Source organism: Bradyrhizobium sp. 61, assembly GCF_023073075.1.
GTDB lineage: Bacteria > Pseudomonadota > Alphaproteobacteria > Rhizobiales > Xanthobacteraceae > Bradyrhizobium > Bradyrhizobium barranii.
Genome location: NZ_JADPIU010000035.1, coordinates 114,881 through 172,551, shown reverse-complemented (window position 1 = coordinate 172,551; position 57,671 = coordinate 114,881). Strand labels below are relative to the sequence as shown.

The window sequence follows — 57,671 nt, the reverse complement described above, 5'->3', positions numbered from 1 at the left end:
CGGGATCCCTGGCCACCAGCACCAGTTCGCGATCGGCCCAGTCGTCGCTCAACTCGACGGCCGTCAGGTTCATGCCGTGACTGAGGACCTCGAACGCACGGTCGGGAATGAGGCCGATACCCATGCCGGCCTGCACCATCCGGCAGACCGCATCAAAACCCGGGACGTGGACCCGCAACCGGATCGACTTGCCGATCTGCTGCGCGGTGTATTGCGAGCGCAGATAGATCGAGCTGGTCGCAAACAGGCCGACATGGTCGTAGTCGAGTGTGTCGGCGAACGAAACGTCTCTTGCCGACGCAAGCGGATGATCGGATCGCACCACGATAACGAGGCGGTCCCGCCGATAGGAGAACCGCTCCAGCCCGCGCGTCGACACGTCTGCCGAGCAGATGCCGATTTCGGCCACGCCCTCCTCGACGCCGCGAACGACATCGGCGCTCGGACGCTCCTGCAGATCGAGCCGCACCAGCTCGTGCGAGCGAAAGAAGCCGGGCAGATCGTCGGGAAGGAATTCGACGATCGACGACAGATTGGCCAGCATCCGCACATGCCCGCGCACGCCGCGCGCATGCTCGGCCATGTCGACGGCGATCTTCGCGACGTTGAGCAGCGTCACGCGCGCATGATGCAGCAGCGATTCACCGGCCGGCGTCAGCGCCATGCCGTTCGGATGCCGCTCGAACAGCGCGACCTCGAGTACCTCCTCGAGGTCATGCATGCGTTTGCTGACAGCAGAGGGCGCGATCGCCTCGCGCTGCGAGGCGCGCGTCAAATTGCCCTCCTCACAGATGGCGATGAACAGCCGCAGGGTCGTGAGGTCGATCCGTCGGGTGATGTTGGTCCTGGGCGTCCCGGTCATTGAGCGGGATTGCGTCTTCTTGCATGGTCTGTTTCCCGATCCGGGAAGATATAACGTCCGAAGTCACCGGGTTTCTCAAAATCCGGGGAGAACGGCCGCCGATTTGGAATCCGATACCAAGACGAGGCAATAATCCGCCATTTTGTTCCAAGCAGCACATAAGCTTGCTCGCGCTCGTCAACGCGCCTAATTCATGGGATCGGGATAGCAGAGGCGGAGACCAGCATTGATCGACATCGACCGGATACGTTCCGACACCCCGGCCGCCTCCCGCCTCGCTTATCTCCACAATGCCGGCGCGGCCCTCATGCCAACTGCCGTCGTCGCGGCAATGAAGGACCACATCGATCTGGAGGGCGAGATCGGAGGTTATGCTGCTGCCGACCGCGAGTCCGATCGGCTCGATGCGGTCTACGGCTCCGTAGCGCGCCTTCTGAATGCCGCCCCCGATGAGATCGCCCTCATGGAGAACGCGACAATTGCCTGGCAGATGGCGTTCTACGCGCTTCCGTTTCGCCAGGGCGATCGGATCCTGACCGCCGAAGCGGAATGCGCAGCCAACTACGTCGCGTTTCTTCAGGTCGCAAGGCGCACGGGCGCGATCATCGATGTCGTGCCGAGCGACGCCACCGGCGAGCTCGACGTCCACGCGCTCGAGCGCATGATCGACGAACGCGTGAAGCTGATCGCCGTCACCTGGGTTCCGACCAATGGCGGATTGGTCAATCCCGCGGCGGCGATCGGCAGGATCGCGCGGGCGCACGGGATTCCCTATCTGCTCGACGCCTGCCAGGCGGTCGGCCAGATGACGGTCGACGTCGAAGCCATCGGCTGTGACATGCTGTCGGCGACGGGGCGCAAATTCCTCCGCGGCCCGCGCGGCACGGGCTTTCTCTACGTCCGCCGCGGGATGCTGCAACGGCTCGAGCCGCCGATGATCGATCACTTCGCCGCGCCCTGGGTCTCACGAGGTGAATATCGGCTCCGTGACGATGCCCGCCGTTTCGAGACATGGGAGAACAATTACGCGGCACGTCTCGGTCTCGGCACGGCCATCGATTATGCCCTCGCGATCGGTCTCGGCCCGATCGAACAGCGCTGCCGTCTGCTTGCGGACCGTCTTCGCGGCGGCCTCGCCTCCGTTCGCGGCGTGACCATTCGCGACCTCGGACGCACACCGGGCGCCATCGTCAGCTTCACGCTGGATGGGTATGAGGCGGACGCCATCGTCAGCAGCGCCGCTGCGGCGGGCATCACCATCGGCGCTTCAGATCCGGCGAGTACTCGCATCGATGCCGAAATCCGCTCGCTGCCACCGGTCGTGCGGGCTTCCCCGCATTACTACAACACGGAAGCCGAGATCGACCGGCTGATCGGCCACCTCGTGGGTTTGGCGCCGCGATAGCGGCGCGCGCCACTCAGGTGCAGCGCGCGCTCAAGCCGGATGCACCGAGCTTGGCCATGACCTCGTCGAGATGCGCGCTGTCGCGGGTCTCGATGACGAGCTGAAGCAGCGTCGCTTTGGCCGGCAGATCCGAGAAGGTCCGCTGATGCGAGACCTCGATGATGTTGGCGCCGGCCTCGGCCAGCAGTGAGGCGACGGCAGCCAATTGTCCGGGCCGATCGGGGATATCGAGCGACAACTGCGTCAGCCGACCCTCGCGCGCTAGCTCACGCGTCAGAACGGAGGCGATCAGCCGCGTGTCGATGTTGCCGCCGCTCAGGACGAGGCCGACCTTCCGGCCGGCAAAGCGGGACGTATCGGACATCAACGCGGCAAGCCCGGCGGCGCCGGCGCCCTCGACGACGGTCTTCTCGATCGAGATCAGGGTCGCGACCGCGCGCTCGAGCTCGGCTTCGTTCACCAGCGCGATGTCGTCAACGAGGCGGCGGACGATCTCGGTCGTGATCTTGCCCGGCGATTTCACCGCGATGCCTTCGGCGAGCGTATCGCCGCGCGCAGGCAGATTGCCGTCATGGATGGCGTTGTACATCGAGGGGTAGAGCCAGGCCTCGACGCCAAGAATCCGCACTGTCGGCTTGATCGATTTCGCGGCAATGCCGATGCCGCTGATCAGGCCGCCGCCGCCGATCGGGACCACCAGCGTATCGAGCTCCGGCACCGCCTTCAGCATCTCGAGCCCGACAGTGCCCTGCCCCGCGATGACGAGCGGGTCGTCATAGGGGTGGACGAAGATCATGCCGCGGGCCTCGCCATGGCTTCGCGCATAGGCGGCCGCCTCCTCCAGCGTCGCGCCCGTCACCACCACCTCGGCACCGTGGTGCTTGGTGTTCTCGACCTTCACCATGGGCGTGCCGACCGGCATTACGATGGTGGCGGGAATGCCGAGCCGCTTGGCGTGATAGGCGACGCCCTGCGCGTGGTTGCCCGCCGACATCGCGATGACGCCGCGCGCACGCTCCTCCGGCGTCAGCGCGGTGAGCCGGTTGAGCGCACCCCGCTCCTTGAACGAGGAGGTGAACTGGAGGTTTTCGAATTTCAGCCAGATGTCGCAGCCGCAGATGTTGCTCAGCGTGCGGCTGTAGCTGCAGGGCGTCTCGACGACGGCGCCGCGGATGGTGTCGGCGGCGGCATGAATGTCGCCCAGAGCGACCGGAAGGCCGCTGAGATCGGGGGACGTGTTTTGGGACAACTCAGCCATAGGACAGCATAGAGCATTTGGCCGTTTGAGGCGATAAGCCGGCCGCTATTTGGTAAATTCCCGGGAACGTGAAGCCCGCCACAGCGTCCATAGCGTGCGCAGCCGCGACGGGGGCTGCGATGCAAACGGATTGCGCCCGGGTTGCGACAGGCGCTTGAGGTCACCCCGCACCTGGCTCAGCAGCAGAAACGCTGGCCGTGCCGGCGCCGGCACCTCCGGCAACAACGACAAGGCCGTCGTCAAATGCTGCTCGGCTTCGCCCACGAGCTGGCCCAGCACCGCATGCAGATTTGGCGTCTCCTTGCCGGCGAACACGTCCTCCATCTGGCAGCCATGGGCCGCCAGCAGCTGCTGCGGCAGGAACAGTTGCCGGTGCGCCGAATCGCGCGGCAGATTCTCAATCACCTGCGCGATGCCCTGGGCGAGCCCGGCATGCCTTGCGACATGCTCGGCCGCCTCCGAAGGTGGCGCCATGACCCGGGCCGCGAGGCCAAACAATGCCGAACAGGTCGCGTCCAGATAACCCTCCAAAGCCGCCAAGGTCGGCATCGGATCGTTGTAGAGATCGAACTGATGCTCGTCGGCGAGCAGCGATAACGGCTCGACCGGCAGGTCGAAATCGCTGATCGCACGCAACAGCTCCGCCGCCACCGGATTGCCCTCGGCGCTGCCGTGGACGTGGCCCGACAGCATGTCGGTCCACCATTGCAGGCGGATTTCGCCGGGCAAGGGCTGGCTCACCTGATCGCGGACGCGGACGATCTCGACATTGAAGGCATAGAGCGCCAGCAGCGCCTGGCGCTCGGCGGCCGGCGCAAACAGCGTTGCGGCATAGCGCGGAAAGTCATGGCTGCGCACGAGGCCGGCGCAGAAGGCGACGGAATCGGCCGGAGGCGCAGCGCTGCTCATGGCACGGCGATCAGCGCGGCCGCAACGCGGCGCCGCTCGCCGATCATGATGTTGTAGGTGCGCACGGCGGGACCGGTCTGCATCGTATCCAGCACCACCCTCACCGCCTTCAGCGCCTGCCGCAGGTCCGGCGGCGGCAACCAGACGCCGGTTCCGGTGCCGATCAGAAGCGTGTCGATGCTGTTGGCCGCCGTGAAGACGCGATCCAGCGAATAGCGGTCGATCTTCGTCGGGTCCGTCACGTCCCAGGCCCAGATCGCGTCGGGCAGGCAGAGCAGCGATCCCCGATGCGACATGCCGGCAAAGGCGAAGCCGCCCTTGCCATAGGCCTCGATCGGCGCCGAGCGGGGAAAATGCGGTGCGTTGGGATCGCCGGCCATGTGCTTCGTCCGAATGAGCTTACTGCCCTCGCAAACGCCTGCGAGGGCATGCGGTTCGGATCATGCCTTGTTCTTCTTCGCCGGCGTAGCCGTATCGGGCGCATCTTCGCGATGCTCGCCGACGCCGAGATAGATCAGGATCGGGGCCGCGATGAAGATCGAGGTATAGGTGCCGACCAGCACCACGCCGAACATCATCACCGCGGTGAAGCTGTGGATGGCATGGCCGCCGAACAGCAGCAGAGCCAGCAGCGCCAGCGTCACGGTGAAGTGGGTGATGATCGAACGCGACAGGGTCGAATTGATCGACTCGTTGAGCAGCTGCGGCATCGGCATCTTCTTGTAGCGGCGCAGCATTTCGCGGATACGGTCGTAGATGACGACGGTGTCGTTGAGCGAATAGCCCAGAATGGTCAGAAGGGCCGCGATGCTGGTCAGGTCGAAATCGACCTGGCTGATCGACATGAAGCCGATCGTCAGCACGATGTCGTGCACGTTGGCGATCATGGCGCCGAGCGCGAACTGCCATTCGAAGCGGAACCAGAGGTAGATCAGGATCGAGACGATCGCGAGCATCAGGCCGAGCATGCCGTACGCCAGCAGCTCGCCGGAAACGCGCGGTCCCACCACCTCGACGCGGCGATATTCGACGGAATCGCCGAGCGCACCGCGCACCTTCTGTACGGCTTCCTGCTGGGCGGCGTCGCCGCCCGGCTGCTCCGCGACGCGGATCAGGACGTTCTCGGGGCCGCCGAACTGCTGCAACTGGACTTCGCCGAGATGCAAGGCATCGAGCGTCGTGCGCATCGCCGCGATGTCGGCGGCGCCGGATTTGGCCTGCACTTCCAGCAGCGTGCCGCCGCGGAAGTCGATGCCGAAATTCAGGCCATGGGTGAAGAACAGCGTGATCGCGACGATCGAAAGCGCCGCCGAGATCGGGAAGCTGATCCGGCGGAAGCGCGTGAAGTCGAAATGCGTATCGTCCGGGACGATGCGCAGCGACGGCAGCAGCCCGAGCGCTGCGACCACGGTGAGAACGGCAATGAGAATGCCAAGGCCGATGAGAACGTAGTGAGTCACGGTCTTAGCTCCTAGATCGGCACGCTCTGCGGCCGCTTCCACCGCACCCACCAGGCTACGATCAGCCGGGTCAGCGTGAAGGCGGTGAACACCGTGGTGATGATGCCGATGCCGAGCGTCACGGCAAAGCCGCGCACCGGGCCGGTGCCGATGTAGAACAGCACGGCGGCGGCAATGAAGGTGGTGATGTTGGAATCGAGGATGGTCGCAAGCGCCCGCTTGAATCCGGCGTCGATCGCCGAAATCGCATTGCGGCCACCCCGCAGCTCCTCACGGATGCGCTCGTAGATCAGCACGTTGGAGTCGACCGCGATGCCGACGGTGAGCACGATGCCGGCGATGCCGGGCAGCGTCAGCGTGGCGTTGAGCAGCGACAACAGGCCGAAGATCATGGCGACGTTGATGGCCACCGCGATGTTTGCGAACACGCCGAACAGCCGGTAGGTCAGCAGCATGAAGATGATGACCAGGATCGAGCCGACATAGGCCGCAAGCTCGCCCTTCTCGATCGAATCCTGGCCGAGGCCCGGACCGACGGTGCGCTCCTCGACCACAGTGAGCGGCGCCGGCAACGCGCCGGCGCGCAAGAGAATCGCGAGATCGTTGGCCGATTGCACCGTGAAATTGCCGGAGATCTGGCCCTGGCCACCGGTGATGGGCTCGCGGATGACGGGCGCCGAGATCACCTTGTTGTCGAGCACGATCGCGAAGGGCAGCCCGACGTTTTCCTGCGTGGCCTGCGCGAACTTGCGCGCGCCCGAGGTGTTGAATTTGAAGCTGACGACCGGCTCACCCGTCCGCTGGTCGAAGCTCGCCTGGGCGTCGGTCAGGTCGCCACCGGCGACCAGCACCTGCTTCTTGACCACATAGGGCGTGGGCGGCGGCGAGGCGCTCATCAGCAGCTCGGATTCCGGCGGCAACCGTCCCTGCTGCGCCTGATCCGGCGGCACGGACGCATCGACCATGCGGAATTCCATCTTCGCGGTCTTGCCGAGCAATTCCTTCAGGCGGGTCGGATCCTGAAGACCTGGGACCTGCACCAGAATGCGGTCGTTGCCCTGGCGCTGGATGACCGGTTCGACGGTGCCGAGCTCGTTGACGCGGCGCTCGACGATCTGAATCGACTGCTCGATGGTCTTGCGCATGCGGTCGAGCATCGCAGCCTGCGGAATCGCCAGGCGGATCACGCCGCCGCCGGCATCGGTCACCTCAAGGTCGCGCTGACCGCTGGATCCCATCAGTCCGCCCAGTGGCTGGGACAGCTCGCGCAGCTTGGCGAGCGCCGGCTGCACGTCGGATTCCTTGGTGATGCGAACCTCGGCCGCGTCGTTGCGCACGGTCACGCCGCCGGTGAATCCGATCTTGGCATCGCGCAGGGTCCGGCGGACGTCGTCGCGGACCTGGTCCAGCCTCTCCTTCTTCACATAGCTCGAATCGACCTCGAGCAGCAGATAGGAGCCGCCCTGGAGATCGAGGCCGAGCACGAGCCGGCGCTGCGCCCAGGCGGGCCAGGTCTTGACCTGCGCTTCGGGGAAGAAGTTTGGCACCGCGCAGAGGCACACGATTAGCGCCGTCAGGATAATCCCGAGCGCCTTCCACCGCGTGAAATACAACATCGACTGGACCTGTCAGATCAGGAGATTGGGATGCTCGCGGAAGCGCTCACTTCGACGCGGCGTCGTCCTTGGCGGCTTCCTTGCTATCCTTGGATTCCTTCGCCGGCTCGCCCTTCGCGCGCACGCCCGAGATCATCTGGCGCATCTGCCGCACGCGCACGCCGTCGGAAATCTCGAACTCGATCTGGTCGTCGTCGACGACCTTGGTGACCTTGCCGACGAGGCCGCCAGAGGTCACGACGGTGTCGCCGCGGCGGATGTTCTTCACGAGGTCGGCATGGTCGCGCACCTTCTTCTGCTGCGGGCGCAGAATCAGGAAGTACATGATCACGAAGATCAGGGCGAACGGCAGCAGCGACATCAACATGCTGTTGGTGTCGCCGGCGCCCGCGGCCTGGGCATACGCAGGGGTAATGAACATTCGGACGATCCTCGTGGAAACGGGGGAAAACCGGTCAGGCCCTCAAAGGCGACCGGTTCGGTCAAATTCGCGCGGACTATAGCGGCCATTGCCCCAATTGCAACGCTGCCAGACCGTCGATTTGGCCACCTTGCGGCGCGCCCTCAGGCCCGATAAGGCTGCGTTCTCAGGAACTTCGGACATGCCCAAAAAACCAAGCAAAAGCCCGGCCGGCAAAGGCCCCCGCACCCCTGCCAGGACGCCTGCCCGCGTCGCGGCAAAACGTCCCAAGGCACCCCCCAAGGCAGTCGCTAACCCTGCCCCGGACCTCCCCCAGGATCGCATCGTCCGCGCGCTGGAGACGATCGCGGCGCACCTCGCCGCCCAGGGCAAGCCGGCCGCCGAACGCGAATCGTTCGAGCGGGCGGACGCCTATGTCTGGCACCCCGACGGCCGCCTCGCTGCGGTGCCGCGGGTCAGCCGCGTCGAGCTGTTCCTGTTGAAGGGCGTCGACCGGATGCGCGACATCCTGATGGAGAACACCGAGCGTTTCGCCAACGGCCTGCCGGCCAACAATGCCCTGCTCTGGGGAGCGCGCGGCATGGGCAAGTCGTCGCTGGTGAAGGCGGCGCATGCCAGCATCAACGCGGAGCGCAAACCGGCCGACAAGCTGAAGCTGATCGAGATCCACCGCGAGGACATCGAGAGCCTGCCCGCGCTGATGGAACAGCTTCGCGCCTCGTCCTTCCGCTTCATCGTGTTCTGCGACGACCTGTCCTTCGACGGCAATGATGCGTCCTACAAGTCGCTCAAGGCGGTGCTCGAAGGCGGCATCGAGGGCCGCCCCGAAAACGTCATCCTCTACGCCACCTCCAACCGCCGTCATCTGCTGGCGCGCGAGATGATCGAGAACGAGCGTTCGACCGCGATCAATCCCGGCGAAGCGGTCGAGGAGAAGGTCTCGTTGTCCGATCGCTTCGGCCTGTGGCTCGGCTTCCACCGCTGCAGCCAGGACGAATATCTCGCCATGGTGCGGGGCTATTGCAGCCATTTCGGCATTGAGGTCGATGACGAGGCGCTGGAGCGCGAGGCGCTGGAATGGTCGACCACGCGCGGCTCCCGCTCGGGCCGCGTTGCCTGGCAGTTCGTGCAGGAGCTTGCGGGGCGGCTCGGCGTGAAGCTGACGGTGAATTAGCGGTCGGATCGCCACCCGGCTACGTGCCGCCCTTCCCCGAAGGCGGGGGTCAAGGGCGCGTGCCTTGCTTTGTCACCATGTGCCGGGTCGGCGTGACGGTACTTTCAGGCGCGGCGGGCGAGATCGCAAAGGAATCGCGCGCGAAGGCGACGCCTGCTACGCGCCGGCACTACGGCCTCGGTGGTGGTCACCGGAACGAGCTTCGACGGGGACCAGGTGCCACCGGTTGCCCGCGTGTTGCAAAGAATGATCAGCAAACTGACAGCCGCAGCTTGATAGCTGCTAGAATTTTCTAACGATGGGCTTTGTCGTCGGAGGTGCTCCGGGCGCGGGCGGCGAGATAGAGAAGGTGACCCAGGTATTCCAGCCTGATGGCCGGTTTTCCGCAGCGAACTCACCGTAAGCCTTTAAATTGAGATAGCCCTGCATGTCGCCGACCGGAAACAGGAATCCAATCTGGGGGCCGATGCCGACCACCTGCGACCGAAAGCAGCCGACGCTGTCGCCTGAACCGCTGTCGCAGCCGAGCTCCTTATAGACATACCCCACGAGTCCAACCATGACCTGCTTCGACAGGAATTGCGATGCACCCCAGTCGAAGTGCATGTCGACGCCATTCTGATACTGCGTTGCGGTGTTCTTGAAATTGTAGGTGAAGCCGAGCACGCCGGAGAATTCGTGGCCGGTCTGCGGATTGAAATAGGTGTAGCCGCCGCCGGCGTCGATCGCGCCGTGTCCGATGCCTATATTCGACAGGCGCGTGGATTGGTAAGCGCCAACCGGGATGTCGCCCATGATATAGGTCATGTAGTTGTGGACGCCGGCGTTCCAGCGCAATTGGAATACCGGCGCCACATCCCCAAAGCCCCATGTGGTGTCGCTGATGGTGTCGGACCGCGCGAAGGGAACAGCGGCGAGCGGCGGCGCCGAGATCACACCGGACAAAGTCCCTGCCAAGCTGGTGCCGACGACACCATAGGCTCCCAGGAGGGACACCGACGCCTGACCGCCGAGCACCGGCGTCGCGAATACATAGGTCGGGAGCACAAAGCCAAGATCGCCCGTGGCGTTGACGTTCAAATTCAGATTTGCATTGAGGGTGCCGTTGACCGGAACCCTGTTGAGCGTGAATTCACGCGCACGCGCGACGTCGGCGCCGGCGGAGACAGAGGTGTGATAGTAGATATTCGTCAGCGACCAACCCGGCTGCAGCGGTGTAGCCGCCAAGCTTCCAAAAAAACCGGGGACCCAGAAGCTGACGCCGCCTTCATCGGCCAACGCACATTGGGAAAAACCAATGATCGCGGACGTCAAGACGAATGCAGCAACGCCAAGTCTGCGCCGACGTGCTGATTTCGATCGCTCACTTTGCCCCGCCGCCAGTGCAATGCTCACTGTCATGTCGTGCCTCGTAAGATGTGTTACCTCCGAATACAATCCGGCGACAGCGTACCCCCGAGGCGATCGGGGCTCATCATGTAAAATTCAACGGGGATAGATCTATCGCAAGAAAGATCAATGCTGCGACCAAAGAGCCACATTCGGTAACCCAAGTCCGATCGGGCGCCACGGCAGATCTACTGCAACCCTCTCATAGCTGGAAATGTTGGGTATGCAGTTTGTGCCACCGATTCTATTTTCGGCCCACCACCAACGAGTGAGAAAAAAACAAGCTCGCATCGCCGTTCGCCGGCGTCTCTTGCTGCAACGCGATGCCAGCCGTTGCTAGGTCGCATATTGAGCATCACGACTGCTTATTGGTAATCGAGTGTGACCAAGAGCAAAGTTGCCAGACGATGAACCTCAAGCTCACGCTCGTCGGCGTCGTTCTAGCGTCAGTCTTCGCCGCACCTGTGGCCGCTCGCCCATTCGAGGATACCGTCGATTCTCACGCCAGAAGCGATTACGCCAAGGCCCTGTACGGCCAAGACGTGGGGAAGCCGGCTAGGCAGCAACCTCCTCGTTAGCCGAAACTTCTATTGCGGTGCTGATGACCGCCATGGGCACAAATTCCAATGCATCACTGCCAGATCGCGCAGCGCGTTCTCAAACAGGAGACGATCGCAAAGTCAGACAACAATGTTCACTTAAAGAACACGAAGCGGCACGAAGATCCTCAATTTCGTTGTTGCCGAAATGTCACCTGCATCGACATTGCAAGCTAGGCTTGATGCAGGTCAAACAAGTTGATTGGTCAGAGACCTTCTTGGTCATATGTTTGCGAGTTGTGGCCGACCTTGAGGAGGCGACAGTGCAGAAAGTTTTCCTCATTTGCATCGCGGCAGGATTGTTGAGCGGACCCGCTCTTGCGTCCGACCTGCCCGTCAAAGCTCCGATATACAAAGCACCAATCGCGGCACCATTGTATAATTGGGGAGGGTTTTATGTTGGTGCCAACTTCGGTGGGGGATGGTCCAACGGCAGCCTGAACATTTCCGGCAACAATCTGTATGGCGGCCTGACTGAATTCGTTGGAGGCGTGCAGGCGGGCTATAACTTCCAGGCCGGCCACTTTCTGTTTGGTGTCGAAGGTGAGTTCGATGGAGCCGGCTTCGGTCATCCGGTCTTTCCTGCTCCGACATTAGCCTTTGTAGATCAACACTGGATCGGCACCGTGGCGGGCCGTGTCGGCCTCGTGGATGATCGATGGCTCGTATTCGCCAAGCTTGGCGGCGGCTGGGTCAACAGCAGCGCTACTTTGAACCTCCCCGGCGCCGCTTGGAACGGGACCAGCACGAACACCGGCTGGTTGGCGGGCGCTGGCATCGAATACGGCTTCAAGTCGCATTGGACCGTCAAACTCGAATACGATTATCTTGGGCTATCGAACTGGCGTTCTCCCATCGTCCCCTCGGTCGCTTTGAACCGCGACCTTCAAATGGTCAAAGCTGGCATCAATTATAAATTCGAAAGCGGCCTTCCCGCGGAGGTCGAGGCGCCGAAGCATTCCCACGAGCCTTCGGACGACGAAGATCTACAGAAGAAATCACAAAACCCGATCGCGGATTTGGTCAGCGTGCCGTTTCAGAGCAACACCAATTTCAATACCGGACCATTCAATCGCACTCAGGAAGTACTCAACATTCAACCCGTCGTGCCCATGCATTTAAACGATGACTGGAACGTAATCTCACGTACCATCATTCCGTTGGTGAGCCAGCCAAGTCCGTTCTTCGACAGCAACACCAACGGGATTGGCGACATTACTCAATCGTTGTTTGTGTCCCCCGTGCATCCCGGGCCGCTGATCTGGGGCGTGGGACCAGTCTTCACCGTTCCGTCCGCAAACGATCCCATCCTCGGGACCGGTAAATTCTTGTTCGGCCCAACGGCCGTGTTAGTGGTCACGCCGCCACATTGGGTGATCGGTGTATTGCTCAATAACCAGTGGTCGGTCGGCGGCAATCCGCTGCGACCGCCTGTCAACGCCTTCCTCGCCCAACCCTTCGCCAACTACAACATGGCGCACGGCTGGTACCTGAACACGTCACCCATCATCACCGCGGATTGGCTCGCGGCGTCGGGGGAGCGGTGGACAGTGCCGGTCGGCGGCGGTATCGGTCGGGTTTTCAGAGTGGGTGATCAACCGATCAACGCATCGATTCAAGCCTATTACAACGTGATACGTCCGACTGGCGCTCCGGCCTGGTCACTGCGAACTACTGTCGCGTTGCTGTTCCCGGTTAATTGACACGGCAACCTGGCGCGCAACGAGACTTGTGTCTCGGTGTCCGAAGTGGATGATCGCGTCCTTTGTACTGTGGGCGGACAACTTCCCGACGCCGCGTAATACGGTCCACCTCGGACTCGGTTCGGTTCGGTTCAGAACAAATCTCCGATTGGCAGAATACATCCGAGGTCAAGATCGCCCCGGAATTTGCGTGGCACCACCAACAGCTAGTTCAACGCAGAATCGTCACACCATGCGTCTGCAATGCCTCGATGATACCGTCGAAGATCAGCGCAACGCCCATCGCAGAGACGAAGAAGCCAACTATTCGGGTGATAGCATCGATCCCCATTGCGCCGAGCTTGTCGAAAAGTTTCCCGGCATATGCCAGACACAGGTAGGTGACGACCATCGTCGCGAAAATAGCCACGACGATCGCTACGAAGGAGGCCAGTTCCGCTGATGATCGCTTAATCGTGGCAGTCATGCCGAGGATGGTGGCGATAGCGCCTGGTCCGCACATGAGCGGCATCGCAAGCGGCACGAAAGCTATGTTACCGCTCTGATCCGCGCCGCTGGCCGGAATCACGCCACCGGAAGCGGATGGTGAAAATAGTTCAAAGCCGATCTTCATCAGGATGATCCCGCCGACGATGCGGACCATGCTCAGCGGCACGCCGAACAAGCGTAGGATCAGCGTTCCGAAGATCAAGAAAAAGAGAGATAGAAGCAGCGCATAGAGGCAAGCTTTCCATGCCACCTTGCGATGTGTGGCGGCGTCCTTGCCCTCCAGCATCTTCAGATAGACCGGCAGGACCTCGAACGGATTTATTATCGCGAGCAAAGTCGCGAACGTACCCACGAACAGCGAGAGTTCATGACCCATTATGCCTGCGCCTCACCCTTTCTCCGGGTGCTCGACTTCGGTGAAAAGGCTCCCCTGTGCCGCACCTGAGCCTGCGCGGCCGCCGCCGGCACCGCGGAGCACCCATGCTGCACCCACTGCGAGAACTGCACCCACGAGTGGACCTGCGACATACACCCAATAGCTCGTGAAGTCGGTCGCGATCAAGTTCGGGCCGAACGTGCGCGCGGGGTTCATCGACGCTCCCGAGATAGGGCTCCCCCACAGCCCGGCGAGTGCAATGTACGCGCCGACGCCGATCGCGCCGATGATCCCGATGTTCTGAGCGCCTGACGCCGTGCCGAGAATGACACTGACGAGACCGAGCGTCAGCACGGCCTCCATCAGGAACGCATCGGACGCGGAGTATCCCGACGCGGGATAGTTCGACCCGTAGCTGGCCGACACGTTGATCACGGCGTGCAGGAACAGTGCCGCGAGCGTCGCCCCGATCAACTGCACGACGATATATCCCGGTACGCGACGCCATGGGAAGTCGCCACGCACCGAGAACGCGATACTGACCGCGGGATTGAGATGAGCGCCGGACACCTTGCCCATGAAGAGGATGATCGCCATCACCATCAGACCGGGTGCGACGACCGCAGCGGCACGGCTGATCGTGCCGGGAAAGGCCTGCCCCATCATGCCGCCACCGGCGGCCACGAGGACGAGGAAGAACGTTCCGAGCAGCTCCGAGAACAGGCGGCGCCACTCTTGGTTCGGATCGTGGAAGTCGTTTAGCGACGCGACAAGCTCGCGATCCAGATGGCTCAGTGTTCTGTCGGCCACTGTTTGCGCCATGAGTTGCTCTTTCCTCTAGTCGATGCCGCTGTCCGTTAGCCTCTCGCACCGGGCCAGCACGGCTCCTCGGGTCTTCGGCGCGCTTGCGGATTTTTCCAGCGGGATAGGCATGCCTTCAATCCTCCAAGACGGGACCACACCAGCCGGGCAGGTAGCTCGCCTCCTCGTTTTTGGACAATTCCAGGGCTTGCTCGAGGGCTTCCTCGAAGTGGGTCTCTACGGTTTTGCGCTTGACCCGGCGACGCAAAAAATCCGCCCACAAGAACTCGCTGAACGGCGTCGTGTCCTTGGCGTACCCGCCGGCGCGCCGCAGTTCGCCCGCCAACGAGCGGAACGGATCGTCAATAAGCCCGGCCACGGTCTTCGGCAAATCCTTGTAAGGGCGCAGACGGCCCTCGTCGTCGTATGAATGCATCCAGCTTTGATTGTCCAAGACGAACCAGAACGAATCGGGCTCCAGCGTCCTGAGGTTTTTCACCACGGTAACCAATACCTCTTCGACCCCTTCTTCATGGAGCGCACGCGCCAGGTGGTGATGATCGATGACGTAGTGGCGGTCCTTTGGGCCAAGCACGACGGGGATCATGTGCTTGCCCAGGAACTCGGCTCCTTTCTCTTTGCTCTCGTCGCGCCAGCGCTTGCGCTTCTCCTTGACCTCCCGAATGCCGACCGTCATCTGGGTCGGGCGCAGGTCTGCGATCGCAACGGGCTTGAGAATGGGTTCACGGTCCGACATCGTGCAGACTTCTTTGATCACTAGTCCGGAAATGTTCGCTTTTAGAAGACGTCGTCGCCTCGTCAGCAACCGACCGCGAGGCCAGCCGCGTCCGGTCGGTCCCGATCACCGGACATTCTCAGCGCCCGTCGGCAAAGCCCGCCTTTGTAACAACGACCCTTCGTTGTGCTCACGGTGGACTATTCCATTGATCTGGATCAACGGTCGGCCAAGACTCTTGGCGCACGCCCGTACCGGGGCTACACGGACATGATGGCGCTTCGTGATTGTGGTCGATGACGATGCGGCCATCCTGAAGCGTATGGCGCATGCTGTTCGCAAGTTTAGCTTCGAATAGTCAATTCGAGGGAGTCTGACCATGAACATCACTCCCACCATGCGCGCATTGGTATGGTCGACCTCCGTTCTGGCTCTCACAATTGGTCCGACCTTCGCCCAGCAGATCTCGGGAACGCCGGGCTCACCCAGCGCCACGACGACGATAGACGGCAAATATCTCCCAAACCCGCCCGCGCCGTTCGGCGGAACGATCAATATGGATGCCAAGGGTTCCAAACCCTATTGGCCACCGACCGTGGTGCCGCCCAAGGGGGCGCCCAACGTCCTGCTGATGTCCTCCTTGCGTTAACAGCGGACGTCCGCGCCTCGAACGCGGTGCCGCAGGCGACAAAGATGGTCGGTGTGGAAGTCCGGAATGCGTTGGGTGCCTCCTGCCGGTAACCATGTCCACTGGCTATAGCCGTCCAGATGGCACTTATGGGTCCTTAGAGGATATCAGTCGAAGGCAAAGACGCGCTTCCAGTCCTTCTTCATGTCGACGACCGCCCACTTGTTGACGGCCGCGGCGTCGAGCGCGACGTCGAGTTTCCCGAAATGCGAGTCGCGGTCATAGGCATATTCGCGTTCCGCATCGGTATGGTGGACGATCAGGCCGAACCGCGCGCCACTGGCGCCGAGCGTCGTCCATTGCAGCATTTCGAGATCGCCGTCGGAGTTGCCGAAGGCGGCGATCGGACGCCGGCCAATGTGCTCGTTGATGCCGATCGGCTTGCCCGCCTTGTCGTCGATGAAATTGATGTCGGGCAGCCGGAAGAGCGTTGGCGCACCGTCCTTGATCTCAAATCGGGTTTTGATCGACGATCCGACCACCTGCTCCGGAGGTATTCCGTAGATCCGCTCGGTCCAGGGCCGCATGAATTCGATGCCTCCGCCCGACGCGATGAAGGTCTTGAAGCCGCTGGCCCGGAGATAGGCGAGCAGTTCGAGCATCGGCTGGTAGACCAGTTCAGTATGCGGCCGCTTGAAGCGGGGATCGCGCGCGGTCGCCAACCAATCCGTGACAATCTTCTCGAACTCTGCCGTGGTCATGCCGGCATGTGTCACGGCGATGATTTCGACCAATCCTTTTTCGCCTGAAGCCGCAAGCGCCTTCAGGTCGCCGTCCAGCACCGCCGCGAACGGCTGCTTGGTCTTCCATTCCGGATGCATTGGCGCCATGGCCTTCACGCGGTCGAGGGCGAAGGCCAGTTGCACATACATCGGCTGCTCGACCCATAGTGTGCCGTCATTGTCGAAGGTCGCGATGCGCTGCTCGACCGGCACGAAGAAGGGCCCGCCTTGCGTCGTGACCCGCGCGACGAAATCGAGGATCGAAGCCTTGGTCGCCCCCTCGTTCCAGGACGGGAGTGGATCGCGTGCCTGTGCCAACGCGGAGGTGGAGCGGAGTGAGGCGGAGAGCAAGGGAAGGACGGCCAGTGACGAGAGCAGGATGCGGCGATCGATAGCAGGAAAACGGATGATCGGTTTCAAGGTCGACTCCTTTCCGTTGCCAAGCGGGCGCACAGGAGTTCGGTGCGCCCGCCATGAAACCAGTCGATGCCAGGCGCTACTTGCCCACCGCCGCCCGGGCCGCCTCGATTTTCGCCTTCACGGCATCGAGGTTGAAACTCGCGCCCTTTTGCATCGGCGGAAACTCGATCGCCGTCATCGCCAGCTTTTCCACCTGCTGCTGAACAAATACAAAGCGCCAGAATTCGTATTTGAACCAGTCGAAGTATTGCTGCGCGCCTTCTTTACTCCCGTTATCGGGCCAGCCCGTGCGCTCGAATGGATCGAGGCGAAGATTGGTCAAATAGGGCACGTCAACCTTGGTTTTTTCGCCGAGCCAGCCTTTTGGCTGGTCGATGAAGCGATACTTGAAGTCGTCGATGCGCACGGCACCGAGTTCGCTCTCTCCGAAGTAAAAGATTTCGTGCCGGTTCGACGGCCCCTTGCCGGTAATCATGTCCATCTGGTTATAGCCGTCCAGATAGCACTTATAGGTCGTGTCACCGATCTGTTTGCCCTTCTGCAGCTCCTCTGCAATGTTCGGGTTGCCGGCGGCCGCCAGCAAGGTCGGAAACCAGTCCAGACCGGAAATGATGCCGTTCTCGACCTTGCCGGCCGGTACCTTGCCCGGCCAACGGATCATGCAGGGCACGCGGAAGCCACCTTCCATGACGGTGCCTTTGCTCTGCGCGAAAGGCGTCTGCCCGCCATCAGGCCAGGTGAAGACCTCGGTGCCGTTGTCAGTGGTGAAGACCACGATGGTGTTGTCGTCCACGCCCATATCCTTGAGCTTCTGCATCACCATGCCGACGTCGTCATCGAGCTGCGCCATGCCGGCTTCATGTATCGACCAGCCGTTCTTGGAGTTGCGCGTTGCCTCGTACTTTGGTGAAAGATGCGTGACGATGTGCATCCGGGTCGGGTTGAGCCATAGAAAGAACGGCTTGTTGTCGGCCTTGGCCTTCTCGATGAACTTCAGCGCAAGATCGCGAATTTCGTCGTCCACGGTCTCCATTCGCTTGGGATAGAGCGTTCCAGCATCCTCGATCTTCTGCTTGCCAACCTTGCCCCAACGCGGGTCCACCGTGGGGTCATCCACGTTGGTCGCATAGGTATGAAGCATGTTGCGTGGACCGACGACGTTCAGCAGATCCTGCGGGTAGTTTGGGTGCGCGGGGTCTTCCATTGCGTCGAGGTGATAGAGGTAACCGAAGAACTCGTCGAAGCCGTGCACTGTCGGCAAGAATTCATTCTTGTCGCCAAGGTGATTCTTGCCAAACTGGCCGGTGGCGTAACCCATTCCTTTCAACGCCGTGGCGATGGTCACGGCCTGCGCGGGTATGCCGATGGCAGCGCCGGCCTGGCCGACCGTGGTCATGCCGGTGCGGATTGGCAATTCACCGGTGATGAAGTTGGCGCGACCTGCCGTGCAGCTCGCCTCGGCATAGTAATCGGTGAACAGCATGCCTTCGGCGGCGAGCTTGTCGAGATTGGGCGTCCGGCCGGCCATCAGGCCGCGGTGATAAGCGCCGATATTCCACATGCCGATGTCGTCACCCATGATGAAGACGATGTTCGGCCGCTGCCCGGCTGGCGCGGGTGCCGGCTGCTGCGCCTGTGCCGCGGTTGTCAGCCCGACAGCCGAGAGCGCCGAAGCGGCGACAAGAGAACTCCCGCTCAGCAAAAGATCGCGGCGTTTCATTCCGCCGCCCGATTGTGGAGTAGCGTCGTGGGAATCTCCAGGTGGAAGCTTATTGCTCATGACGTACTCCTCCCGTTGTTACGCAATTGGCTCTGTTCGCTTGACGCATCGGAAGCCGGCGCGGCTTGTGGAGGTGGCGACCGGCCCGACGCGGCCTCTTGGATCACTTGCTCGCTATTCCGTTGGCGGGCGCTCCGACGCGGAGCGCCCGCTCACCTCATATTTATCTGCTACTTGCCAGCCTGCGACTGCATGGCCTTTTCGATCTGCTCCTTGACCGCTTCCAGATTGAAGCTCGCCCCCTTCTGCATCGGCGGGAACTCGATCGCCGTCTGGGCGAGCTTGCCGACCTCCTGCTGCACGAACTGGAACCGCCAGAACTCGTAAACAAACCAGTTATAGAATGCCAACGACCCCTGCGCGCCGTTGGGCATGTTCGTGCGTTCGAAGGGATCAAGGCGGATATTGGTGAGGATCGGCCAATCAACCCTTGACCGTGGCGCCCAACCAGCCGCTTGGCTGATCGGTGAAGCGATACTTGAAGTCGTCGATACGCACCGCGCTCAGTGTGCCCTCGGTGAAATAGAAGACCGAGTGGCGGGCAGACGGGCCCTTTCCGGTAATCAGGTCCATCTGGTTGTATCCGTCGAGGTAGACCTTGTAGGTCTTGCCGGCGAGTTGCTTTCCTTTCCTCAACTCGTCGGCAATATTCGGATTGCCCGCTGCGGCGACGAAGGTCGGGAACCAGTCGAGTCCGGAGATAATGCCGTTCTCGACCTTTCCCGCCGGCACCTTGCCCGGCCAGCGGATCATGCAGGGCACGCGGAAACCGCCTTCCATGGCCGTTCCCTTGCCGCCTGCAAATGGCGTCTGTCCGCCATCAGGCCAGGTGAAGTTCTCCGCGCCATTGTCGGTTGTGAACGCGACGATCGTGTTGTCGTCGAAACCCTCGTCCTTGAGCTTCTTCATGACGGCGCCGACGATATCGTCCAGTTGGGCGAATCCGCCCTCGGAAACCGACCAGCCGTTTTCGGAGTTGCGCATGTTCTCGTATTTTTCCGAAAGGTGCGTGACGACGTGCATGCGCGTCGGGTTGAGCCAGACGAAGAACGGCTTGTTGTCCCGCTTGGCCTTGTCGATGAAGTCGAACGTGATCTTCAGGATTTCGTCATCCACCGTCTCCATCCGCTTTGGATAAAGCGGTCCGGAGTCCTCGATCTTTTGCTTGCCGATCTTGCCCCAGCGCGTCTGCACCGTCGGATCGTCGACGTCGGTCGCCCAGGAATGAACCATGTTGCGCGGACCGACGGTGGCCAGTAGCGCTTGCGGGTAGTTGCGGTGGGCCGGGTCTTCCATCGCGTCGAGGTGGTACAGATAGCCGAAGAACTCGTCGAAGCCGTGCATGGTCGGCAGGAATTCGTTGAGGTCGCCGAGGTGGTTCTTGCCGAACTGCCCCGTGGTGTAGCCCATGGATTTTAGTGCGGTCGCGATCGTCGGTGCCTGCGCCGGCATTCCGATCGGGGAGCCAGCCTGGCCGACCGTGGTTAGCCCGGTGCGGATCGGCAATTCTCCTGTGATGAAATTGGCACGGCCCGCCGTGCAACTCGCCTCGGCGTAATAGTCGGTGAAGCGCATGCCCTCCGCGGCGAGCTTGTCGAGGTTTGGTGTCCGGCTCGCCATGATGCCCTGATGATAGGCACCGATATTGAACCAGCCGATGTCGTCACCCATGATAAAAACGATGTTCGGCCGTTGTCCCCCCGTTGCGGGCGCTGGAGCCGGCTGCTGCGCTTGTGCCGGCGTTGTCAGTCCGACGGCCGAGAGCGCCGAAGCGGCCACAAGCGAACTGCCGCTCAGCAGCAGATCGCGGCGTTTCATTCCGCCGCCCGATTGCGGCGCAACGTCGTGGGATTCTTCTGGCGGAAGCTTGCTACTCATGACGTGCTCCTCCCGTTGTTATGCAATTGGCGCTGTTCGCTGATGCACCGGAAGCCGACGACGCTTGTGGAGGTGTCTACTGGCCCGGCGCGGCCTGCTTGATCACTTGCTTGCCATTCCGTTGGCGGGCGCCCCGCCCTGGGGCGCCCGCTTCGTCGGATCACGCTCGTGGCGCGCAGCTAGTCGCTGCGACCGGCAGTCTTGGCCTGCTTGATCTGTTGCATCACCTGATCGAGATTGTAGCTCGCCGGGTCCTGCAGCGGCGGGTACGCAATATAGCTCTCGAGTTCCTTCAGCCAGAGCGCCTGGCCGATGGGCAGCATGTTCCAATCGTAGATGTAGGCTGTCGAAGGGGAGCCGATTGTGCCGCCCTGGCCCATGAGCGTCTTGTATTGTGAACCGATCGAAGTCTCGAACGGGTCTCGCTTGATGTTGACGACCTGGGCCCAGTGATAGGGAAGCGCTCCGGCAATAAAGCCCGCCGGGTTGTCGGACACCATCGTGAAGTAGATCTTCCAGTTCTTGTAGCGCACCGCCGACGGATCCTTGCCCGAATAGTAGAAGAAGGTATCGCGCGCCGACGTTTCCGAACGCCCGGAGAGGTATTCGGCCTGATCGACGCCATCGAGCGTCGTCTTCACGATGCCGGGATATTGGCCGGCCTCGATGCGCTTCTTCAGCGCGTCTCCCTTTGCACCACCGGCGATGTTGACAAATGTGGGCAGCCAGTCGAGTGACGCGAATATGTCGTTCTTGATGGTGCCGGGCTTGATGACCCCCGGCCAGCGAACGAGCGCCGGAGCGCGCATGCCGCCTTCCCAGGTGCTCAGCTTGCCGCCCTTAAACGGAGTGGTGCCGCCGTCCGGAAAGGTGATGGTCTCGGCGCCGTTGTCTGTCGTGAACACGATGATCGTGTTGTCGAGCTGGCCCATGTCCTGGAGCTTCTTGAGCACATAGCCGATGTTGTCGTCCATCTGCTTCATGCCGGCCTCGTTGAGGCCCCAATCCTTGCCGCCGGGCTCGCCGACCATGGCCGCGTACTTGTCATTCAGCACGGTTGTGATGTGCATGCGCGCAGGGTTGTACCAGACGAAGAAAGGCTTGCCCGTCGTCTTCGGATCGTTGCGATCGATGAAGTCGATGACCTTGGCCGAGATTTCCTCGTCGACACCCTTCGATCGCTCGAGTGTCAGCGGGCCCTGGTCGATGCACTGCTGAGTCCTGGACGTACCATCGGACTTGCACGACAGGACGTTGCGCGGAGGCGTCAGGCAAACCGACGTTTTCGGATCGACCGCGCCCGGTACCTCCGGGATGCCGGGGATCGGCGTATTCTTGCATGGCGGGGCAACAGTCTGCTGGGTGGGGGACTTGTTGATGTCCGGGAAGCTCACGCCCTGCATCGCATCGAGGTGATACAGGTAGCCCCAGAATTCCTGGAAGCCGTGCGCGGTCGGCAGTGCGTCGGTGTGATCGCCGAGATGGTTCTTGCCGAATTCGCCGGTGTTGTAGCCGAGATCGAGCAGGAACTTGGCGAGCGCCGGGGTGCCGGGCCGCAGATAGGACGGGCTGCCTGGAAGTTGCGGAGGAATCATGCCGGTGCGCAGCGGATGCATGCCGGTGAAGAAGGCGTTGCGACCGGCGGTGCAGCTCTGCTCGGCATAGTAATGCGTGAAGATCGCGCCTTCGTTGCCGATGCGATCGATGTTGGGCGTCTCGCCGACCATCAGGCCGCGATGGTAGATGCTCGGCTGGTACAGGCCGATGTCGTCACCCATGATGAAGAGGATATTGGGTTTCTGTGCCGGCTGTGCGGTCGCCGGCGTGCTGGCTGCCCCGGACAGCGACATCAACATCGTCGCGCCAAGCAGCGAGGCGCAGGACCTCTTGTGGCAACTGGACGTCTTGAACGGTGGAATTGCGGCAAAGGGTGGCTTGTTATTGAATATGCAATTCAACATGGCCTCGCTCTCCCATTATGATGCGATAGAGACACCTCGCCTGATGCACCGAAATCCAAGGTGGCTCGTGGATGTGTCGATCGGCTCCGCATGCCGCGCAGCCGGCCGGTAGCGTCGGCAGTAGTTCGGCGCGCACAAATGCGAGCCGCCTTTGATGACCTTGCGTGGAATCTTGACGTTGGTCGTTCTGGGGTCGTAGCTATCGGCCTCGCGGCCGCCGCGCGGGTTCTCTGGAATGCAACAGGCTTTTGCAGCGTCAGCCTCATGCCGAGGCGAGTACCAGTCGGACGTCCATTCCCAGACGTTGCCGATCATATCGTGCAGCCCGTAACCGTTTGGCGGAAATGCGGTGACCGGCGATGTCCGTTCGTATCCGTCGTCCCTGGTGTTCTGGCGTGGAAATTCGCCCTGCCAGGTGTTGGCCATGTGACGGCCCCCGGGCGCAAATTCATCTCCCCATGCGAACTCGGCGCCGTCCAGCCCGCCGCGCGCCGCGAACTCCCATTCCGCTTCGGTTGGCAAATCCTTGCCGGCCCATTTTGCGTAGGCGAGCGCATCGCTGAAGGCCACATGCACGACGGGATGATCGTCCAGCCCACGGATGTCGCTGCCCGGCCCGTAGGGATGCCGCCAGTTTGCGCCTTTGGCGAAGGTCCACCACTGGCTGAAGTCCCGGAGACTGACCGGATGCGCGGGCGGAGAGAACATCAGCGAGCCCGCATAGACCATGTGCGGGAGTATTCCCGGATAGTCCTTTGGATCGGGCGCGATCTCGGCAACGGTGACGTGGCCGGTAGCCTTCGCGAACGCCTTGAATTGCCGGTTGGTCACTGGATGGCAATCCATCCAGAACGCATCCACGGTGACACGGTGGACCGGCGCTTCTTCCGGATAGTGCCGATCCGAACCCATGCGAAACGTGCCACCCGGCACGAACAGCATCCCCTCACCTGTTGGATGCTGGTACGATTGTCCGGAATCAGGCGGCGATTTCGTATCAGCCAGCTTCATGCCGAACTCCGGACCCGTGCGTCATTGGCCTGCGCTGCTACGGACACGGAACGCGAGGCTTCCAGGTTGATCTAAATCAAAGGGTGTCCCGGTCGGGTTATTCGCGATGTTGCCGGGTCCGGCCTGCTATGTCCGCAGCGCCATCGAAACCGAAGCAGCTTCAGGACATTAGGACATTTCACCGGCAGCCATCGGCTACTTTGCATGGGGTTGTTTTTCGAAAATTGATTGTCCGGCCACAAAGCCTCAGTACGCCACGGTTCGAGGCAGCTTCTCGGCTTGGCAACCGCCGCCTCTGGAATACTGGATCGCCCGCACCAGTGCGCAATGCGCACAAGGCGGGCGATGACAGCATACTCGTGGTGATTGCGTGCCCTACTCTGTGGGCCCGCGCCTCACGCCCCGTTCAGAAATTGAAGCGGGTCAACCGGGCTCGATCCCTTACGGATCTCGAAGTGGAGCTGCGGCGACGCCACCTCCCCGGATTGACCCGACTTGGCAATGACCTGACCGCGCTTGATGGTATCGCCGCGCTTCACCATCAGCTCACTCGCATGGGCATATGCGGTGACGTAGCCGTTGGAGTGCCGAACCAGGACCAGATTGCCGTAACCTTTGAGCTCGTTGCCTGAATAGGCGACGACGCCGTCTTCTGCCGCCTTGACCGGCGTACCCTCGGGCACCGCGAGATTGATGCCGTCATTGGACTTGCCATTGGTCTTGGCGCCGTAGCTCGTGACCACCTTGCCGCGCACCGGCCAGCGGAAGGTCGGCAGCGCGCTCGTGGTCTCCGCAGCTTTCGCCGGAGCCTCCGCGGCCTTCTCTTCGACATTGGCCGTGGCCTGGGCCAGACGCGCGCTTTGCACCGGTGCGGCGACAGCGGCCATCTTGGTGGCGGGTGCGGGAGCAACCGCAACGGGCTGCAGCGTCCCGGCGACAGGAGCCGCGGCAACCGGCACCGCGACGGCGGCGGTCTTGGCACCCGGCACGGTCAGCCTGGTGCCGAGCTTGAGCTTGGCCGACGGAGCGAGACCGTTGGCGCGGGCGAGTTCGACAGGCGAGATATGGTTCTTGCGGGCGATGCTGGCGAGCGTGTCGCCGTGGTTGACGAAGTGCGTGCTCGGCGGCGCGGCGACGGCTGCAACCGGCTTCGCAGCAGGCGCCATCGCGGGAGCCGCCGCGACAGGAGCCATCGCCGGTGCGGGCGCAGCCGCTGTGGCCGGATGCGGGATGATCAATTGCTGACCGGGCGAGAGCGCGCGCGGGCCCTTGTAGCCGTTGGCGGCGAGGATCGCCTGCGGCGTGACGCGATAGCGCTTGGCGAGCACGTCGAGCGTGTCGCTGGTGCCGACGATGATCTTGGTCCCGCCGGCCGGCTGGGCGGCCGCGACCGAGCGCGGCGGCACGGTGGCCGTGGTCTCCAGATGCGGCTGTGCCGGGGGCGCGTAGGAGCTGACGCCGCGACCGCCTCCGGACACCCCGCCACCCGCCGCAACCGGATAGGATTGCGGCGCGGAGACCGCCGGCGGCGGCAAGGGCTGCGACTGATAATAACCGGGCTGCGTCTGCGGCCGCGAATATTGCGGCAGCTCACGCTGCGGCGGCGGTGCCTGCTGCACCGAGCCGGTCTGCTCAGACGCGAAAGGATTGGAGAAATTCGACTGGGACAGCCGCGACTGCATGTCGGCGCTGCACCCTGCGAAGCTGAACGAGATCAGCGCCAAGACCGCAACCTGCGGCACGCGGCGCGAGTAAAGCAACTCGGCGACTACAGACATGGTTACTCACTCGTACGCAACAGAACTGGTCTTTTAAGTAAACACGTCGCGAGTAAATAACGGCTTAACCCTCCCAATAAGATGTTGGCGGCACAGCCGATCCGGAAATCTACAGCTCCCGCGCCACCCCGGGCAGCGCCGGCACGAAGCGGACCTCGACGAGTTCCTTGCGCTCGATCCCGGCTTCGGTCCGGCTGAAGCGAACCAGCGTCTGCACACCATGGTGCGGGCCGATGGGTGCGATCAGGATGCCGCCGACCTCCAGCCGCTCGACCAGGTTCTCCGGAAGCTGCTCCATCGCGGCGGTCACGATGATGCGGTCGAACGGGCCGATATTGGCCGGCAGGTTGAGGCCGTCGCCGAGCATCACCTCGACATTGTGACAGTTTAGCTTTTCGAGCCGGGCGCGTGCCGCCTCCGCGAGCTTGCGGTAGCGCTCCACGGTCAGCACCTGGCCCGCGAGCCGAGACAGCACGGCGGCCTGATAGCCCGAGCCGGCGCCGATCTCGAGCACGCGGTGCTTCTTCTGGAGCTGCAGCTGCTCAGTCATGTAGGCGACGACGAAGGGCTGGCTGATGGTCTGCCCGCAGGCGATCGGCAGCGCGCTGTCACGATAGGCGGCGTCGCGATCGGTCTCCTCGACGAACAGATCGCGCGGCACCTCCTCCATGGTTCGCAGCACCGCCTGATCGCTGATGCCCCGCCGCCTCAGCGAGAGCTGAAACATCATCTTTTCCGGCGGGTGCTGATCGGAGGTCATCGCTGCTTATCGTCTCGTCGGGTCCAGGGCCACGTGTCTCGTTAAGACCCGGGGCAGGAATCCTGTTCCTGCCCAGGAACCCATGATAGCCGTTCGGGCGCGGTATTGGACCATAAATCGGCTTGCAACGGGTTGGCTGCAAAGACCATTTTCAGGTGTCCGCTCGCCGAAACGCGCATTGCGTCGATTCGCGTTATCTGCGAACGTTTTCCGTAAATGGGCAAGGACTCAACGACTATGACCGCGACCGGACCTTCGGGCCGCTCTGTATTCCTCGTCGAGGACGAGGTGATGATCAGGATGATGGTCGCGGACATGCTCGAAGAGCTCGGCTACAAGGTGGCTGCCGAGGCCGGCGATATCACCGAGGCGCTGCGGCTCGCCCAGGCGACCGAGTTCGACATCGCCATCCTCGACGTCAACGTCAACGGCAAGGTCATCTCTCCGGTCGCCGATGTCATCAGGGCGAAGGGCTGCCCGTTCATCTTCGCTACTGGCTACGGCTCCTCGGGCCTGCCCGAGCAGTACCGCGACCGGCCGGCCCTGCAGAAGCCGTTCCAGCTCGACGCGCTCGGCAAGACCATCGAAGCCGCCCTTCGCGGCGGCTAGCGATTACTTCAGCGTCGCGCTCAGCGCTTCGGAAAACGCCTCATTGGTGCGGTCGAGCCGGAGCGGCGTGACGGAGACATAGCGCTCGCGCAGCGCCGCCAGATCGGTGCCTTCGGCAGGCGTATCCATCATCGCGGCACGCTCGAAGCCGATCCAGAAATAGGGATTGTTGCGGCCGTCCCTGCGCTCGTCGATCCTGAGGAAGCCGAGATTGCGCTTGCCCTGGCGCGTGACGCGGATGCCGAGCACCTCTTCCGGTGTACATGCCGGGAAATTGACGTTGATGACGGTGTCCTTCGGGATGCCGGCGGCGATCACCTTGCGCAGGATGTCGGGTCCGAATTTGAGCGCGGTGTCCCAAAGCGGGCGCTCGCGCGTCTCGACGCTGAACTCCTGCGACAGGGCGAAAGACGGCAGCCCCAGGATGGTGCCCTCCAGCGCGCCGGCGATGGTGCCGGAATAGACCACGTCCTCGGCGACGTTGCGGCCCTTGTTGACGCCGGACAGTACGAGGTCGGGTGGCTTGGTGCCGAGGATATGGCGCGCGCCCATGATGACGCAGTCGGTCGGCGTGCCGCGCACGGCGAAGTGCTTTGGTCCGACCTCGCGCAGGCGCAGCGGATCGTTCAGCGAGAGCGAATGCGACACGCCGGACTGGTCGAGCTCGGGCGCAACGACCCAGACGTCGTCGGACAATGCGCGTGCGATCTCCTCCACGACCTTGAGGCCGGGGGCGTGAATGCCGTCGTCATTGGTGCAGAGAATGCGCATATTAAAAATCGTTCCTGAAGCGGGTCTGAGCCGTCTTATCCGGCCGGGGCCGATCAGGCAAACCGGCCGACTGGGTCCGGCGGCGGGTTCCCAGCCTGGTCCTGCTACCTGCGGATGCGCCATTGCGGCAGGAAGCGTGCGAGCCTGCCTTCCGCGCGCAGCTTCATCGCCGGCACCACCAGGCTCACAACCGGAGCCTCGATCACCCCGAGCGCCTCCAATTGCGCGAGGATCGGCTCCGGCTCCCGCGTCTGCGGAAAGCGTTCGCGCGCCACGGTCAGCGCCTTGTCGAAATCCGCAGCATTCACGCCGGGCTTGGCCCGCCGGCTGCACACGAGATCGTCATCCCAGAGCCGCGCGATCGCGATGTCGAGCACACCACGCAGACGCTGATCGACGGCCTGGATACCGGCACCTGTCACCGCCCATTGTCTGCCGACCCAGAAGATGTCGCGGTGCAAGGCCATGAACAGTGAGTTCGCATTGTCGGGTGGCCGGCAGAATAACCAGCCGACCGATCTTCGCAACCAAACGTTTCTGCGTGACAGCCGGGCAACGCGCCCCGGACTCCCGTTCCGATAGAATCGGAACGGGACTTCAGATTTTTATCTTGTTTGACGCGCTTTCTCGACGCGAACCGGTATCCACTTCGCTCGAAAACGCCCTACTCGCGCGCGACCACCTTCAGCCCGCCCATATAGGGCTGGAGCACGTCGGGGACGGCGATCGAGCCGTCCTCCTGTTGATAAGTCTCCATCACGGCGATCAGCGCGCGGCCGAGCGCGGTGCCGGAGCCGTTCAGCGTGTGCACGAATCGTGGCTTGCCGTCCGGACCGCGCGAGCGGGCGTCCATGCGACGGGCCTGGAAGTCACCGCAGACCGAGCAGCTCGAGATCTCGCGGAACGCGCCGCCCTCGCCCTGCCCGGGCATCCAGACCTCGATGTCATAGGTTTTTTGCGACGAAAAGCCCATGTCTCCGGTGCAAAGCGTCATCACACGGTAATGCAGATCGAGCCGGCGCAGCACTTCCTCGGCACATGCCAGCATCCGCTCATGCTCGTCCTTGCTGGTCTCCGGCGTCGTGATCGACACCAGCTCGACCTTGGTGAACTGGTGCTGGCGGATCATGCCTCGGGTATCACGTCCTGCGGCGCCCGCCTCCGCGCGAAAGCACGGCGTCAGCGCAGTCAAGCGCATCGGCAGCTGCTTCTCATCGAGGATGGATTCTCGAACGAGGTTGGTGAGCGCCACCTCCGCTGTCGGAATGATGCCGAGACGCTCGGTCCGCAGCCGCTCCAGATCGGGTGCGGCGAGCAATTCGCCCTTGATCGCCCAGAACTGGTCGTCCTCGAATTTCGGCAATTGTCCCGTGCCGAACATGATCTCGTTGCGGACCAGCAGCGGAGGATTGATCTCGGTATAGCCGTGCTCGTCGATGTGCAGATTCAGCATGAACTGGCCGAGCGCGCGTTCGAGCCGCGCCAGCCCCTTCTTCAGCACGACGAAGCGCGCGCCGGAGAGCTTGGCCGCCGTCTCGAAATCCATGTCACCGAGCGCGCCGCCGAGATCATCATGGGGCTTGGGCGCAAACGCGTAGTTGCGCCGGTTGCCGAAGACATGGCGCTGCACATTGCCGTGCTCGTCGACGCCGTCGGGCACCTCGCTGAGCGGCAGATTGGGGATCGCCGACAGCGCCGTGGCAAGCTCTTCGTCGGCGGCTTTCGCAACGGCTTCGAGCTGCGGCATCGTGGTCTTGAGCTCGGCGACCTCCGCCATGAGCTTGGCGGCACGCGCGTCATCCTTCGCCTTCTTGGCGTCGCCGATCTCCTTGGAGGCCGCATTGCGCCGCGCCTGCGCCTGCTCCGAGGCCAGGATCGCCGCCCGCCGCTTCTCGTCGATCGCGAGCAGCGACGCCGACAACGGCTTCAGGCCACGCCTAGCGAGGCCGGCGTCGAAGGCTTGCGGATTGTCGCGGATCGATTTGATGTCGTGCATGGCGGTGGTCCTGGATCAGCGCATAAACCTACAACGGCGAACGTTGTACGTCAGCGCGTTCCCCCTAGCACAGCTGTCATCGCCCGCGAAAGCGGGCGATCCAGTATTCCAGAGGCGCCCGTGATTCCCCGAGAGGCTGCGCGTACTGGATTCCCCGCCTTCGCGGGGAATGACACCGGTGGACGTGGCGCCCTACTCTGCAGGATTGGCCGGCGTCGACACGTCGGTGCCGGTGGCGGCCTTCGACGCCGCCGCCTTCTTCTCCACCATCCCGACCGCGATGATCGAGCCCTCGTAGAGCAGGAGCAGGGGAATCGCCAGCGAGCACTGGCTCAGCACGTCGGGCGGCGTCAGAACGGCCGCGATGACGAAGGCGATGACGATGAAATAGCGGCGCTTCTCGCGCAGCATCTTCGAGGTGACGATCCCAATGCGCCCGAGCAGCGTCAGGATCACCGGAAGCTGGAACGCGATGCCGAAGGCGAAGATCAGCGACATCATCAGCGACAGATATTCGCCGACCTTGGGCAGCAGCTGGATCTGCGCGGTCTCGTCGCTGCCGGCCTGCTGCATGCCGAGCGAGAAGCGGACCAGCATCGGCAGCACCACGAAATAGACCAGCGCCGCGCCCAGCACGAAGAAGAACGGGGTCGCGACCAGATACGGCAGGAAGGCCTGCTTTTCGTGCTTGTAGAGCCCAGGCGCGACGAACTTGTAGATCTGCGTCGCGACGATCGGGAACGAGATGAAGCCGGCGCCGAACAACGCGAGCTTGAGCTGGGTGATGAAATATTCCAGCAGCGCCGTGTAGATGAACTTCGAATTCTCGGGACCAGCGACCCACACGAACGGCCAGACCAGCACGTTGTAGATCTGCTTGGCGAAGAAGAAGCAGAAGATGAAGGCCACGCCAAAGCCAAGCAGCGCCTTGATCAGCCGCGACCGCAGCTCGATCAGGTGGTCCATCAGAGGGGCTTTGCTGGCCTCGATATCGGCGTCGCTCATGACGCTTTAACGTCCTTGATCGCCTCAGGTGGCGCAGTGTCTTGAATGACCTGGGCCTGCTCGACCTCGCGGGTGATCGCGAGCGGCTCGTTCGCAGCCGCATGCGCCTCGGCTTCCACGAAGGTCTCGGGCGTCGGCGCTTCCGGCGTGGTTGGTGTCGCCGGCGTTTCGCTTGAAATCGCCAGCGCTTCACTTGAAGTCGCTTCGACGGCGGTGGTCGTGGAGGTCTCGGCCGGCTTGTCCAGCGCATCGACGCGGAGCGCGTCGCTGACATCCTTCTGGAGCGAGGTCATCAGATTGTTGCCGGCAAAGCCGGAAGCGGCTTCCTTGACCTCGTCAAAGCTCTTCTTGAGGTCGGCCATTTCGGCCTCGCGCATCGCTTCCTGGAACTGGCCCTGGAATTCGGCGGCCATCTTGCGGGCCTTGCCCATCCACTGCCCGACCATGCGCAGAACGCCCGGCAGTTCTTTCGGGCCGATGGCAACCAGGGCCACGACCCCGATCAGGACCAGTTCACTCCACCCGATGTCGAACATGAGGCCTTCCGTTCACGCCAGCCGCGACCGGCCCAATCCTTCGCGCTTAGGATCGGCGCCGTCACCCGCGTCTCGCGTACGCTTACTCAGACGGCCTTGCTGCCGACGTCGGACCGGGCCGCGGTCGGCGGCGCGGCGGCGTGCTCGATCGACTTGGCCGGCTCGGGCTTGTCGGCGACCTTGTCGTCGTCCTGCATGCCCTTCTTGAAGGCCTTGATGCCCTGGGCCACGTCGCCCATCAGATCCGAAATCTTGCCGCGGCCGAACAGCAGCAGGACGACTGCGATCACCAGGATCCAGTGCCAAATGCTAAGCGAACCCATCCTGCAACCCTCCAAACACACTTGGCCGGGGACCCGGCCGATCTTCCCGGAAACCTAGGCTTGGCAGGCCTCAAAAACAAGGACCAAGGCAGCGCCAATTCGCTGTTGGCGCTACGTAATCTTGCCAGTGTTAACTGGTCGCAGGGAGCCTCTAAACGGCCGGGACGTCAGTCCTCGCTGCCACCCTCGCCGCCCTCATTGCCGCCTTCCGGCGTCTCGGGCTCGACCGCAGGCGCCAGCGCGAGATCCAGGTCCTCGCCCGGTTCCAACGGATCCTCGTCCTCGCGCAGCTGCGGGTCATCCGACGGGGTCGGCACGCTGAATCCGGTCGGCAGGCGCGAATCCAGCAGGCCCGTGCCCTTCAGCTCCTCCAGGCCCGGCAGATCGCCAAGCTGTTCCAGGGTGAACTGCGACAGGAAGTCCTCGGTGGTTCCGAAGGTCAAGGGGCGCCCGGGCGTCTTGCGACGACCGCGCGGCTTGATCCAGCCGGTCTCCAGCAGCACGTCGAGCGTGCCCTTCGAGGTGACGACGCCGCGGATCTCTTCGATCTCGGCGCGCGTTACCGGCTGGTGATAGGCGATGATCGCCAGCACCTCGATCGCGGCGCGCGACAGGCGGCGGGTCTCGGTGCTCTCCCGCGTCATCAGCCAGGCGAGATCGCCGGCGGTACGGAAGGTCCATTTGTTGGCGACGCGCACGAGATTGACGCCGCGCAAGGCATAGTCGGCCTGGAGCTGTTCGAGCGCAGCCTTGACGTCGACGCCATCAGGCATGCGCTTGGCCAGCGTCGCGGTGTCCAGCGGTTCATTCGAAGCAAACAGCAGCGCTTCCAGCAGCCGCAGCTCTTCAGGACGTGCCTGGGACTCGTTCTCCATCGGCTCGGCCTCTTCTACCCGCACTTCAGCCAGGCTTGCCATGGTAGCTTCTCCTTCTTGCACTTAACCGACCGGCGCATCAGGCGCAGGAGCTGCGTCCACGACCGGTTTCGGGCGCCCCTTCCGGAAATAGATGGGCGCGAACGCCTCTTTCTGGTTCAACTCGAGCTGACCTTCACGCACCAGTTCGAGCGCAGCCGCAAAGCTCGAGGCGAGCACCGTCGCGCGCTGCGTCGGATCGGCAACGTGCCGGAGCAGAAAGTCGTCGAGAACGCCCCAGTCGTCCTGTTCGCTGATGCTGCCGACAAGCCGCTCCAACGTGGCGCGCGCCTCAGCGAGCGACCACACCGTGCGCTTGGCCAGATGCACGCTCGCCAGCACGCGCGACTGGCGCTGCGCGGCATAGGCGGTGAGCAGGTCGTACAGCGTCGCGGTGTATTTCGGGTGCTTGATCTCCGCGATCTGCTCGGGCTCGCCGCGCGGGAAGATGTCGCGCAGCAATTGCTGCCTGTTCATCAGCCGGTTTGCAGCTTCGCGAATGGCTTCCAGCCGGCGCAGGCGGTTGGCGAGCGCGGTCGCCATCTCTTCTGCGCTCGGGCCTTCCGCACTCGGCGGCTCCGGCAGCAGCAGACGCGACTTCAGGAAGGCAAGCCAGGCCGCCATCACGAGATAATCGGCAGCAAGCTCCAGCCGGATCTTTCGCGCGGCTTCGATGAAGTGGAGGTACTGGTCGGCCAGCGCCAGGATCGAGATCTTGGCGAGGTCGACCTTCTGCTGCCGCGCCAGCGCGAGCAACAGGTCGAGCGGGCCCTCATAGCCCTCGACGTCCACAACCAACGCCGGCTCACCCTCGGCGAGCTCTGCAGGCCGCCCGGTTTCAAACGATAGGATTTCTGCGGTCATGCGGATGCCGTGTTTGCCCGTGCGATCAATGCGTCCAGTTCGGCGCGTGCGGCCGCCCGGTCGAACGGCTGCGGTGCCTTGCGCGACGCAAGTGCGGCCTTCGCCCGCGCCAGCGCCGTGCCGGACAGCTCAGGTGTCTGGCCGGCGACCTCGCGCATCTCCTCGATGTTGCCGTTGCAATGCAGGGCCATGTCGCAGCCGGCCGCGAAGATGGCGCGGGTCCGTTCGGCGATATTCCCCGACAGCGCGTTCATCGACACGTCATCACTCATTAACAAACCCTGGAACCCGATCACGCCGCGAATCACCTGAGTGATCATTGTCGCAGAAGTCGTCGCCGGATGGGCGGGGTCGACCGCGCTAAACACAACATGTGCAGTCATGGCCATCGGCAGGTCGGCCAGCGGCTTGAATGCCGCAAAGTCGGTCCGGTCGAGTTCGTCCCTCGGAGCATCGACTGTCGGCAGCTTGAAATGGGTGTCGGCGGTGGCGCGTCCATGGCCGGGAATGTGCTTCAGAACCGGCAGCACGCCGCCCTGCTCCAGGCCCTCAGTGACCGCGCGCGCGATCGCGGCGACCTTGCCGGGCTCAGTGCCGTAAGCCCTGTTCCCAATGACGGCATCGGCACCCGGCACCGGCACGTCAGCCAGCGGCAGGCAATCCACGGTAATGCCGAGATCGGCGAGATCAGACGCGATCAGCCGGGCGCTGAGGCGCGCAGCCGTCAATCCGAGTACCGAATCAGCGTCGTACAAGGTCGAGAAAATCGCGCCCGGCGGATAGACCGGCCAGTGCGGCGGGCCCAGCCGCTGCACCCGGCCCCCCTCCTGGTCGATCAGGACAGGCGCGTCAGCCGCGCCCGCAGCCGCCCGCAATTCCTCAACCAGCGCAGCAACTTGAGCCGGCGCCTCGACATTGCGCTTGAAGAGGATGAAGCCCCATGGGCGTTCGGCACGGATAAACTCCCGCTCGGCGGCGGTTAGTTCCGTTCCGGATACACCGGTAATGAAGGCCCGCGTGCTCATAACGGCCGATTAACCCTGCCCCGCGAGGGGGTCAAGGAAACGGCCGTTAATTCCTCTGGACGAAGCAGGCGGACAGGCCAGCGGACTTCAGGCTGTTGCAAGCCTGCGTCGCTTCCTCGGCCGAACCATAGGGTCCGGCGAAAGCGCGATAGACGACCCCCTTGCCCTTGTCGGTCAGATCGACCCGCTTGATCACCGGCGAGCGCGATCCGAGCACGCTGCCATATTTGCTCTGAAGCACCCGGTAGGACGCGGCCGCGCTGTCCTCGCTCTGCTGCGAGGAGACCTGCACGACGTAGCCGCCACCACCATTGCTGGCGGGCGTGATTTGCGTCGGGTTGGTCGCAGCCATCCGCTGCGGCACCTCCGCAACCGGCGTCGATTGCGGCGCAAGCGAGAGCGGCTGGTTGGCACTGGCATTGGCCGAAGTCGGCGGATTGCGCGGCGCAGGCGGTGCGGCGGGCGCGGCAACGGGCTTCGGTGCGGCTGCCGCCGACTTGGCGGCTGCGGATTGCGGCGCGGTGCTATCGGTCTGATCGGCCCTCACGGCCACAGTCCTGATCGAGCGCGGCGTGTTGGCTGGCAGCGTGCCGTTGCTCGGGATTGGACCCGCGCTTGGCGGCGGGATCGTGGACGGCGCGACGCTCGCCACCGACGGCGGGTTCGCGTTCTGGTTCAGTGGCGGGAACACCACGCGCGGACCGCCCGCCTTGGCAGCGACGTCGACAGGCGCCTCTTCACGCGGCACGATCTTCTCGGAGCCATCGCCGCTCGCCATGCGATCCGGCACCTTGGCCGAGGAGTCGGTCGGCGCCGGCACGATCTTGGTCGGCGTGTTGTCCGCCTTGATGATCGGCGGCTCGCCGCTGCGAGGCGAACCGACATAGGTCTTGTAGGCGAAGGCCGCGCCAGTGCCGACCACGGCAAGCGCGAGGATCGCCGCGACCGTCATCATGCCGCCGCGCGGCTTCTTCGGCTCGTCGAGATCGGCCTCGGGATAGTCGCTCTGGAACGCGTAAGGATCATCCGGATAGGCGGGATCGCGCTGATAATCCTGCTCGCCACCCTCCAGCCGTCCATAGAGCGCGTCGTCGTAGCGTGCCGGATCGGGCGGCTGATGCGGCTCCTGATAGGCTTGCTCCTGGTAAGCCTGATCATGCTGCTGGTGAGCGCGGCCCTGATGGGCCTGATCCTGATAGGCCTGCGCTTGATGGGCCTGATCCTGGTTAGCGTGGTCCTGATAGGCCTGCGGCTGATGGAAATCAGGCTCGGGCGCGGTCGGCTGGGCTGAATAGCGGTGCAATGGATGAACCGGGTTCACAGAAACGGGATAGTCGGGCTGCTCGGGCGCGGGCTGCGGCTGCACGTTGGCGCGCCGCATCCATGAGGGCGGCCCGGGCGGAGCCGGCGGCGCCTGCTCGGCATAATCCTGCCGATAGTCGTCCTGCGGATAGTCGTGGTCCTGATAGCTCTGCGTTGGCGGCGCCGGCGGCTGCGCGCTCGGCCGTCCCTGCGCTGCGAATGGATCGGTCTGTCCGATCAGGCGGGCGAGTTCGGCCAAGGGATCGTTGTCCGCCTTCCCATGCTGATCGCCACCGCGACCATAGCCATCGGAAGGAAACGTTCTGTCCTGATATCGTTCGGCCATCGTGATGATGCGTCCCTTCGGGAAAGCCGCGCGCCCCTCGACCAAGGCGCGGCTTTCGACCCACAAGGCATTCAACCAAGTCTAAGCGGTCCGGCTTCTGCCGGTTACCCCCAAAATTCCCCTTAAGTAGTTCGCCCCAAACTACCGCATCTCGTCCGGAGCATGGACGCCGAGGATGGCGAGGCCCGATGCCAGGACAGAGACGACGCCCTGGACCATGGCCAGTCGCGCCTTTGTAAGATCTGCATCATTATTGATAATGAAGCGTAAATAGGGCAAATCGCGCCCCTTCGTCCAAAGTGCGTGAAATTCGCTCGCTAAGTCATAGAGATAGAAGGCAATTCGGTGCGGCTCATGGGCCGCGGCGGCGGCCTCCAGCATGCGCGGAAAAATTGCGAGGCGCTTGAGTAGCTCGAGCTCGACCGGGTCCGATAGTCGTTCCACCGCCGACTCGCCGAGCCACGCGATGCGCTTGCCGGTATCCTCAGGCAGTTCCGGGAACACTTCGGCCCGGGCGTTGCGGAAGATCGAGTGGCCACGGGCGTGGCCGTACTGGACGTAGAATACCGGGTTGTCGCGCGACTGCTCCATGACCTTGGCGAGGTCGAAGTCGAGCACCGCGTCGTTCTTGCGGTAGAGCATCATGAAGCGGACGGCGTCCTGGCCGACCTCATCCACCACCTCACGCAAGGTGACGAAATCCCCGCTCCGCTTCGACATTTTCACCGGCTCGCCGTTGCGCAGCAACTTCACGAGCTGGACGATCTTGACGTCAAGCGCGCCCTTGCCTGATGTCGTCGCCTTCACCGCCGCCTGCATCCGCTTGATGTAGCCGCCATGGTCGGCGCCCCAGACGTCGATCATCTCGGCGAAGCCGCGATCGAACTTGTTCTTGTGGTAGGCGATATCCGAGGCGAAGTAGGTGTAGGAATTGTCCGACTTGATCAGCGGACGATCGACATCGTCGCCGTAAGCCGTCGCCTTGAACAGCAGCTGCTCGCGGTCTTCCCAATCCTCGACCGGCGCGCCCTTCGGCGGCGGCAGGCGGCCCTCGTAGATGTCGCCCTTGGCCTTCAGGAAATCGATGGTCTCGGCGACCTTGTTGTTGCCGGTCTCGATCAGCGAGCGCTCCGAGAAGAACACGTCGTGGCGGATGTTGAGGGCGGCGAGATCGTCCTTGATCTCGTCCATCATCATCGCGATTGCCTTGGCGCGCACCGTCGGCAGCCACTCGGCCTCGCTCATCGCAAGGAGCTTGTCGCCGTGCTCCTTCGCCAGCGCCGCGCCCACGGGCTTCAGGTAGTCGCCGGGGTAAAGCCCTTCCGGGATCGCGCCGATGTTTTCGCCAAGTGCCTCGCGGTACCTGAGGAAGGCAGAACGCGCGAGCACGTCGACCTGCGCACCGGCATCGTTGATGTAGTATTCGCGAGTGACGTCGTGGCCGCCGAACTGGAGCAGGCTTGCGAGCGCGTCGCCGAACACGGCGCCGCGGCAATGGCCAACATGCATCGGTCCGGTCGGGTTCGCCGAGACGTATTCGACATTGACCTTGGAGCCACCGCGGACGCGGCCGTAATCGGCGCCCTCGCGCAGCACCGTCCGCAGCGCCTCGGCCCAGGCGGCCGGCTTCAGCGTCAGATTGATGAAGCCGGGACCGGCGACATCGACCTTGGCAATCAGCGCGTCGGCACGGAGCCGCTCGGCGATCTGCTCGGCGAGGTCGCGGGGCTTTGCCTTTGCCTCTTTCGCAAGCACCATGGCGGCGTTGGTCGCCATGTCGCCATGCGTGGCATCGCGCGGCGGCTCGACCACCACGCGGGAGAAATCGATACCCTCGGGCCAGTTGGCGTCCGCTGCGAGCGCGCGGCAGGCGGCGTACACGCGTGCGAGCACGTCGGCGAACAGGTGCAGTGCTGAGGATGTGTCGGGCATGGCCGCCGCCTAACGCAAATCCGGGGTCGAGTCAAAGAGCCGCTGGTGCTCGGTCAGGGCGAAACGGTCGGTCATTCCGGCAATGAAATTGCCGATCCGGCGGGCCCGGTCGCCCTCATTGTCCGCCTCCGCCCCCAGCAGCCATTCCGGTGGCAGCTCACCGGGCGATGTCAGGTATTTTGCGAACAGGTCGAACAGGATCTGTTCCGCCTCCCCCATCACCCGCATCACCCGCTTGTGGCGGTACATGTGCTGATAGAGAAAGCGCTTGATGGCGGCCTCCTCCTCGGCAACCGCCGCCGGGAACGTGACCAACGCCCGGCTCTGCCGGCGCACATCCTGGGCCGACTGCGGTTTCACGGCGGCGAGGTTCTTCTGCGCCTCCGAATACACCGCACCGATCAGGTGCGAGATCAGCTCGCGCACCAGCTCGGCGCCGCGCCGGACGTCTTCGAGATCGGGATAATGCGCTGAGGTCTCGGCGATGATCTCCGCGGTCAGCGGCATCACCTTGAGATCATCGAGATGGAACAGGCCGGCGCGCAGACCGTCATCGATGTCATGGGCGTCATAGGCGATGTCGTCGGCGATCGCGGCGACCTGCGCCTCAAGCGAAGCGAAGCTCCACAATTCGAGATCGTAGGTCTTGATGTAGTCGGCGATGCCGACCGGAATGCCATGCTCGCGATAGGGCCCGACCGGCGCGCCGCTGCGATCCGTCAGCGGGCCGTTGTGCTTGACGATGCCCTCCAGCGACTCCCAGGTCAGGTTGAGACCGTCGAACTCCGGATAGCGGTGCTCGAGCGACGCGACGACGCGCAAGGTCTGGGCGTTGTGGTCGAAGCCGCCGAAATCCTTCAGGCAGGCATCCAGCGCCCGCTCGCCGGCGTGCCCGAACGGCGGATGGCCGAGATCATGAGCCAGCGCCAACGTTTCCGTGAGGTCCTCGTCCAGCCCGAGCTGCCGGGCCAGGGCGCGAGCGATCTGCGCCACCTCCAGCGAATGGGTCAGCCGGGTGCGGTAGTGGTCGCCCTCGTGGAACACGAAGACCTGGGTCTTGTACTTCAGGCGGCGGAACGCGGTGGAGTGGATCACCCGGTCGCAATCCCGCCGGAACGGGCTGCGGGTCCGGCTCGGCGGCTCCACGACCAGCCGGCCGCGGCTGCGGTCGGGGTCGCAGGCATAGGGCGCACGGGGGGCTGCCATTCCGACGGACACGACGAATTTAGTCCCTATCCATTTGATTCTGCGTATGCTTGCACTTAACTATGCCGGACGTGGGATACCAAATGAATTGGGCAAGTGAACTTGGTATGACCGCGGGACTATCGGAGATGAACTATGACGACTGACGTGACCATCAGTGACCGCGCCGCACGCCGGATTGGGGAGATCCTCAAGGGCGAAGGTTCTGGCGCGATGCTGCGCATCTCCGTCGAGGGCGGCGGCTGCTCGGGCTTCCAGTACAAGTTCGACATCGACCGCGACCGCACCGACGACGATCTTGTGATCGAGCAGGAGAATGCGGTCGTGCTGGTCGATTCCGCCTCCCAGCCGTTCCTGGCGGGCTCGCAGGTCGATTTTGTCGACGATCTGATCGGCGCCTCGTTCCGCGTCAACAATCCCAATGCGACGGCGTCCTGCGGCTGCGGGACCAGCTTCTCGATCTAGCCCGACTTAAAATCTGAAAAACAACCCCATGCAAAGTAGCCGGGAGCCGGCGCGATGCATTTCGGACTTTACGAAAACTGTTTGACGCGTCGGGCAAATCAGGGGTAAGTTGCGATCATCGCGAGGTCCCCAAGGGGGCTCGGCGGGTCCGATACAGTCTGACGCCGAAGCGGCCCCTGTCCAATCATTCTAGAAAGCTTAAATCTCGTCAGCGGCGCCAATAGCGGTATTAAATTATCCAATGCGCATTATTGATCGTCTGTTCTCTTGCCTCGCTCTATTCCTTGCAATCGCAGCCGTCCCGGTGCTTCCCGCGCGCGCGGCCGAAACCTGCCCGTTCATCAGCGCCCAGGAGCTCGCCCGCGCGATGCCGGCGCTCAAATGGTCACTGATTTCAAATCAGGACGGCCGCGGCTGCATCTACCAGGGCGGGCGCGGCGACACGATGATGTTGACCGTGTTCCGCAATCCCGACAACGACCGCGCCAGGGAATTGTACGCGACCTTCGTCAAGACGCTTGGTGAGCGCATGCCGCTGAACGCGGTCGCGGGGACCGGCGACGAAGGCCAGGGCGGAACGAGCGCCGCCGGCGCGGAACGCCAGGAAGCCTCGGTCGTCGCCTTGTCCGGCGATTACATTCTGCAGATCAGCGTCTATCCGATCGGCCGGCGTGCCGACGACGCGCTGCTCGGACCGATCACAGATGCCGCGCGCGTTGCCATCGCCAACGTGAGCAAGAGCAGCGAGCGGTTTGGCAATTGCGAGTGGCTCACGGCCGCCGATGCCGACGGCTTTCTCGACAAGAGCACGCTGACGGTCCAGCGGACCGGCGCCAGCAGCTGCATGATGTTCGATCGCGAGGCCAATACCATGACCGTCGCGGTGATCGCGATGTCGCGCGACACGGTCATCGGCATGATGAAGCGCGCGGGCCCCTGCAAACATTTGACGATACCCGAGCTCGGCAGTGAAGCGTTCGGCGAGCATTCCTGCACCAAGGGCAACGGCAACGCCGTCAACATCTATGTCTGGAAGAACGGCAGGCAGGCTTCGATCCTGTTCGCGCCGGTCAAGCCGCATCCCGAGTCCGGCTCGGTCGAGCGCCTGAGGGCGGTCGCCGGGCGCGTCTATGGAAAACTGTAACGGCGCCGCGTTACATTGCCGGCGCACGCGCCCGTAGCCGTCCTGCGGCTGCGGGACCAGCTTCTCGATCTGACCGGCTAGACGCCGGTCATCTGCCTTTCCTCGTCCGTCCACTCGACGTCGAGTGGCGTCAGCTCCGGCTGAAGCGGCGCGCCCTCCGACATCATGTTGCCGTCGAGCGCGCGCAACAAGGCGGCCGCGAGTGCGGGCTTACGCAGCGGCTTTGCCAAAAAATCCGACATGCCGGCCTCGCGGCAGATCTTGACGTCCTCGGGGAAGGCGTTGGCGGTCAGCGCGACGATCGGCAAGGCTTCGAAACGCCCGCCTTGAGCGCGGATCGCCCGCGTCGCGGCAAGGCCGTCCATGTCCGGCATGCGCACGTCCATCAGCACGACATCGTAATCACTCTCCGATGCAGCCTCGACCGCCTGGACGCCGTCGGTGACGACGCGCAGCTCGACGTCGAACGCCCCCAACATCTTGGTCACGACCATGCGGTTGACGGCATCGTCCTCGGCCACCAGCACCTTCAGCGGCCGGTCGAGCCCCGCGATCCGCGCCTTGAGCTCGTCCGCTTCGTCGCTGCCCGCCGCCTGGTCGGAGGCCTGCGCCTGGCTCCAGGGCAGCACCAGCGTGAAGCGGAAGGTCGAGCCCTCGCCCGGCGTCGAGGTGACGCCGATGGTGCCGCCCATCTGCTCGATGATGCGCCGTGAGATTGCAAGCCCAAGCCCGGTGCCGCCGAAGCGGCGGCTGATCGAGGCGTCGGCCTGCGCGAAGTCGGAGAACAGCTCCCCGAGCTTCTCGGGCGCGATGCCGATGCCACTGTCGGTCACGGTCCATTCGACGGTCGCAAGCAGATCGCGGCGCGCCTGGCAGGTGGCCTTGATCGTCACCTCGCCTTCGTCGGTGAACTTTACCGCGTTGGAGGCGAGGTTGAGCAGCACCTGCCGGATCCGCGCGACATCACCGCGCAGCGTCGGCGGCAGGTTCGGGTCGAGCTCGACCTTGACGGCGAGCCCCTTGCTCTTGGCGCCTGCGCGCACGACGGTCGCAACCGTCTCGACCAGCGCCCGCGGCGCAAAGTCGATCGCCTCGAACGCGAAGCGTCCGGCCTCGAGCTTGGACAGATCGAGGATATCGTTGAGGATGCGCTGGAGATTGTCGCCGGACTCGCGGATCGAAGTGACGGCCTCGTGCTGCTCCGGATCGAGCCTGGTTTCCAGCAGCATGCTTGCAAGCCCGAGCACGCCGTTCATGGGCGTGCGGATCTCGTGGCTCATCACCGCGAGGAAGTCGGACTTCGCGCGGCTCTCGGCCTCCGCCTTTTCCGCACGCCAGCGCTCGGTAACGTCGCGGCCGAAGCCGCGATAGCCGAGGAACTGGCCGTCGCGGTCGTAGGCCGGCTTCGCAGTCAGCGACCACAGCCGCGCCTCGCCGCCGGCGACGACCTTGAGGTTCATCTCGTGCAGCGGCTCGCTCTGCTCCATCAGGCCGACGACGTTGTAGGCTGCGCTCTTGTCGTCGGGACAGAGCATGTCGAGCACGTCGACGAAATGCGAGCCCTTCAGCAGCGGAAGCGGAAGCTGCGCCACTTCGGCGAAGCGTTGGGGCACGTCGACGAGATGCCCTTCGGCGTCGGTCTGCCACAGCCAGTCGCTGGCGTTCTCCTGAAAGTCCTTCAGCAGCAGCGAGATGATCTCGGTCTGACGTTCGAGCTCGAGCCGGGCCTTGAGATTGCCGAGGAACAGATTGCCCTGCGAGACGATGTTACGCGCCATGAAGAACGCGAACAGCAGCAGGAACACCGCGGTCAGCAGATACGGCCCGGTGCCGCACAGGAACAGCGCGCCGGCGCAGGCCATCGTCACGGTCGCGAGATAGACGAGGCCCGCGCGCGGGAAGGTCGACAGCGTGAAGGCGCCGCCGGACATCATGCCGACCATCAGGCAGGCCAGGATGAGCTGACTGGTCGGCTCGACCCGGCTGAACAGCGCGAGCGGAAGCGTGCCCCAGATCGCCGCGAGGAAGAACGCCTGCCGCAGCATCTGCCGCGCGGCGCGCGGTGATGCTTCCTGCGGCGGGTTTTGATGTGACCGCCGCCACGCGCGCACGGCAAGCGAGGCGGTGACGGCGAGGGTCATGCCCCAGATCGCGAGGAAATCGTTCCAGCCCCTGCCCCAGAACAGGATCAGCACGATGGCGACGTTGAGCATGGTGACGGCCATGGTCACCGGGATCGCGCGCATCACCGCGTCGATCTGCTTGGCGCGGATGCGGCGCAGCTCGCGCTCGCTGAGATCGGCGGTCAGGCCGTCCTCGATCTCGAAGCCGCCGAGCCAGTACAGGAACGCGCCGATCAGGCCGTCGCGCGGCTCAGCTTGCTTCATGGATTTGTCCGGCCATCCCATTCGAAAAACCTTTTCGGTATCAATGGCCCGAGCCCGGCTTAAGCCGGGTTAATTTTGTGGGAGATTTTGCGGCGTCCTTGACGGGCGCGTTTGCAGTTTGTTCTAACGATGGCCCCTGCCCGGAGCCCCACCAATGCCCATCAGAGTTGCTACCTGGAACGTGAACTCGGTCCGGCAGCGGATCGACCTGCTGTTGACCTGGCTGAAGGAGTGCCAGCCGGACATCGTCTGCCTGCAGGAGATCAAATGCGTTGACGAGGCCTTCCCGCGGCTGGAGATCGAGGCGCTGGGCTACAACGTGGTCACCCACGGTCAGAAGACCTTCAACGGCGTCGCTTTGCTCTCGAAGCTCCGCTTCGACGAGACCAAGTCGGGCCTCGCCGGCGACGACGAGGACGCCCATGCCCGTTTCCTCGAGGGCGTGGTCACGCTCAAGCACGGGGTGCTGCGCATCGCCTGCCTCTATCTGCCCAATGGCAATCCGGTCGGGACCGAGAAATATCCCTACAAGCTCAAATGGATGTCGCGGCTTCTTGAGTATTCGAGGGAGCGACTCAAGGCCGAGGAGCCGCTGATCCTCGCAGGCGACTTCAACGTCATCCCGCATGCCCGCGACGTCCATAATCCCGCCGCCTGGACCGAGGACGCACTGTTCAAGGCCGAGACGCGGGAGAGCTTTCAGTCCCTGCTGGGCCTCGGCCTCACCGACGCCCTGCGCGCGGTCACCGACGAGCCCGGGCTCTACACCTTCTGGGACTACCAGGCCGGCGCCTGGCAGAAGAACCATGGCTTGAGGATCGACCATCTGCTGCTGTCGCCGCAGGCCAGCGACCGGCTCGCCAATGTCGGCATCGACAGCTATGTGCGGGCCTGGGAGAAGCCGTCGGACCACGTGCCGGTATGGGCGGATCTGGATCTGGAGGCGGCTTGAGCCGATGCCTGGAGGTGCTGGATTGCGCCAGCGGACTGCGCTTTGCGCAGCCGCGGGCTAACCTACCCGGCGGGGGTACCTACTACCGGCGGCCCTGAACGCCCTGCACCCACTGTTCCAGCATTTGCAGGCACATGGCGCGGTCGTCGTCCGAGGCCTTGGCGAAAGCGCGATTGTAGCTTTCCTTGATCCAGGTTTCCTCGATACCGGCGCTGTCACGCGCCAGCGTCAGCCACATCAGGCCGCGCGCGGCCTGCCGCGGCAGGCGGTCGCCATTGAACAGCATCTGGCCGAGCAGCGCCTGCGCCTCGTGCTGGCCTTTCTGGGCGGCAAGGCCGAGCCAGCGCGCGCCATAGCGGAAATCCTCGCGCGAGGCGTCCGGGGTCTTCAGATACAGCCGGGCGAGATCGTACTGCGCATCCGCATTGCCGAAATAGGAGGCCGCATAGGAGAACATCTCCCGCGCCCGGTCCGAATCCGGCTTGATCTTCGAGTTCGGGATACCGCTCAGATAGTAGCGGCCGAGCGCGACGAAGGCGTTGGCCACGACCTGCGCCTGCGGCGCCGACGGGCTGTCCTCGGCATGCGCATTGGCGATGCGGCTGAAATATTCAAAGGCGCGCACATCGTCCTGGGCGACGCCGTCGCCGTTGGCATACATGCGGCCGAGCTTGAACTGAGCGCCGGGATGACCGCCTTCGGCGGCATATTGCAGGGCGCTGAGCGAGGTTTCCTGGGGCGTGGTCGCCGGTGCCGCCACCTTGCTGCGCACGGCACCCGCGGCGCCCGGCAAGGTGGTCACGACCGGGAGGGCCGCGTCCTTGCTGGCCGAACCGTCAAAGGCGAGCGCCGGCGCGGCCAGCGCTCCGGCCCCCAACACAAACGCAACTATGGCACGCCTAGATGTCCGCATAGCACTGTTTCTCGTGCGCGCCGCCCGGATGGGTTACTGCCCCACCGACCGCTGGTCCAACCTGCTGAGCATACTTCCAGAGCGCACCCGACGTGTGGTTAGTCGCGCGAGCGCTCCATTTGGTCTTGCGCTGGGCGAGCTCTTGGTCGCTCAATTTTACGTTAAGGGTACCTACGACCGCATCGATCTCGATGATGTCGCCATCCTCGAGCAGCCCGATCGGGCCGCCGATGGCGGCTTCCGGCCCGACATGGCCGATGCAGAAGCCGCGGGTGGCGCCGGAGAAGCGGCCGTCGGTGATGAGCGCGATCTTGCCGCCCATGCCCTGGCCGGTCAGCGCTGCGGTGGTCTGAAGCATTTCCCGCATGCCGGGACCGCCCTTGGGGCCCTCGTAGCGGATCACGATGACCTCGCCTTCGCGATAGGTGCGGTTCTGGACGGCCTCAAAGGCGTCCTCTTCCCGGTCGAAGCATCGCGCCGGACCGGTGAACCTCAGGTTAGACATTCCCGCGACTTTCACGATCGCACCTTCTGGCGCCAAATTGCCCTTCAGACCAACCACACCGCCGGTGACGGTGATCGGCTTGTCTGCCGGGTGCACCACATCCTGGTGCGGATTCCACTTAACGCTTTTGAGGTTTTCGGCGATCGTTCGACCGGTGACCGTAATGCAGTCACCGTGGAGAAATCCGTTGTCGAGCAGCGTCTTCATCAGAAGCGGTATGCCACCTACTTCAAACATGTCTTTGGCGACATAACGGCCACCCGGCTTCAAATCCGCGACATATGGTGTCTTTTTGAAGATTTCGGCGACGTCGAACAGGTCGAACTTAATGCCGCACTCATGCGCGATCGCCGGCAGGTGCAGTGCAGCATTGGTCGAGCCACCGGACGCCGCGACCACGGCGGCGGCGTTCTCCAGCGCCTTCCGTGTCACGATGTCGCGCGGCCGGAGGTTGGAGGCGATCAGGTCCATGACCTTCTCGCCCGCGGTCATGCAGAAAGCGTCGCGGATTTCATACGGTGCTGGGGCGCCGGCCGAGTACGGCAGCGCCAGGCCGATCGCCTCGGAGACGGTCGCCATGGTGTTGGCGGTGAACTGCGCGCCGCAGGCGCCCGCCGAGGGGCACGCCACACGCTCGATCTCGTCGAGGTCCTCGTCCGACATGGCGCCGACCGAGTGCTTGCCGACCGCCTCGAACATGTCCTGCACGGTGACCTGCTGTCCGCGGAAATTGCCGGGCAGGATCGAGCCGCCGTAGATGAAGATCGAGGGCACGTTGAGACGGACCATCGCCATCATCATGCCCGGCAGCGACTTGTCGCAACCGGCAAGGCCCACGAGCGCATCATAGGCGTGGCCGCGCACGGTCAGCTCGACGGAATCGGCGATGCACTCGCGCGACGGCAGCGACGAGCGCATGCCGTCATGGCCCATGGCGATGCCGTCGGTGACGGTGATGGTGCAGAATTCACGGGGGGTGCCGCCGGCCGACGCGACGCCCTTCTTCACCGCCTGGGCCTGGCGCATCAGGGAGATGTTGCAGGGGGCGGCCTCGTTCCAGCAGGAGGCGACGCCGACGAAGGGCTGGTGGATCTGCTCGGTGGTCAGACCCATGGCGTAGAAGTAGGACCGGTGCGGCGCGCGCGTCGGGCCTTCCGTCACGTGACGGCTCGGCAGCCTCTGCTTGATGTCGGTCTTTGCGTCCATCGCAAACCAGTTTCCCCGGCCAACCCTTTCAGACCCGAAAAATCAGAGCCAAGATTTGAATCGACCTTGGGATTTTCCGTCCTTCGAAGACCGCCGATGCCCTTCAAACTTTAGAGCGATTTTATTCATGTTCGGGTGTGGCTAAAAAGCGGCGCTGATGCGAACGGACGGAGATAAGGGTTTAATCCAAGATGAGTGTTGCAGAGACAGCACAATCGTTACCGGGAAGACACGGGTTGGCTTACTGTAATACCCTCGTGATTATGCCAATCCACAACTTTAGATTTCAAAGCCGCTCCGGCGCGCCCCAGCGCGGGTCTCGGGAACGGAGCGTGCCTCTCCTGAGTCGCGGCGGTCCGCAGTACCAACCCCGTCATCCTGAGGCAGGAGTGATGAGCGCGAAGCGCCCAGTTCAATCCGTCAGGTCGAGCCGCATGAACTGGTTGTGCGGGCTTGCTTCATAGTCGGCGAACGGCGCGCAGGAGACGAAACCGGCGCTGCGGTAGAGCGAGATGGCGGGCGCGTGCAGGGCTGCCGTGCCGGTCTCCAGGCTGAGGTGCACGTAACCCCGCCTGCGGGCTTCGGCGATGATATGACTCAGCAGTGCGCGCCCTACCCCGGTGCCCCGTGCAGCCGGCGCGGCACGCATCGACTTCACCTCGCCATGCGTATGATCCAGCTCCTTCAGCGCACCGAACCCGAGCAGGACATCGTCCTGCCAAGCCGTCCAGAAGGTCACGGAGGCAGCCGAAAGGCCAGTGGCATCCAGAGCGAACGCGCGCTCGGCCATGACGCTGCGCAGCTCCTCGAGATGATGAGCCAACAAATCGGCGACATAGGGCGCCGTCGGATCGTCTCGTCTGATCTCCACCTCATCCCCCTGCTGCCGCACGCGTGCCACCGTTTAAGCACAGGTGACACGCCCGCGGCATAGCCATGATCGGTGCTATTCCCAAGTCAGCGCACCACCATTCTGGTATTCGATGACGCGGGTCTCGAAGAAGTTCTTCTCCTTCTTCAGATCCATTGCCTCGGACATCCACGGGAACGGGTTCTCGACCTCGGCGAACACCGGAGCGAGCCCGATCTGCGCACAGCGGCGGTTGGCGATGAAGTGCATGTACTGCTCGCACAGCGCAGCATTCAGGCCGAGGAAGCCGCGCGGCATCGTGTCCCGTCCGTAGGCGGCCTCCAATTCGGCTGCGTCGCGGATCATGCCGCGGATCTCGTCCTGGAACGCCGCCGTCCACAGATGCGGGTTCTCGATCTTGATCTGGTTGATCACGTCGATGCCGAAGTTGAGATGGATGCTCTCGTCGCGCAGGATGTACTGATACTGCTCGGCGATGCCGACCATCTTGTTGCGGCGGCCGAGCGACAGTATCTGCGCGAAGCCGGTGTAGAACCACATCCCCTCGAACACGACATAGAAGGCGACGAGATCGCGCAGGAAGGCGCGGTCGCTATCCGGCGTCCCCGTCTGGAACGACGGATCGTCCAGGTGCTGCGTGTGCTTGAGCGCCCAGGCCGCCTTGTCCGTGATCGACGGCACCTCGCGGTACATGTTGAACAGCTCGCCTTCGTCGAAGCCGAGGCTTTCCACGATATACTGGAAGGTGTGGGTGTGCACCGCCTCCTCGAAGGCCTGCCGAAGGAGGTACTGCCGGCACTCCGGATTGGTGAGGTGACGGTAGATCGCCAGCACGATGTTATTGGCGACCAGCGATTCGGAAGCCGCGAAGAATCCGAGATTGCGCTTGATCGCGCGCCGCTCGTCCTCGGTCAGTCCGTCCCGCGACTTCCATAGCGCGATGTCGGCCTGCATCGAAACTTCGGTCGGCATCCAGTGATTGTTGCAGCCTGAGAGATACTTCTCCCAGGCCCATTTGTACTTCAGCGGAAGCAGCTGGTTGACGTCGGCGCGGCAGTTGATCATCCGCTTCTCGTCGACCGAGACGCGGCCGCCGGCGCGATCGATCGCGCCTAAGCCGGTCGGGTCGGCCGGCTCGAGCTTGAGCTGGGTCTGCGGACGCAGTGCGGTGGCGAGACTTGAGACGGCAGGAGCGGCCGCTGTGGTTTCGGTATCGGACCAGTCGAGCATCGTCATCTCCTCACTGGCACGCTTCGCATTCGGGATCGTCGATCCGGCAGGCCTTGATGCCGTCGAGGTCCGGCACCGCAGAGGTCGGTATCATGATCGGCGCGTGCGACACCGCCACTGACGCGGACACCGCATTGAGCTTTCCGTCGGTGCCCTTCAACGTCGATTTCTCGACATGCGTGGCGCTGCGCGAGCGCAGGTAGTAGGTCGTCTTCAAGCCGCGCCGCCAAGCCAGCCGGTAGAGCGCATCGAGCTTCTTGCCGGAGGGATTGGCGATGTAGAGGTTGAGCGACTGCGACTGGTCGATCCATTTCTGCCGGCGCGCGGCCGCCTCGATCAGCCAGGCGCTGTCGATCTCGAAGGCGGTCGCGTAGAGCGCCTTCAGATCGTCAGGAACGCGGTCGATCTGGCCGACGCTGCCGTCGAAATATTTGAGGTCGGAGACCATCACCTCGTCCCAAAGCCCCCTCGCCTTGAGGTCGCGCACCAGGAACTCGTTCACGACGGTGAAGTCGCCGGACATGTTCGATTTCACGAACAGGTTCTGATAGTTCGGCTCGATCGACTGCGAGACGCCGCAGATGTTGGAGATCGTCGCCGTTGGCGCGATCGCCATGACGTTCGAGTTGCGCATGCCGCTGGACGTGACCTTCTTGCGGAGGCGATCCCAGTCGAGCGTTGCGGAGCGATCGACGTCGAGCCCGCCGCGGGCATCGGCGACAAACTGGATGGAGTCGAGCGGCAAAATGCCTTTCGACCACAGCGAGCCCTCGAAGCTCGGATAGCGTCCGCGCTCCGCAGCGAGATCGGACGACGCTTCGATCGCGTGGAACGAGATTGCCTCCATGCTGGTGTCGGCGAACGCCACGGCCGCGTCGGACGCGGTCGGAATGCGCTGGATCTGAAGCGCTTCCTGAAAGCCCATCAGGCCGAGCCCGACGGGACGATGACGCATGTTGGAGCGGCGCGCTTCGGGGATCGTGTAGAAATTGATGTCGATGACGTTGTCGAGCATCCGTACTGCTGTCGTCACCGTCCGCTTCAGCTTGGCATGGTCGAGTCCATTGGGACCGACATGCGCGAGCATGTTGATGGAGCCGAGATTGCAGACGGCGACCTCGTCGGCCGAGGTGTTGAGCGTGATCTCGGTGCAGAGGTTCGAAGAATGGATCACGCCCACGTGGCGTTGCGGCGAACGCAGATTGCAGGGGTCCTTGAAGGTGATCCAGGGATGACCGGTCTCGAACAGCATGGTCAGCATGCGACGCCAGAGGTCGCTCGCGCGCACGGTCTTGAAGACGCGCATGCCGCCAGCCTTCGCCCTGGCCTCATAGGCCTCGTAGGCGGTCTTGAACGCCTCGCCATAGAGATCGTGCAGATCGGGCGTCTCGTCAGGCGAGAACAGCGTCCATTCGCCATCGGCATCGACGCGCTGCATGAACAGGTCCGGCACCCAATTGGCGGTGTTCATGTCGTGGGTGCGGCGGCGGTCGTCGCCGGTGTTCTTGCGCAGGTCGAGGAATTCCTCGATGTCGACGTGCCAGGTCTCCAGATAGGCGCAGACCGCGCCCTTGCGCTTGCCGCCCTGGTTGACGGCGATGGCGGTGTCGTTGGCAACCTTCAGGAACGGGATGATGCCTTGGCTCTCGCCGTTGGTGCCCTTGATGTGGGCGCCGAGGCCGCGCACCGGCGTCCAGTCGTTGCCGAGGCCGCCGGAATATTTTGCCAGCAGCGCGTTGTCCTTGATCGACTTGAAGATGCCGTCGAGGTCGTCCGAGACGGTTGTGAGAAAACAGGACGACAATTGCGGACGCAGCGTACCCGAATTGAACAGCGTCGGCGTCGAGGCCATGAAGTCGAACGATGACAGCAGATCGTAGAACTCGATCGCCTTGGCCTCTCGGTCGATCTCGCGAACCGCAAGACCCATCGCGACGCGCATGAAGAAGGCTTGCGGCAGTTCGATCCGCTTGCCGCGGACGTGCAGGAAGTAGCGGTCGTACAGCGTCTGGAGGCCAAGGAACTGGAAGTTCAGGTCGCGCTCGGGCTTGAGTGCAGCCGCGATCCGGCCGAGGTCGAAGCGGGCCAGTTCAGGATCGAGCAGTTCGGCGGCAATGCCGGTCTTCACGTAGGCCGGGAAATATTCGGCATAGCGTACAGCCATATCGGCCTGCGAGGCGGAGGTCGGCACGGCATGGACATAGGACAGCACCTCGCCGCGCAGCTTGTCCAGCAGCAGGCGCGCGCTGACATAGGCGTAGTTCGGCTCCTGCTCGACCAGCGTGCGCGCGGCCATGATCGAGGCCAGTGCCAGTTCGTCCTGGCTGATGCCGTCGTAGAGATTGCGGGTGGTCTCGGTGAGCACGGGTGCCGCAGAGACGCCGTCGAGACCGGCGCAGGCTTCGCCGATAATCAGCGCGAGCCGCTTGGTGTCGAGACCAACGCGCGAACCGTCGGCGAGCGTGACATGAAGTGCCGGCGCGACAGCGGGCGTCACTTCCGCGGCCGCCTCCTCGGCGCGCTGGCGCGACCGCTCCTCGCGGTACAGCACATAGGCGCGCGCGACCTTGTGGTGCTCGCTCCGCATCAAGGCGAGCTCGACCTGGTCCTGCACGTCCTCGATATGGAAGGTGCGTCCCTCGCCTGCCCGCCGCATCAGCGCAGTGACGACTTCGGCCGTCAGCTGCTCCACGCTCTCATGGACGCGGCGCGAGGCGACCGCGCTGGTGCCTTCGACCGCGAGGAAGGCCTTGGTCATGGCGACCGCGATCTTAGCGGAATCGAACGGCGAGACTTTTCCATTGCGGCGGATGATCTGCATGGCCGGCTCGCTCGAAGCAGGCGCAAGCGATAGTGGACGCAAATGAACGATGGGTGCGGAAGCGGTGTCCGCGTCGTGCAGGTTCAGTGACATCAATGGGCCCCGTGATGCGCGCGTTGTGTTTGAACGGGGCTGTAAGGAAGGACGCTGCAGAAACGCCGGCAGCAGAGTTGCCGGGCGGTGCATGCAAGCGACCGCCGGACACCCCGCCCGTGGACGTTCAGATTGTCGCGGCAGGTCTCCTGGCTCGCAGGTCGTCGCCCACTTCCCGTCTTCCCGGTGCGAAAGGCACCAGTGACGATTGTTCGGAAGCAGCTCGCTGCTGACAGTTGCGGGGGCAGCGCCGGAATTCCGCGCTCTCGCGCGGTTCACCGGCTTCCCTCTTAGCCACTAAATCTTGCGATCCAGCGGAACCGTGACGCCCACATGTGGTGACATATGCAGCCGGGTGTCAACGATTCGTTGCGGGTCATGAGCCCTGTTCCCTGTGGAATGCGGGAATTCGCACTTGGATCGCTCTTCAGCTTGGCGCGCTGCGTGACCCACGGCCCGACTGCAAGATCACACAGTCCGGCGCGACGCTGCCGCTGCATGTCGCCTCGCAGCCGCTCACCAGCGACGCCACTGTCGCTTCCAGCACACGCAGCTCCGCAATTTTCGCCCTGATTGCACCGAGGTGCTTCTCCGCAAAGGTCCTCGTTTCGCTGCACGGCGCGCATCGCAGGCCGGCGATTCAGACCGCTGGTCAGCCCGATGCGCGTCACAATGACGGCGGTGAAGGCGCCCTCGCCGCCAAGGAACGGCGCGGCCGCCCGACGCTATTCGGACGAAAGGTGATAGCCGCGATCGCGATAGTCGAAATCGACGAGCTCGCAGATCCGGGCCGAGGGATCGGCGGGCGCCGCATAATAAGCCCTGATCTCCTTGATGCGTCCGCTCGCCCCTTCGAACGCGTACCATTCGTCGCCGCGAAGCGCCGTGCCCTGCTTGCGCTTCCAGTGCGTCCATTCGATCACGGCTTCCGGCGACGCCGACGAGCAAAGAATCTTTTCGATCGTCCATCGCGAACCGAGATTCTCGACGCACCAGATCCATTTGCGCGCGATGGTATCGGCGCCACGCCATGGAATGTCCGGCAAGCCGGGCGGGAAGTAGTGAACCGCGTCCGCCGTGAAGCAGGCCATCAAGGCATCGTAGTCGGCGGCGTTGCAGGCGTCGAAATAGCGACGGATCGTCGCCTCCATGGCGGCGGGCGATGTCTTGCTCATGTCAGGCTCCCGCCCGGATCGTCGTGGCCCTCGCCGGATCCGCACCGGCCTTTTTCCAGGCCTCAAAGTCGGCGCGCACGGCAGGTGTGGGCGGATAGACGCCGTAGAGCGGCTCGCCGGCACTGATACGATACGACAGGTACTTCTCGAGCTGGTCCCGCCTCTCGCAGAGGTCGGCCATTTCGGCGGCCAAATGCCGTGGCACGACCGTGATGCCGTCACCGTCACCGACGATGATGTCGCCCGGGTAGACCGCCACGTCGGCGCAGGCGATCGGAATATTCAGATCCGCGACGCGATGATACGACAACCGCGTCGATGCCGTGACCTGCCGGGCATAGGCGGGGAAATCGAGCCGCGCCAGCTCCTGGCCGTCACGAAACGCGCCATCAGTGACAATGGCCGCGGCGCCCCGCACCTTCATCCGCGTCGGCAGCATGGCGCCCGCGGATGCCGCGCGCGGATCGTTACGGCTGTCGATCACCAGGACATGGCCGGGCGGGATGCTCTCGACCGCTTCCCACTGCAGATTGTCCGCGTTCGGATACGGCGTGAGCGTCTCTATGGTATCGAGATCCTCTCGCGCCGGGATCATCCGCATGGTGAAAGCTTCACCGGCGAAGCGGACCGCGTCCTTGTTCATCGGCACCAGCCCGACCAGAAAGCACTGGCGCAGGCCTTTCTTGAACAGCTCGGTGGTCAGCGAACCCGAGGAGACATCCTTCAGCCGGCGGATGACAGACGGATCCAGGGGACTAAGCTTCGTCTTTGGTTCGTACATGGCCATCCTCCCTCAGCGCCGCTTTCCGACCTCGTGGACGTCACGGGCCCAGGCGCGCGCCTGCTCCGACAGGCTGAAGCCGAGGCCCGGCCGGTTCGGCACGATCATGCGGCCGTTCACGACCTCGAGCTTTTCGTTGAACATCGCCTCCGACCACTCGAAATGCTCGACCCAGGGCTCCCGGGCATAGGCCGCGGTCAGATGCAGATGGATCTCCATGCAATAGTGCGGCGCGAGCTGGAGCTTCTTGTGGTCGGCGAGCGCGAGGATCTTGAGAAACGGCGTGATGCCGCCGACGCGCGGCGCATCCGGCTGGATGAAATCGACCGAATTGTTGCGGATCAGCTCGTAATGCTCGTCGATGCTGGTCAACATCTCGCCGGTCGCAATCGGGGTCGCAAGCTCGGCTGCCAGCGCCGCATGACCTTCGTAGTCGTAGGCGTCGAGCGGCTCCTCGATCCAGGTCAGGTTGAATTGCTCGGCGATGCGGCCGAAGCGCAGCGCCGTGGTGCGGTCCCATTGCTGGTTGGCGTCGATCGCCAGCGGAACGTCGCCGATGTGGTTGCGAACCGCCTCGATGCGCTTGAGGTCGACCATCGGGTCGGGCTGGCCGACCTTCAGCTTGATGGCGCCGATGCCCCTGTCGAGCGCCATGCTGACGCGCTCCTTCACCTCCTCGATCGGCATCGAAAGGTATCCGCCGGAGGTGTTGTAGCAACGAACGGAATCGCGATGGGCGCCGAGCAGCTTTGCCAGCGGCAGCTTGGCGCGCTTGGCCTTGAGATCCCACAGCGCGATGTCGAAGGCGGCGATGGCCTGCGTGGACATGCCGCTGCGGCCGACCGAGGCGCCGGCCCAGACGAGCTTGTCCCACAGACGCGCGATGTCGCTCGGATCCTCGCCGATCAGCTCGCCGGCGATCTCCCTGGCGTGCGCAAACTGCCCCGGACCACCGGCACGCTTCGAATAGCTGTAGCCGATGCCGCTGTGGCCGTTCTCCGTCTCGATCTCGGCAAACAGGAAGGCGATCTCGGTGAGGGGTTTTTGCCGGCCGGTGAGAACCTTGGCATCGCTGATTGCCTGGGCGAGCGGCAGGAAGACGAGCGACGTCCTCACCCATGCGATCCGGTCCGTCGTCGCTTCCCCGGCTGCGAGCCCTGCCGCGAGCGGGTTGGCGATAATGCGCGCGTTGACCTGGTAGTTCATGGCTTTCTCCTATCGAGGTGGATTTGCGGGAAATGATGTCATTCGGCAGCGACCGGCGCGGAGCGGATCAGCCCGCTGCCTTCGCGAATGACGAGACGCTCGATGGGCCCGACGATGACCCAGTAACAGAGCACGGCCAGCAGCCCATGCAGGCCGACATACAGCAACGCGCCGTTGAACGATCCGGTGGCGGAGAGGATGTAGCCGATCGCAACAGGCGTCACGATGCCGGCGGTGTTGCCGACGGCGTTAAAGACGCCGCCGGTGAGACCGATCACCTCCTTGGGCGCAGTGTCGGCAACGACCGTCCAGCCGAGCGAGCCAAAACCCTTGCCGAAGAAGGCCGCGCTCATCAGCACGGTGATCAGAACCGTGGAGTCCGTGTAGTTGCAGCCGATGATCAGCACCGTCATGACGAGGCCGATCGTGATCGGCGTCTTGCGGGCGATGCTCAGCGAACCGGTGCGCTTGAACAGCCAGTCGGTGAAAAAGCCTGTCGTAACGCCGCCGACGAAACCGCAGATGGCGGGGATGGTCGCGATCAGGCTCGCATCGAGCACCGACAGGCCGCGGTCCTTGACGAGGTAGGTCGGAAACCAGGACACGAAGAACCAGGTGATGGACGAGATGCCGTATTGCGCCAGGAAGATGCCGACGAGCATGCGGCTCCTGAACAGCTCGGCGAGGTCGGACCATCGCGGCCCCTGCACCGCTGCTGCCGTCGGCGAAGCGCCGCCGAGATCCACCAGCGCGCCTCCATCATGCAGATGAGCAAGCTCGGCAGCACCTATCCTCGGGTGCCGGGTCGGCGGATAGTACGTAACGGCCCAGACTGCCGCGAGCGCGAAGCCCAATACGCCCATGACGGCGAAGATGTGCTCCCAGCCGAAGCGGTGATCGAGGAAGCCCATCAGCGGCGTGAAGAGGACGAGCGAGACATATTGGGCGCTGTTGAAAATGGCGCCCGCGACGCCGCGCTCCGCGGACGGAAACCACGCCGCGATGATACGCCCGGCCGCGGGGCCGACGGGCGACTCGAAGACACCGAGCATGAAGCGCAGGATCAGCATCACCAGGAACGGGTAGCTGGCCCAGCCGACGCAGCTCATCAGGAAGGTGACGAGCGACCACAGGATCAATCCGCCCAAAATGGTCTGCTTCGCACCGAGCCGATCCGCGATCCAGCCAGCGGGAAGATGCGCAAGGACATAGGCCCACGCGAACGCCGAAAACATCCAGCCGAGCTCGACCGGCGTGATGCCGAGCGCCTTCGACATGTTCGGCCCGGCGATCGATAGCGTCGCCCGGTCGCCGCTGCTGAGCGCGAGCAGGATGGTGATCAACGCCAGAGTGACGAAACGATAATGCGTCCGTGTGGACGGCCTCTGCTCCGTGGCCACGCTGCTCCCCTTCTTTCCCGATTTTGTTTGCCCGGCCGCCTTCGGCGACCGTGGGTGTCCGGAACGCCAGCGACGATCGGACGCGAGAAAGCTAGATCAGCGATCAATTCAGGTCTAAACTCATTTTTGGATTTAATTGATCCAGAAAAGGTATCAATGATCGAGTTCGGACAGGTACGCGCGTTCGTGGCGGTGGCCGATGAGCTGAATTTCGGTCGTGCCGCCAAGCGGCTGAATATGACGCAGCCGCCGCTCAGCCGGCAGATCCAGATCCTGGAGGCAACGCTCGCCGTCAAGCTGCTCGAGCGCACCAGCCGATCGGTCAGGCTGACCGCGGCCGGACGCGCCTTCCTGAGCGAGGCCCGCACGATGCTTCAGCAGCGCGAGCATGCGGTCAAAGCCGCCCGGCAAGCCGCGTCGCTCGCCGGTGGAGCGCTGTCTATCGGGTTCGTCGGCGCGACGACGTACGGCTATTTGCCCTGGCTCGCAACGCGCGTTCGCGATGAACTGCCGGATATCGAGATCACCTTTGAGGAGCTGACATCGCGCCAGCAGCTCGATGCACTGAGGTCGGGCCGGATCGATCTCGGATTGGTTCGGCCGATCGAGACGGAGAAGCCAATTAGAAGCGCCAGCGTCTTCCGTGAAGGGCTTGCCCTTGCGCTGCCGCTTGACCATCCGCTCGCGGTGCGACGCCGGCCGGAGCTGTCGCATCTCGAGGGCCAGCCCTTCATCATGTATTCGTCGGGCGGTCCATATATGCGCGCGCTCTTGACGGCGGCGTTCGACGCCAATGGCATCCGGCCCCAGGTCGTGCAATCGATGAGTCAGGCACAGGCAATCCTGTCGCTGGTCAGCGCAGGTCTCGGCCTTGCGATCGTCCCGGACGAAACACGCAACGCCTGTTTCGACAACGTCGTGTTTCGCCCGATCAGGCTCGGACCATCGGTCTTCGCCGAGCTCCATGCGATCTGGCGCAGCGACAACCGCAACACCGCCCTGCCTCGGCTGCGCGAACTTGCGTTCCGGACCGCACGCTGAACGCGGCCTGCGGGGCAGTCTGGAGCGCGGTGCCCTGCGTTGGTGGGGCAAAGTCCGGTCATCGCAACGACCGGACCTGGAGACTCCGGAGGCGTCCTACGCGTTCCGCATCGCGCGCCCGAACGGATCGACCAGGCGGACGATCTCGCAGGCGGCGACGAGGCCGGCGAGCCAGACGGCGCTGGTCAGCCCGATGCGCGTCACGATGGCCGCAGTGAACGCGCCCTCTCCGCCAAGGAACGGCGTCGCGGCAAGCAGCGCGAGCTCATAGGCGGCGTAGGCGGCGACGAGCGCGATGGCCAGCATCAGCGGCGTGCGGCCCTGCGGCAGCAGGCGGAGAACGGTCGATGCCGCTGCCGTCGACAGCAACGCGGCAGCACCGATGACAAAGCCCCAGGCGATGGTGCTGCCATCGATGGGATAGTGCAGCACGCCGAAGCCGATGGTCTGGTTCAC

The 57,671-nt window shown here is 63.6% G+C and carries 47 protein-coding genes, 3 pseudogenes and 1 riboswitch (2 of these 51 running past the window's edge); of the genes and pseudogenes, 9 read left to right on the top strand and 41 right to left on the bottom strand.

The window, feature by feature from the left end:
• On the bottom strand, window positions 1-862 hold the 5' portion of the coding sequence (locus IVB46_RS11190; RefSeq protein WP_247305353.1) for a LysR family transcriptional regulator. The gene continues 68 nt to the left of window position 1, outside the view; 862 of the gene's 930 nt are visible here — the first part of the coding sequence; the start codon lies at window positions 860-862; the stop codon falls past the left edge of the window.
• Between the two features lie 226 nt (window positions 863-1,088).
• Between IVB46_RS11190 and IVB46_RS11185 the strand changes: the two genes are divergently transcribed.
• On the top strand, window positions 1,089-2,267 hold the full coding sequence (locus IVB46_RS11185; protein ID WP_247342737.1) for an aminotransferase class V-fold PLP-dependent enzyme: 1,179 nt from the start codon (window positions 1,089-1,091) through the stop codon (window positions 2,265-2,267).
• A 13-nt stretch (window positions 2,268-2,280) separates the two neighbouring features.
• Here the strand turns inward: IVB46_RS11185 and IVB46_RS11180 are convergent, their stop codons facing one another.
• Genes IVB46_RS11180 through yajC form a run of 6 tightly spaced genes read right to left on the bottom strand, consistent with a single transcriptional unit; the run spans window position 2,281 to window position 7,931 of the window.
• Window positions 2,281-3,525: a threonine ammonia-lyase gene (locus IVB46_RS11180; RefSeq protein ID WP_085404663.1), complete on the bottom strand. Its 1,245-nt coding sequence runs from the start codon at window positions 3,523-3,525 to the stop codon at window positions 2,281-2,283.
• A 45-nt stretch (window positions 3,526-3,570) separates the two neighbouring features.
• Complete coding sequence (locus IVB46_RS11175; protein WP_247305347.1) at window positions 3,571-4,434, bottom strand: phytoene/squalene synthase family protein; 864 nt, start codon at window positions 4,432-4,434, stop codon at window positions 3,571-3,573.
• A complete protein-coding gene (locus IVB46_RS11170; protein WP_028152342.1) occupies window positions 4,431-4,814 on the bottom strand; it encodes an MTH938/NDUFAF3 family protein in 384 nt (127 codons plus the stop codon). The genes IVB46_RS11175 and IVB46_RS11170 overlap by 4 nt, the downstream gene beginning before the upstream one ends.
• A 60-nt stretch (window positions 4,815-4,874) precedes the next feature.
• Window positions 4,875-5,894 carry a protein translocase subunit SecF gene (gene secF / locus IVB46_RS11165; protein WP_028152341.1) on the bottom strand — a complete coding sequence of 340 codons (1,020 nt, stop codon included), beginning with the start codon at window positions 5,892-5,894 and terminating at the stop codon, window positions 4,875-4,877.
• Between the two features lie 11 nt (window positions 5,895-5,905).
• Window positions 5,906-7,510, bottom strand: coding sequence for a protein translocase subunit SecD (secD, locus tag IVB46_RS11160; RefSeq protein ID WP_071913639.1), 1,605 nt, complete (start codon window positions 7,508-7,510; stop codon window positions 5,906-5,908).
• A gap of 46 nt (window positions 7,511-7,556) precedes the next feature.
• Window positions 7,557-7,931, bottom strand: coding sequence for a preprotein translocase subunit YajC (gene yajC / locus IVB46_RS11155; RefSeq protein ID WP_071913636.1), 375 nt, complete (start codon window positions 7,929-7,931; stop codon window positions 7,557-7,559).
• Window positions 7,932-8,112: 181 nt separating this feature from the next.
• Here yajC and IVB46_RS11150 point away from each other — a divergent pair, with 181 nt between their 5' ends.
• Window positions 8,113-9,105: an ATP-binding protein gene (locus IVB46_RS11150; RefSeq protein ID WP_247305343.1), complete on the top strand. Its 993-nt coding sequence runs from the start codon at window positions 8,113-8,115 to the stop codon at window positions 9,103-9,105.
• Window positions 9,106-9,387: 282 nt separating this feature from the next.
• On the opposite strand, the gene IVB46_RS11145 is transcribed toward IVB46_RS11150, so the two are convergent.
• A complete protein-coding gene (locus IVB46_RS11145) occupies window positions 9,388-10,506 on the bottom strand; it encodes a transporter (protein ID WP_247305341.1) in 1,119 nt (372 codons plus the stop codon).
• An 850-nt stretch (window positions 10,507-11,356) separates the two neighbouring features.
• On the opposite strand from IVB46_RS11145, the gene IVB46_RS11140 reads away from it, so the two are divergent.
• A complete protein-coding gene (locus tag IVB46_RS11140) occupies window positions 11,357-12,796 on the top strand; it encodes an outer membrane protein (RefSeq protein WP_247305338.1) in 1,440 nt (479 codons plus the stop codon).
• 211 nt (window positions 12,797-13,007) lie between these two features.
• Here IVB46_RS11140 and IVB46_RS11135 read toward each other — a convergent pair whose 3' ends face one another.
• The 3 genes from IVB46_RS11135 to IVB46_RS11125 all read right to left on the bottom strand — a co-directional run bounded on the left by IVB46_RS11135 (window position 13,008) and on the right by IVB46_RS11125 (window position 15,219).
• Window positions 13,008-13,661 (bottom strand): MarC family protein, encoded by a 654-nt coding sequence (locus IVB46_RS11135; protein WP_071913630.1) that lies wholly within the window; start codon window positions 13,659-13,661, stop codon window positions 13,008-13,010.
• A 12-nt stretch (window positions 13,662-13,673) separates the two neighbouring features.
• Entirely contained in the window at window positions 13,674-14,483 is an 810-nt protein-coding gene (locus tag IVB46_RS11130) for an aquaporin (protein ID WP_247305335.1), read from the bottom strand.
• 115 nt (window positions 14,484-14,598) lie between these two features.
• Complete coding sequence (locus IVB46_RS11125) at window positions 14,599-15,219, bottom strand: ParB-like protein (protein ID WP_063983121.1); 621 nt, start codon at window positions 15,217-15,219, stop codon at window positions 14,599-14,601.
• 376 nt (window positions 15,220-15,595) lie between these two features.
• Here IVB46_RS11125 and IVB46_RS11120 point away from each other — a divergent pair.
• Window positions 15,596-15,832: pseudogene (locus IVB46_RS11120) on the top strand (hypothetical protein); the annotation flags it as partial.
• Window positions 15,833-15,993: 161 nt separating this feature from the next.
• Here IVB46_RS11120 and IVB46_RS11115 read toward each other — a convergent pair.
• From IVB46_RS11115 to IVB46_RS11085, 7 genes and pseudogenes are all read right to left on the bottom strand, one after another.
• Window positions 15,994-17,028 (bottom strand): HAD family hydrolase, encoded by a 1,035-nt coding sequence (locus IVB46_RS11115; protein WP_247305332.1) that lies wholly within the window; start codon window positions 17,026-17,028, stop codon window positions 15,994-15,996.
• Window positions 17,029-17,104: 76 nt separating this feature from the next.
• Window positions 17,105-18,748: an arylsulfatase gene (locus IVB46_RS11110; RefSeq protein ID WP_247305631.1), complete on the bottom strand. Its 1,644-nt coding sequence runs from the start codon at window positions 18,746-18,748 to the stop codon at window positions 17,105-17,107.
• 230 nt (window positions 18,749-18,978) lie between these two features.
• Window positions 18,979-20,626 (bottom strand): annotated as a pseudogene (locus IVB46_RS11105) (arylsulfatase).
• Between the two features lie 239 nt (window positions 20,627-20,865).
• Window positions 20,866-22,536: an arylsulfatase gene (locus IVB46_RS11100; RefSeq protein ID WP_063986350.1), complete on the bottom strand. Its 1,671-nt coding sequence runs from the start codon at window positions 22,534-22,536 to the stop codon at window positions 20,866-20,868.
• A gap of 126 nt (window positions 22,537-22,662) precedes the next feature.
• Window positions 22,663-23,658, bottom strand: coding sequence for a formylglycine-generating enzyme family protein (locus IVB46_RS11095; RefSeq protein ID WP_247305329.1), 996 nt, complete (start codon window positions 23,656-23,658; stop codon window positions 22,663-22,665).
• 395 nt (window positions 23,659-24,053) lie between these two features.
• Entirely contained in the window at window positions 24,054-25,436 is a 1,383-nt protein-coding gene (locus tag IVB46_RS11090) for a LysM peptidoglycan-binding domain-containing M23 family metallopeptidase (protein ID WP_247305326.1), read from the bottom strand.
• A gap of 109 nt (window positions 25,437-25,545) precedes the next feature.
• Window positions 25,546-26,196: a protein-L-isoaspartate(D-aspartate) O-methyltransferase gene (locus IVB46_RS11085; RefSeq protein ID WP_028152470.1), complete on the bottom strand. Its 651-nt coding sequence runs from the start codon at window positions 26,194-26,196 to the stop codon at window positions 25,546-25,548.
• 237 nt (window positions 26,197-26,433) lie between these two features.
• Between IVB46_RS11085 and IVB46_RS11080 the strand changes: the two genes are divergently transcribed.
• Complete coding sequence (locus IVB46_RS11080) at window positions 26,434-26,805, top strand: response regulator (RefSeq protein WP_028152469.1); 372 nt, start codon at window positions 26,434-26,436, stop codon at window positions 26,803-26,805.
• Between the two features lie 3 nt (window positions 26,806-26,808).
• Here IVB46_RS11080 and surE read toward each other — a convergent pair whose 3' ends face one another.
• The 12 genes from surE to IVB46_RS11020 all read right to left on the bottom strand — a co-directional run bounded on the left by surE (window position 26,809) and on the right by IVB46_RS11020 (window position 39,037).
• Window positions 26,809-27,576: a 5'/3'-nucleotidase SurE gene (surE, locus tag IVB46_RS11075; RefSeq protein ID WP_063983116.1), complete on the bottom strand. Its 768-nt coding sequence runs from the start codon at window positions 27,574-27,576 to the stop codon at window positions 26,809-26,811.
• Between the two features lie 104 nt (window positions 27,577-27,680).
• Window positions 27,681-28,043, bottom strand: a complete 363-nt coding sequence (locus IVB46_RS11070; protein WP_247305323.1) for a hypothetical protein — start codon at window positions 28,041-28,043, stop codon at window positions 27,681-27,683.
• Between the two features lie 197 nt (window positions 28,044-28,240).
• Window positions 28,241-29,572 carry a serine--tRNA ligase gene (serS, locus tag IVB46_RS11065; RefSeq protein WP_135213746.1) on the bottom strand — a complete coding sequence of 444 codons (1,332 nt, stop codon included), beginning with the start codon at window positions 29,570-29,572 and terminating at the stop codon, window positions 28,241-28,243.
• Window positions 29,573-29,764: 192 nt separating this feature from the next.
• Window positions 29,765-30,577, bottom strand: coding sequence for a twin-arginine translocase subunit TatC (gene tatC, locus IVB46_RS11060; RefSeq protein ID WP_063983113.1), 813 nt, complete (start codon window positions 30,575-30,577; stop codon window positions 29,765-29,767).
• The gene (tatB, locus tag IVB46_RS11055) at window positions 30,574-31,113 is read right to left on the bottom strand and encodes a Sec-independent protein translocase protein TatB (protein WP_247305320.1); all 540 of its coding nucleotides are present in this window, start codon (window positions 31,111-31,113) and stop codon (window positions 30,574-30,576) included. The genes tatC and tatB overlap by 4 nt, the downstream gene beginning before the upstream one ends.
• An 86-nt stretch (window positions 31,114-31,199) precedes the next feature.
• On the bottom strand, window positions 31,200-31,436 hold the full coding sequence (locus IVB46_RS11050; RefSeq protein ID WP_028156107.1) for a twin-arginine translocase TatA/TatE family subunit: 237 nt from the start codon (window positions 31,434-31,436) through the stop codon (window positions 31,200-31,202).
• A 167-nt stretch (window positions 31,437-31,603) separates the two neighbouring features.
• Window positions 31,604-32,353: an SMC-Scp complex subunit ScpB gene (gene scpB, locus IVB46_RS11045; protein ID WP_063983111.1), complete on the bottom strand. Its 750-nt coding sequence runs from the start codon at window positions 32,351-32,353 to the stop codon at window positions 31,604-31,606.
• 21 nt (window positions 32,354-32,374) lie between these two features.
• Window positions 32,375-33,214, bottom strand: coding sequence for a ScpA family protein (locus IVB46_RS11040; protein WP_063983110.1), 840 nt, complete (start codon window positions 33,212-33,214; stop codon window positions 32,375-32,377).
• Window positions 33,211-34,239 (bottom strand): beta-N-acetylhexosaminidase, encoded by a 1,029-nt coding sequence (gene nagZ / locus IVB46_RS11035; RefSeq protein WP_247305317.1) that lies wholly within the window; start codon window positions 34,237-34,239, stop codon window positions 33,211-33,213. The genes IVB46_RS11040 and nagZ overlap by 4 nt, the downstream gene beginning before the upstream one ends.
• Before the next feature lie 46 nt (window positions 34,240-34,285).
• The gene (locus IVB46_RS11030) at window positions 34,286-35,887 is read right to left on the bottom strand and encodes an SPOR domain-containing protein (RefSeq protein ID WP_247305628.1); all 1,602 of its coding nucleotides are present in this window, start codon (window positions 35,885-35,887) and stop codon (window positions 34,286-34,288) included.
• A gap of 141 nt (window positions 35,888-36,028) precedes the next feature.
• Window positions 36,029-37,819 carry an arginine--tRNA ligase gene (argS, locus tag IVB46_RS11025; RefSeq protein ID WP_247342733.1) on the bottom strand — a complete coding sequence of 597 codons (1,791 nt, stop codon included), beginning with the start codon at window positions 37,817-37,819 and terminating at the stop codon, window positions 36,029-36,031.
• 9 nt (window positions 37,820-37,828) lie between these two features.
• Window positions 37,829-39,037 carry a deoxyguanosinetriphosphate triphosphohydrolase gene (locus IVB46_RS11020; RefSeq protein ID WP_094184451.1) on the bottom strand — a complete coding sequence of 403 codons (1,209 nt, stop codon included), beginning with the start codon at window positions 39,035-39,037 and terminating at the stop codon, window positions 37,829-37,831.
• A gap of 123 nt (window positions 39,038-39,160) precedes the next feature.
• Between IVB46_RS11020 and erpA the strand changes: the two genes are divergently transcribed.
• Both erpA and IVB46_RS11010 read left to right on the top strand, forming a co-directional pair.
• Window positions 39,161-39,490 carry an iron-sulfur cluster insertion protein ErpA gene (gene erpA, locus IVB46_RS11015; RefSeq protein WP_014495044.1) on the top strand — a complete coding sequence of 110 codons (330 nt, stop codon included), beginning with the start codon at window positions 39,161-39,163 and terminating at the stop codon, window positions 39,488-39,490.
• Between the two features lie 241 nt (window positions 39,491-39,731).
• Window positions 39,732-40,634: a hypothetical protein gene (locus IVB46_RS11010; protein ID WP_247457588.1), complete on the top strand. Its 903-nt coding sequence runs from the start codon at window positions 39,732-39,734 to the stop codon at window positions 40,632-40,634.
• 77 nt (window positions 40,635-40,711) lie between these two features.
• Here IVB46_RS11010 and IVB46_RS11005 read toward each other — a convergent pair whose 3' ends face one another.
• Complete coding sequence (locus tag IVB46_RS11005) at window positions 40,712-43,042, bottom strand: ATP-binding protein (protein WP_247305308.1); 2,331 nt, start codon at window positions 43,040-43,042, stop codon at window positions 40,712-40,714.
• Window positions 43,043-43,175: 133 nt separating this feature from the next.
• Here IVB46_RS11005 and xth point away from each other — a divergent pair, with 133 nt between their 5' ends.
• Window positions 43,176-43,973: an exodeoxyribonuclease III gene (xth, locus tag IVB46_RS11000; protein WP_014495040.1), complete on the top strand. Its 798-nt coding sequence runs from the start codon at window positions 43,176-43,178 to the stop codon at window positions 43,971-43,973.
• Between the two features lie 82 nt (window positions 43,974-44,055).
• On the opposite strand, the gene IVB46_RS10995 is transcribed toward xth, so the two are convergent.
• From IVB46_RS10995 to IVB46_RS10955, 9 genes and pseudogenes are all read right to left on the bottom strand, one after another.
• Entirely contained in the window at window positions 44,056-44,886 is an 831-nt protein-coding gene (locus tag IVB46_RS10995) for a tetratricopeptide repeat protein (RefSeq protein ID WP_247305305.1), read from the bottom strand.
• Window positions 44,873-46,597 (bottom strand): dihydroxy-acid dehydratase, encoded by a 1,725-nt coding sequence (gene ilvD / locus IVB46_RS10990; protein ID WP_247305303.1) that lies wholly within the window; start codon window positions 46,595-46,597, stop codon window positions 44,873-44,875. The genes IVB46_RS10995 and ilvD overlap by 14 nt, the downstream gene beginning before the upstream one ends.
• Window positions 46,598-47,009: 412 nt before the next feature.
• A complete protein-coding gene (locus IVB46_RS10985; RefSeq protein WP_063983102.1) occupies window positions 47,010-47,468 on the bottom strand; it encodes a GNAT family N-acetyltransferase in 459 nt (152 codons plus the stop codon).
• Window positions 47,469-47,543: 75 nt separating this feature from the next.
• On the bottom strand, window positions 47,544-48,698 hold the full coding sequence (locus IVB46_RS10980) for a ribonucleotide-diphosphate reductase subunit beta (RefSeq protein ID WP_247305300.1): 1,155 nt from the start codon (window positions 48,696-48,698) through the stop codon (window positions 47,544-47,546).
• A 10-nt stretch (window positions 48,699-48,708) separates the two neighbouring features.
• Entirely contained in the window at window positions 48,709-51,612 is a 2,904-nt protein-coding gene (locus tag IVB46_RS10975; protein ID WP_247305297.1) for a ribonucleoside-diphosphate reductase subunit alpha, read from the bottom strand.
• 121 nt (window positions 51,613-51,733) lie between these two features.
• Window positions 51,734-51,952: riboswitch (cobalamin riboswitch) on the bottom strand.
• Window positions 51,953-52,337: 385 nt separating this feature from the next.
• A complete protein-coding gene (locus IVB46_RS10970; RefSeq protein WP_247305294.1) occupies window positions 52,338-52,787 on the bottom strand; it encodes a nuclear transport factor 2 family protein in 450 nt (149 codons plus the stop codon).
• 1 nt (window position 52,788) lies between these two features.
• The gene (locus IVB46_RS10965; protein WP_245344250.1) at window positions 52,789-53,568 is read right to left on the bottom strand and encodes a ribonuclease activity regulator RraA; all 780 of its coding nucleotides are present in this window, start codon (window positions 53,566-53,568) and stop codon (window positions 52,789-52,791) included.
• 12 nt (window positions 53,569-53,580) lie between these two features.
• Window positions 53,581-54,774 (bottom strand): mandelate racemase/muconate lactonizing enzyme family protein, encoded by a 1,194-nt coding sequence (locus IVB46_RS10960; protein WP_247305291.1) that lies wholly within the window; start codon window positions 54,772-54,774, stop codon window positions 53,581-53,583.
• 38 nt (window positions 54,775-54,812) lie between these two features.
• Window positions 54,813-56,177 (bottom strand): annotated as a pseudogene (locus IVB46_RS10955) (MFS transporter); the annotation flags it as partial.
• A 153-nt stretch (window positions 56,178-56,330) separates the two neighbouring features.
• On the opposite strand from IVB46_RS10955, the gene IVB46_RS10950 reads away from it, so the two are divergent.
• Window positions 56,331-57,215, top strand: a complete 885-nt coding sequence (locus IVB46_RS10950; protein WP_247342727.1) for a LysR family transcriptional regulator — start codon at window positions 56,331-56,333, stop codon at window positions 57,213-57,215.
• A gap of 96 nt (window positions 57,216-57,311) precedes the next feature.
• Here IVB46_RS10950 and IVB46_RS10945 read toward each other — a convergent pair whose 3' ends face one another.
• Window positions 57,312-57,671 carry the 3' portion of a hypothetical protein gene (locus tag IVB46_RS10945; protein ID WP_063983095.1) on the bottom strand. Its footprint extends 219 nt past the window's final position, so the window shows 360 of its 579 coding nt (coding positions 220-579); the start codon falls outside the window, past its right edge — the gene reads right to left on this strand; the stop codon is at window positions 57,312-57,314.

Bases quoted from the DNA above. Each gene is read 5' to 3' on its own strand.
- argS (WP_247342733.1), bottom strand. From the start codon at position 37,819: ATGCCCGACACATCCTCAGCACTGCACCTGTTCGCCGACGTGCTCGCA.
- IVB46_RS11145 (WP_247305341.1), bottom strand. From the start codon at position 10,506: ATGACAGTGAGCATTGCACTGGCGGCGGGGCAAAGTGAGCGATCGAAA.
- IVB46_RS11150 (WP_247305343.1), top strand. From the start codon at position 8,113: ATGCCCAAAAAACCAAGCAAAAGCCCGGCCGGCAAAGGCCCCCGCACC.
- IVB46_RS11050 (WP_028156107.1), bottom strand. From the start codon at position 31,436: ATGGGTTCGCTTAGCATTTGGCACTGGATCCTGGTGATCGCAGTCGTC.
- serS (WP_135213746.1), bottom strand. From the start codon at position 29,572: ATGCACGACATCAAATCGATCCGCGACAATCCGCAAGCCTTCGACGCC.
- tatC (WP_063983113.1), bottom strand. From the start codon at position 30,577: ATGAGCGACGCCGATATCGAGGCCAGCAAAGCCCCTCTGATGGACCAC.
- erpA (WP_014495044.1), top strand. From the start codon at position 39,161: ATGACGACTGACGTGACCATCAGTGACCGCGCCGCACGCCGGATTGGG.
- IVB46_RS11010 (WP_247457588.1), top strand. From the start codon at position 39,732: ATGCGCATTATTGATCGTCTGTTCTCTTGCCTCGCTCTATTCCTTGCA.
- IVB46_RS10980 (WP_247305300.1), bottom strand. From the start codon at position 48,698: ATGCTCGACTGGTCCGATACCGAAACCACAGCGGCCGCTCCTGCCGTC.
- IVB46_RS10965 (WP_245344250.1), bottom strand. From the start codon at position 53,568: ATGTACGAACCAAAGACGAAGCTTAGTCCCCTGGATCCGTCTGTCATC.
- IVB46_RS10995 (WP_247305305.1), bottom strand. From the start codon at position 44,886: ATGCGGACATCTAGGCGTGCCATAGTTGCGTTTGTGTTGGGGGCCGGA.
- IVB46_RS11130 (WP_247305335.1), bottom strand. From the start codon at position 14,483: ATGGCGCAAACAGTGGCCGACAGAACACTGAGCCATCTGGATCGCGAG.
- IVB46_RS11085 (WP_028152470.1), bottom strand. From the start codon at position 26,196: ATGACCTCCGATCAGCACCCGCCGGAAAAGATGATGTTTCAGCTCTCG.
- IVB46_RS11175 (WP_247305347.1), bottom strand. From the start codon at position 4,434: ATGAGCAGCGCTGCGCCTCCGGCCGATTCCGTCGCCTTCTGCGCCGGC.
- IVB46_RS10960 (WP_247305291.1), bottom strand. From the start codon at position 54,774: ATGAACTACCAGGTCAACGCGCGCATTATCGCCAACCCGCTCGCGGCA.
- IVB46_RS11100 (WP_063986350.1), bottom strand. From the start codon at position 22,536: ATGTCGCTGTCCGGGGCAGCCAGCACGCCGGCGACCGCACAGCCGGCA.
- IVB46_RS10950 (WP_247342727.1), top strand. From the start codon at position 56,331: ATGATCGAGTTCGGACAGGTACGCGCGTTCGTGGCGGTGGCCGATGAG.
- IVB46_RS11080 (WP_028152469.1), top strand. From the start codon at position 26,434: ATGACCGCGACCGGACCTTCGGGCCGCTCTGTATTCCTCGTCGAGGAC.
- IVB46_RS10975 (WP_247305297.1), bottom strand. From the start codon at position 51,612: ATGTCACTGAACCTGCACGACGCGGACACCGCTTCCGCACCCATCGTT.
- IVB46_RS10970 (WP_247305294.1), bottom strand. From the start codon at position 52,787: ATGAGCAAGACATCGCCCGCCGCCATGGAGGCGACGATCCGTCGCTAT.
- IVB46_RS11180 (WP_085404663.1), bottom strand. From the start codon at position 3,525: ATGGCTGAGTTGTCCCAAAACACGTCCCCCGATCTCAGCGGCCTTCCG.
- IVB46_RS11095 (WP_247305329.1), bottom strand. From the start codon at position 23,658: ATGAAGCTGGCTGATACGAAATCGCCGCCTGATTCCGGACAATCGTAC.
- nagZ (WP_247305317.1), bottom strand. From the start codon at position 34,239: ATGAGCACGCGGGCCTTCATTACCGGTGTATCCGGAACGGAACTAACC.
- IVB46_RS11090 (WP_247305326.1), bottom strand. From the start codon at position 25,436: ATGTCTGTAGTCGCCGAGTTGCTTTACTCGCGCCGCGTGCCGCAGGTT.
- tatB (WP_247305320.1), bottom strand. From the start codon at position 31,113: ATGTTCGACATCGGGTGGAGTGAACTGGTCCTGATCGGGGTCGTGGCC.
- IVB46_RS11125 (WP_063983121.1), bottom strand. From the start codon at position 15,219: ATGTCGGACCGTGAACCCATTCTCAAGCCCGTTGCGATCGCAGACCTG.
- secD (WP_071913639.1), bottom strand. From the start codon at position 7,510: ATGTTGTATTTCACGCGGTGGAAGGCGCTCGGGATTATCCTGACGGCG.
- IVB46_RS11110 (WP_247305631.1), bottom strand. From the start codon at position 18,748: ATGAAACGCCGCGATCTTTTGCTGAGCGGGAGTTCTCTTGTCGCCGCT.
- ilvD (WP_247305303.1), bottom strand. From the start codon at position 46,597: ATGGACGCAAAGACCGACATCAAGCAGAGGCTGCCGAGCCGTCACGTG.
- IVB46_RS11170 (WP_028152342.1), bottom strand. From the start codon at position 4,814: ATGGCCGGCGATCCCAACGCACCGCATTTTCCCCGCTCGGCGCCGATC.
- IVB46_RS11135 (WP_071913630.1), bottom strand. From the start codon at position 13,661: ATGGGTCATGAACTCTCGCTGTTCGTGGGTACGTTCGCGACTTTGCTC.
- IVB46_RS11070 (WP_247305323.1), bottom strand. From the start codon at position 28,043: ATGGCCTTGCACCGCGACATCTTCTGGGTCGGCAGACAATGGGCGGTG.
- IVB46_RS11005 (WP_247305308.1), bottom strand. From the start codon at position 43,042: ATGGGATGGCCGGACAAATCCATGAAGCAAGCTGAGCCGCGCGACGGC.
- surE (WP_063983116.1), bottom strand. From the start codon at position 27,576: ATGCGCATTCTCTGCACCAATGACGACGGCATTCACGCCCCCGGCCTC.
- IVB46_RS11040 (WP_063983110.1), bottom strand. From the start codon at position 33,214: ATGACCGCAGAAATCCTATCGTTTGAAACCGGGCGGCCTGCAGAGCTC.
- yajC (WP_071913636.1), bottom strand. From the start codon at position 7,931: ATGTTCATTACCCCTGCGTATGCCCAGGCCGCGGGCGCCGGCGACACC.
- scpB (WP_063983111.1), bottom strand. From the start codon at position 32,353: ATGGCAAGCCTGGCTGAAGTGCGGGTAGAAGAGGCCGAGCCGATGGAG.
- IVB46_RS11030 (WP_247305628.1), bottom strand. From the start codon at position 35,887: ATGGCCGAACGATATCAGGACAGAACGTTTCCTTCCGATGGCTATGGT.
- xth (WP_014495040.1), top strand. From the start codon at position 43,176: ATGCCCATCAGAGTTGCTACCTGGAACGTGAACTCGGTCCGGCAGCGG.